At 69.6% G+C, this 57,671-nt stretch carries 49 protein-coding genes, 1 tRNA gene and 3 pseudogenes; 22 read left to right on the forward strand and 31 right to left on the reverse strand.

All coding sequences use genetic code 11. The features are described from left to right. Nucleotides 1-179: 179 nt before the first annotated feature. From ID554_RS10715 to ID554_RS10740, 6 genes and pseudogenes are all read right to left on the reverse strand, one after another. A pseudogene (locus ID554_RS10715) lies at nt 180-509 on the reverse strand (transposase); the annotation flags it as partial. Further along, nucleotides 506-865, reverse strand: coding sequence for a transposase (locus tag ID554_RS10720; RefSeq protein ID WP_158573848.1), 360 nt, complete (start codon nt 863-865; stop codon nt 506-508). The pseudogene ID554_RS10715 and the gene ID554_RS10720, both read right to left, overlap by 4 nt. Nucleotides 866-947: 82 nt before the next feature. Then, entirely contained in the window at nt 948-3,062 is a 2,115-nt protein-coding gene (locus tag ID554_RS10725; RefSeq protein WP_223884525.1) for an FtsX-like permease family protein, read from the reverse strand. A 107-nt stretch (nt 3,063-3,169) separates the two neighbouring features. Next, nucleotides 3,170-3,850: an ABC transporter ATP-binding protein gene (locus ID554_RS10730; RefSeq protein ID WP_223884526.1), complete on the reverse strand. Its 681-nt coding sequence runs from the start codon at nt 3,848-3,850 to the stop codon at nt 3,170-3,172. Nucleotides 3,851-4,351: 501 nt separating this feature from the next. Further along, nucleotides 4,352-4,519 carry a hypothetical protein gene (locus tag ID554_RS10735; protein ID WP_191088778.1) on the reverse strand — a complete coding sequence of 56 codons (168 nt, stop codon included), beginning with the start codon at nt 4,517-4,519 and terminating at the stop codon, nt 4,352-4,354. 230 nt (nt 4,520-4,749) lie between these two features. Continuing rightward, nucleotides 4,750-5,937, reverse strand: a complete 1,188-nt coding sequence (locus ID554_RS10740) for an ISAs1 family transposase (protein WP_223884527.1) — start codon at nt 5,935-5,937, stop codon at nt 4,750-4,752. A gap of 530 nt (nt 5,938-6,467) precedes the next feature. Between ID554_RS10740 and ID554_RS10745 the strand changes: the two genes are divergently transcribed. After that, the gene (locus ID554_RS10745; RefSeq protein WP_233527480.1) at nt 6,468-7,283 is read left to right on the forward strand and encodes an ISAs1 family transposase; all 816 of its coding nucleotides are present in this window, start codon (nt 6,468-6,470) and stop codon (nt 7,281-7,283) included. A 33-nt stretch (nt 7,284-7,316) separates the two neighbouring features. Beyond that, nucleotides 7,317-7,499, forward strand: coding sequence for a hypothetical protein (locus ID554_RS31530; RefSeq protein WP_223884528.1), 183 nt, complete (start codon nt 7,317-7,319; stop codon nt 7,497-7,499). An 88-nt stretch (nt 7,500-7,587) separates the two neighbouring features. Here the strand turns inward: ID554_RS31530 and ID554_RS10750 are convergent. Continuing rightward, a tRNA-Thr gene (locus tag ID554_RS10750) sits at nt 7,588-7,661 on the reverse strand. A gap of 125 nt (nt 7,662-7,786) precedes the next feature. On the opposite strand from ID554_RS10750, the gene ID554_RS10755 reads away from it, so the two are divergent. Next, the gene (locus tag ID554_RS10755; protein ID WP_117230802.1) at nt 7,787-9,625 is read left to right on the forward strand and encodes a metallophosphoesterase; all 1,839 of its coding nucleotides are present in this window, start codon (nt 7,787-7,789) and stop codon (nt 9,623-9,625) included. Nucleotides 9,626-9,987: 362 nt separating this feature from the next. On the opposite strand, the gene ID554_RS10760 is transcribed toward ID554_RS10755, so the two are convergent. The 6 genes from ID554_RS10760 to tmk all read right to left on the reverse strand — a co-directional run bounded on the left by ID554_RS10760 (nt 9,988) and on the right by tmk (nt 16,241). Further along, nucleotides 9,988-10,854 carry a PSP1 domain-containing protein gene (locus ID554_RS10760; protein WP_117230803.1) on the reverse strand — a complete coding sequence of 289 codons (867 nt, stop codon included), beginning with the start codon at nt 10,852-10,854 and terminating at the stop codon, nt 9,988-9,990. Between the two features lie 333 nt (nt 10,855-11,187). Then, complete coding sequence (locus ID554_RS10765) at nt 11,188-11,883, reverse strand: hypothetical protein (RefSeq protein ID WP_117230804.1); 696 nt, start codon at nt 11,881-11,883, stop codon at nt 11,188-11,190. Then, nucleotides 11,883-12,188 carry a type VII secretion target gene (locus ID554_RS10770; RefSeq protein ID WP_117230805.1) on the reverse strand — a complete coding sequence of 102 codons (306 nt, stop codon included), beginning with the start codon at nt 12,186-12,188 and terminating at the stop codon, nt 11,883-11,885. The genes ID554_RS10765 and ID554_RS10770 overlap by 1 nt, the downstream gene beginning before the upstream one ends. A 1-nt stretch (nt 12,189) precedes the next feature. Beyond that, nucleotides 12,190-12,519, reverse strand: coding sequence for a YbaB/EbfC family nucleoid-associated protein (locus tag ID554_RS10775; protein WP_117230806.1), 330 nt, complete (start codon nt 12,517-12,519; stop codon nt 12,190-12,192). A gap of 159 nt (nt 12,520-12,678) precedes the next feature. After that, the gene (locus ID554_RS10780) at nt 12,679-13,932 is read right to left on the reverse strand and encodes a DNA polymerase III subunit delta' (RefSeq protein ID WP_117230807.1); all 1,254 of its coding nucleotides are present in this window, start codon (nt 13,930-13,932) and stop codon (nt 12,679-12,681) included. Continuing rightward, nucleotides 13,932-16,241, reverse strand: coding sequence for a dTMP kinase (tmk, locus tag ID554_RS10785; protein ID WP_396888501.1), 2,310 nt, complete (start codon nt 16,239-16,241; stop codon nt 13,932-13,934). Before tmk ends, ID554_RS10780 begins: the two co-directional genes overlap by 1 nt. Nucleotides 16,242-16,387: 146 nt before the next feature. Here tmk and ID554_RS10790 point away from each other — a divergent pair, with 146 nt between their 5' ends. After that, nucleotides 16,388-17,596 (forward strand): amino acid deaminase/aldolase, encoded by a 1,209-nt coding sequence (locus tag ID554_RS10790; RefSeq protein ID WP_117230808.1) that lies wholly within the window; start codon nt 16,388-16,390, stop codon nt 17,594-17,596. A 124-nt stretch (nt 17,597-17,720) separates the two neighbouring features. Here ID554_RS10790 and ID554_RS10795 read toward each other — a convergent pair whose 3' ends face one another. After that, nucleotides 17,721-18,368, reverse strand: coding sequence for a TetR family transcriptional regulator (locus ID554_RS10795; RefSeq protein ID WP_117230809.1), 648 nt, complete (start codon nt 18,366-18,368; stop codon nt 17,721-17,723). A 223-nt stretch (nt 18,369-18,591) separates the two neighbouring features. On the opposite strand from ID554_RS10795, the gene ID554_RS10800 reads away from it, so the two are divergent. Then, nucleotides 18,592-19,920, forward strand: coding sequence for a D-arabinono-1,4-lactone oxidase (locus ID554_RS10800; RefSeq protein ID WP_117230810.1), 1,329 nt, complete (start codon nt 18,592-18,594; stop codon nt 19,918-19,920). A gap of 1,040 nt (nt 19,921-20,960) precedes the next feature. Beyond that, on the forward strand, nt 20,961-21,158 hold the full coding sequence (locus tag ID554_RS32385) for a DUF559 domain-containing protein (RefSeq protein ID WP_233527479.1): 198 nt from the start codon (nt 20,961-20,963) through the stop codon (nt 21,156-21,158). A 235-nt stretch (nt 21,159-21,393) separates the two neighbouring features. Here the strand turns inward: ID554_RS32385 and topA are convergent, their stop codons facing one another. From topA to ID554_RS10825, 4 genes are all read right to left on the reverse strand, one after another. Beyond that, entirely contained in the window at nt 21,394-24,234 is a 2,841-nt protein-coding gene (gene topA, locus ID554_RS10810; RefSeq protein WP_117230811.1) for a type I DNA topoisomerase, read from the reverse strand. 302 nt (nt 24,235-24,536) lie between these two features. Beyond that, nucleotides 24,537-25,259 carry a hypothetical protein gene (locus ID554_RS10815; RefSeq protein ID WP_117230812.1) on the reverse strand — a complete coding sequence of 241 codons (723 nt, stop codon included), beginning with the start codon at nt 25,257-25,259 and terminating at the stop codon, nt 24,537-24,539. After that, complete coding sequence (locus tag ID554_RS10820) at nt 25,250-25,792, reverse strand: hypothetical protein (protein WP_117230813.1); 543 nt, start codon at nt 25,790-25,792, stop codon at nt 25,250-25,252. Before ID554_RS10820 ends, ID554_RS10815 begins: the two co-directional genes overlap by 10 nt. Nucleotides 25,793-25,907: 115 nt before the next feature. Then, nucleotides 25,908-28,289, reverse strand: coding sequence for a sodium-translocating pyrophosphatase (locus ID554_RS10825; protein WP_117230814.1), 2,382 nt, complete (start codon nt 28,287-28,289; stop codon nt 25,908-25,910). A 277-nt stretch (nt 28,290-28,566) separates the two neighbouring features. Here ID554_RS10825 and tnpC point away from each other — a divergent pair, with 277 nt between their 5' ends. Then, nucleotides 28,567-29,985: an IS66 family transposase gene (tnpC, locus tag ID554_RS10830; RefSeq protein WP_191088609.1), complete on the forward strand. Its 1,419-nt coding sequence runs from the start codon at nt 28,567-28,569 to the stop codon at nt 29,983-29,985. 152 nt (nt 29,986-30,137) lie between these two features. On the opposite strand, the gene ID554_RS10835 is transcribed toward tnpC, so the two are convergent. Both ID554_RS10835 and ID554_RS10840 read right to left on the reverse strand, forming a co-directional pair. Continuing rightward, nucleotides 30,138-30,575 (reverse strand): ATP-binding protein, encoded by a 438-nt coding sequence (locus tag ID554_RS10835; protein ID WP_117229703.1) that lies wholly within the window; start codon nt 30,573-30,575, stop codon nt 30,138-30,140. After that, complete coding sequence (locus ID554_RS10840) at nt 30,572-30,913, reverse strand: STAS domain-containing protein (RefSeq protein WP_117229702.1); 342 nt, start codon at nt 30,911-30,913, stop codon at nt 30,572-30,574. The genes ID554_RS10835 and ID554_RS10840 overlap by 4 nt, the downstream gene beginning before the upstream one ends. A gap of 138 nt (nt 30,914-31,051) precedes the next feature. Between ID554_RS10840 and ID554_RS10845 the strand changes: the two genes are divergently transcribed. The 3 genes from ID554_RS10845 to ID554_RS10855 all read left to right on the forward strand — a co-directional run bounded on the left by ID554_RS10845 (nt 31,052) and on the right by ID554_RS10855 (nt 34,450). After that, nucleotides 31,052-33,484 carry a DEAD/DEAH box helicase gene (locus ID554_RS10845; RefSeq protein WP_396888502.1) on the forward strand — a complete coding sequence of 811 codons (2,433 nt, stop codon included), beginning with the start codon at nt 31,052-31,054 and terminating at the stop codon, nt 33,482-33,484. 109 nt (nt 33,485-33,593) lie between these two features. Continuing rightward, nucleotides 33,594-33,800 carry a hypothetical protein gene (locus ID554_RS10850; protein WP_117229700.1) on the forward strand — a complete coding sequence of 69 codons (207 nt, stop codon included), beginning with the start codon at nt 33,594-33,596 and terminating at the stop codon, nt 33,798-33,800. Nucleotides 33,801-33,871: 71 nt separating this feature from the next. Then, the gene (locus tag ID554_RS10855) at nt 33,872-34,450 is read left to right on the forward strand and encodes an LURP-one-related/scramblase family protein (RefSeq protein WP_117229699.1); all 579 of its coding nucleotides are present in this window, start codon (nt 33,872-33,874) and stop codon (nt 34,448-34,450) included. A 191-nt stretch (nt 34,451-34,641) separates the two neighbouring features. Here the strand turns inward: ID554_RS10855 and ID554_RS10860 are convergent, their stop codons facing one another. From ID554_RS10860 to ssd, 7 genes and pseudogenes are all read right to left on the reverse strand, one after another. Next, complete coding sequence (locus ID554_RS10860) at nt 34,642-35,052, reverse strand: Rv3654c family TadE-like protein (RefSeq protein ID WP_117229698.1); 411 nt, start codon at nt 35,050-35,052, stop codon at nt 34,642-34,644. After that, nucleotides 35,049-35,329 (reverse strand): annotated as a pseudogene (locus ID554_RS10865) (TadE family type IV pilus minor pilin). The gene ID554_RS10860 and the pseudogene ID554_RS10865 overlap by 4 nt, the downstream one beginning before the upstream one ends. Before the next feature lie 47 nt (nt 35,330-35,376). Next, nucleotides 35,377-35,505: a DUF4244 domain-containing protein gene (locus ID554_RS10870; protein ID WP_155217386.1), complete on the reverse strand. Its 129-nt coding sequence runs from the start codon at nt 35,503-35,505 to the stop codon at nt 35,377-35,379. A 62-nt stretch (nt 35,506-35,567) separates the two neighbouring features. Continuing rightward, nucleotides 35,568-36,200, reverse strand: coding sequence for a type II secretion system F family protein (locus ID554_RS10875; protein WP_223884654.1), 633 nt, complete (start codon nt 36,198-36,200; stop codon nt 35,568-35,570). Nucleotides 36,201-36,427: 227 nt separating this feature from the next. Beyond that, nucleotides 36,428-37,216, reverse strand: a pseudogene (locus tag ID554_RS33015) (type II secretion system F family protein); the annotation flags it as partial. 590 nt (nt 37,217-37,806) lie between these two features. Further along, nucleotides 37,807-39,006 (reverse strand): TadA family conjugal transfer-associated ATPase, encoded by a 1,200-nt coding sequence (locus tag ID554_RS10885; protein WP_117229696.1) that lies wholly within the window; start codon nt 39,004-39,006, stop codon nt 37,807-37,809. Next, nucleotides 39,003-40,055: a septum site-determining protein Ssd gene (gene ssd / locus ID554_RS10890; RefSeq protein WP_191088879.1), complete on the reverse strand. Its 1,053-nt coding sequence runs from the start codon at nt 40,053-40,055 to the stop codon at nt 39,003-39,005. Before ssd ends, ID554_RS10885 begins: the two co-directional genes overlap by 4 nt. Nucleotides 40,056-40,364: 309 nt before the next feature. Between ssd and ID554_RS10895 the strand changes: the two genes are divergently transcribed. Next, nucleotides 40,365-41,273 (forward strand): VHL beta domain-containing protein, encoded by a 909-nt coding sequence (locus tag ID554_RS10895; RefSeq protein ID WP_147333522.1) that lies wholly within the window; start codon nt 40,365-40,367, stop codon nt 41,271-41,273. Between the two features lie 410 nt (nt 41,274-41,683). Here the strand turns inward: ID554_RS10895 and ID554_RS10900 are convergent, their stop codons facing one another. Continuing rightward, complete coding sequence (locus tag ID554_RS10900) at nt 41,684-44,665, reverse strand: Eco57I restriction-modification methylase domain-containing protein (RefSeq protein ID WP_117229693.1); 2,982 nt, start codon at nt 44,663-44,665, stop codon at nt 41,684-41,686. A 97-nt stretch (nt 44,666-44,762) separates the two neighbouring features. Between ID554_RS10900 and ID554_RS10905 the strand changes: the two genes are divergently transcribed. Beyond that, nucleotides 44,763-46,376, forward strand: a complete 1,614-nt coding sequence (locus ID554_RS10905) for an N-6 DNA methylase (protein ID WP_117229692.1) — start codon at nt 44,763-44,765, stop codon at nt 46,374-46,376. Between the two features lie 295 nt (nt 46,377-46,671). Here ID554_RS10905 and ID554_RS10910 read toward each other — a convergent pair whose 3' ends face one another. The 3 genes from ID554_RS10910 to ID554_RS10920 form a co-directional block, all read right to left on the reverse strand. Further along, nucleotides 46,672-46,851: a hypothetical protein gene (locus ID554_RS10910; RefSeq protein ID WP_117229691.1), complete on the reverse strand. Its 180-nt coding sequence runs from the start codon at nt 46,849-46,851 to the stop codon at nt 46,672-46,674. A 253-nt stretch (nt 46,852-47,104) separates the two neighbouring features. After that, complete coding sequence (locus ID554_RS10915; protein ID WP_117229690.1) at nt 47,105-47,644, reverse strand: GNAT family N-acetyltransferase; 540 nt, start codon at nt 47,642-47,644, stop codon at nt 47,105-47,107. Nucleotides 47,645-47,658: 14 nt separating this feature from the next. Next, entirely contained in the window at nt 47,659-48,939 is a 1,281-nt protein-coding gene (locus tag ID554_RS10920; RefSeq protein WP_223884530.1) for a hypothetical protein, read from the reverse strand. A gap of 633 nt (nt 48,940-49,572) precedes the next feature. On the opposite strand from ID554_RS10920, the gene ID554_RS10925 reads away from it, so the two are divergent. The 10 genes from ID554_RS10925 (at nt 49,573) to ID554_RS31545 (ending at nt 57,532) form a co-directional block, all read left to right on the forward strand. Continuing rightward, nucleotides 49,573-49,905, forward strand: a complete 333-nt coding sequence (locus ID554_RS10925) for a hypothetical protein (protein WP_117229689.1) — start codon at nt 49,573-49,575, stop codon at nt 49,903-49,905. Between the two features lie 2 nt (nt 49,906-49,907). Beyond that, a complete protein-coding gene (locus ID554_RS10930; RefSeq protein WP_117229711.1) occupies nt 49,908-50,210 on the forward strand; it encodes a DivIVA domain-containing protein in 303 nt (100 codons plus the stop codon). A gap of 37 nt (nt 50,211-50,247) precedes the next feature. Further along, nucleotides 50,248-50,979 carry a GntR family transcriptional regulator gene (locus ID554_RS10935; RefSeq protein WP_117229688.1) on the forward strand — a complete coding sequence of 244 codons (732 nt, stop codon included), beginning with the start codon at nt 50,248-50,250 and terminating at the stop codon, nt 50,977-50,979. Nucleotides 50,980-51,094: 115 nt separating this feature from the next. Beyond that, nucleotides 51,095-51,523, forward strand: a complete 429-nt coding sequence (locus ID554_RS10940) for a hypothetical protein (protein WP_191088780.1) — start codon at nt 51,095-51,097, stop codon at nt 51,521-51,523. A gap of 96 nt (nt 51,524-51,619) precedes the next feature. Beyond that, nucleotides 51,620-51,925 (forward strand): hypothetical protein, encoded by a 306-nt coding sequence (locus tag ID554_RS10945; RefSeq protein ID WP_117229686.1) that lies wholly within the window; start codon nt 51,620-51,622, stop codon nt 51,923-51,925. A 38-nt stretch (nt 51,926-51,963) separates the two neighbouring features. Beyond that, complete coding sequence (locus ID554_RS10950) at nt 51,964-53,346, forward strand: FtsK/SpoIIIE domain-containing protein (RefSeq protein ID WP_223884531.1); 1,383 nt, start codon at nt 51,964-51,966, stop codon at nt 53,344-53,346. After that, nucleotides 53,343-53,996, forward strand: coding sequence for a DUF2637 domain-containing protein (locus ID554_RS10955; protein WP_117229684.1), 654 nt, complete (start codon nt 53,343-53,345; stop codon nt 53,994-53,996). The genes ID554_RS10950 and ID554_RS10955 overlap by 4 nt, the downstream gene beginning before the upstream one ends. After that, nucleotides 53,993-55,789 (forward strand): replication initiator, encoded by a 1,797-nt coding sequence (locus tag ID554_RS10960; RefSeq protein ID WP_117229683.1) that lies wholly within the window; start codon nt 53,993-53,995, stop codon nt 55,787-55,789. Before ID554_RS10955 ends, ID554_RS10960 begins: the two co-directional genes overlap by 4 nt. A 19-nt stretch (nt 55,790-55,808) precedes the next feature. Continuing rightward, complete coding sequence (locus tag ID554_RS10965; RefSeq protein WP_223884532.1) at nt 55,809-56,102, forward strand: helix-turn-helix domain-containing protein; 294 nt, start codon at nt 55,809-55,811, stop codon at nt 56,100-56,102. After that, nucleotides 56,099-57,532 carry a tyrosine-type recombinase/integrase gene (locus tag ID554_RS31545; protein ID WP_223884533.1) on the forward strand — a complete coding sequence of 478 codons (1,434 nt, stop codon included), beginning with the start codon at nt 56,099-56,101 and terminating at the stop codon, nt 57,530-57,532. The genes ID554_RS10965 and ID554_RS31545 overlap by 4 nt, the downstream gene beginning before the upstream one ends. Nucleotides 57,533-57,671: the final 139 nt, after the last annotated feature.

A 57,671-nucleotide genomic window follows, 5' to 3' on the forward strand; every position in this document is an offset into this window, starting at 1 on the left:
CGCTTGCCGGACCCGCGCCATCTGGCAGTACTGGTTACGTCCCGGCGTTGTCGGGGCCGCTTGCCACCCTCCCCGGCACCTCCCGGATCAGGCTGCCCCCAGCTTCACCACCCTGCTGCGACAGGACGGCGGCGAAGGTCTCTCACCTCCACTCGATCAATCAGCGCCTCACGGCGCACCCGCTCGATGACCCACCGGTGCCGGCCGAGGCGGTTGGTCGGTTCGATGCCGCGGCGGGCGATGCGGGGGCGGATGCCGCGTTGGCGGAGCATGCGGCGCAGGTGTGGGTAGTCGTAGCCCTTGTCGGCGTGCAGCTTGTCCGGGCGTCGGCGGCGGGGGCCGCGTCGAGACCTGACGGCGGGGATGGCCTGGATGAGTGATTCCAGGCAGCGGCTGTCGTGGGTGTTCGCTGCCGACACGCCCACGGACAGGGGGAGTCCACCACGCTCGGACAGCGCGTGGATCTTGCTGCCGGGTCTGCCTCGGTCGACCGGACTCGGGCCGGTCAAAAGGCCCCCCTATTTGCCCGCACGTAGGCGGCGTCGGCGGTGGCCCGGGACCAGTCGATCAGCCCGCGTGCGCCGAGTTGGTCCAGCGCGGCGACGTGCAGCCGCCGCCACAGTCCGGCGGCTGTCCACGCCTGGAACCGCCGATGCGCGGTGGCCCTGGACACCCCGAACCCGGGCGGCAGATGCCGCCAGGCGCAACCAGTGGTCAGCACGTACACGATCGCCGCGAACACCGCCCGCGCATCGATCGGTGGCGTCCCTCCTCCCTGCCGACGCCGAGGCGGCGGCGGGATCAACGGGCCGGCCAGGTTCCACAACTCCTCGGGCGCCCACTGCTGAATCAACCGCTCGTCCACAGTAGAAACTATCTACCACGAAGATCAACCGACCACCACCCGAGACACGCTCTAAAATGCCGCTGGTGCGGTTCGGTCGTTCTCAGTCAGCAACCGGTCGCCAAGTCTGAGCCGAGCGGGCAGCGCCGATTCCGCAGAGAACGGTCAGTAGCGCAGCCAGCAGCGCTACCGTTCCGAATCCTGCACCGAGCACCTCCATCGAGACGCTACCCACTCGACGAATATGTAGCGTCAATACACCCAGAAATGCGGCGACTCCCGAACCCACGGCACCAGCAAATAGCAGAGGTATGCCAAGGTTCCAAGTCGCTATACCTAGATACAAAGATAGCCGAGTGTCATAGGTGCCAACCACACCCAATGAGCGTGCATTAGTTAAAAACATTCCACTCGTGGCCAGCGCCCCAGCCAAAGCTAGAATGATGAGGCCAAGGGCACCAAGAGCGAGCACCCAATTGAAGACAGCAGCGCCGGCCAGCCCGCCCGTGATCCACTCCTGTCCGGGCGTCGAAACGTATGGCTTGGAAAGCGTCGCGTAGGCAGCATTAGCAATCTTCGTTGCGCCAATTTTCATCTCGTCATTGATTACGAAGTATCCGCTAGTTGAGCCATCAGCGTCAAGATCAGTGGTCACTTTGAAGTCTGGAGCAGAGATCAAAGTACCGCCACGCAGAAGATTTCCTCGCAGGTTGAAACGGTCAAAGACGGAATCGACATTCTGTGCGGTGGCACCGGGACAGGTTCGCAGTTCGCCGAATTCTTTCAAGGCTACACACGTGCCGACCAGGGTGGGTACGCCACCTATTTCCGCAACCCGCAGAAACTTGTCTGGCCCGACCAACGCGCCGAAGTGACGGCCCTCTGCTGGACTTGACTGCGTTCTCAAGATCAGTAGACTGTCGCCGACAGTAAGCGCCTGCGGTGCAACACCATTAGCTAGACCGCGGGCTTGCTGGACGATCCAAGCTTGTTGTACTTGCACTTGAACCAGCAGGCCCAATCCGACGACAAACGCTGCACAGAGACGCGCCACCATCATTGGCCGCTGGTTCAGCCATCGACCACCAATAATGAGACCAGGTGAGCTGGCGACCCTTCCCAATCGGGCTACCGCACGGCCAAGAAGTGCCGATCCGGCCCCCAGCACTGCGGGAAGGGAGATCAACGTACCGAGCAGGGCAAACAAAAATACTATGAGGCCGGGGGAGTAGCGGGCTCCCCCGTCGCGAGCAGTAGCGGCCCCCCAAATCGAGAGCGCTACGGCTACTGGAAAGGCCGATTGCAGCCACCTCCGGAATCTCGGATTTAGGTGGCGAGGTCGGGTCTCTCCCCGGGCCGCGCGTCGCAGTTGAGTCGCGACGACAAGAAAAATCGCCAGAGCAACGGAACCTATGGCGAGCGCAGGAATCCATCGGCGCGCCGAATCCACGTCTGCGCTGCGCACTAGGTATCCGGTAATTGGTACCCGAATATTGAAATAAGTGGTTGCCAGCGCCACAAGAAAACCAGCTATCGCACCCAGGAAAACCGGCACGAGGGCTTCACCGACAAGGACCCACGCGCGGGAAGATGCGGGAGCCCCCAATGCGTCCAGCATAGCTAGGCGGCGGTCTCGTCGCTCCGAATTGCTTCGTACAGCCAGAAACAGCAGTAGCGCTGCCGGCAAGGCAATGACAGCCAGGATGAGGATATAGATGTCTGAGACAGTCCATTTTCCGAAGCCGTCAACCGTGCTAGGAAAGTAGTCGCGACCAAATGAACTCGGATCAACCCCGAAACCGGATATCGCCACCAGGCCGTCGCGGTTGTCAAAAGGGGTATCAGTTGGCGGACGATGGTAAACAAGCCGTTCCGTTGCAGTCGCCAGTCCCGAAACTTCAATCACACCGCCGAACTCACCGTACCTCTGGGTGAATTCTTGCGCATTCGCAGATTTAAGAAGCTCCGGCGAGAAGAATGACTCGCCGGGCTTTGGCCACCGCGGCAGCCCTGGTGGTGGCATCGCATCGTTCCGCAACGGTGAAATATACAGTACCAAAAATTGCTTGTTGTCGACGGAATCCGCATGAATCATCCAGCGCGCAACAGCAGCGCTCTGGCCACTGTTTTCGACGAAAACCGGTTCCCGCGCAGCGATTCGCTCATCGCTGGCGAGAGACGTAGCTGCAGAGACCACAAACAGCCACGCCGATATCACGGTAACAAAGGTAGCGACTGCCAGCGACCATCGATGGACCTCCGCACCCGCACCCGCACTACGTCCCGATCGATGACCCACGGCAAGTAGTGGTAAGAGACCTCGCATTAGCTGGTCACCGCCGCGTCATCGGCCTGAACTCCTAGACGAAAAACACTATCAGCACGCGCTGCGACTCGATCATTATGCGTTACCACAACCAGTGCGCAGCCGTGAGTTTCAGGAAGGCCGAATAATAGATTTGCAACAAGCTCGGTAGAGGCAGGGTCGAGTGAGCCCGTTGGCTCGTCTGCCAGGACCACGGTCGGCTCAGTTACGAGCGCCCGCGCTACGGCCACACGTTGCCTTTCGCCACCAGACAACAACGCCGTTGGGGCCTCCGAAAGCGTCTCTACTTCGAGTTCGGTAAGTAGACGGCGGGCGCGGCCGTACGCCTCTTTGCGGCGGATTCCTGCGAGCAGTGCCGGGAGTGTAACATTGTCTATAGGACTAAGCTCCGGAAGAAGTTCTCCGAACTGATAGATCAGTCCGATCTCGCGCAGCCGCAGTCCAGCACGATCCCGGCCCTTGGCTGCTGTCAGGTCCTGGCCGGCGATTCGTACACGGCCGGCTTTAATCGGAAGAATTCCTGCCAGGCACATTAGAAGGGTTGTTTTTCCGGTGCCGCTTGGGCCAACGATCGCAGTGGAACTACCCTTGCCAGCCGTCAAATCCACATCGTCGAGGATGACCCGGTCGTTCACCTCGTAGCGAAGGCCTTTCGCTTCCACCGCCAGCACCTCTGGCACTGGTCCTCCTTCATCAGCCGTGGGCGCGGACAGGGCTTCCCTGTCCGCGCCCACCTTAACCAGAACTACTGCGATCGCAGTGGACCCTGGGCTGACTAGCGATAGACCGTCCCGCTACAGGTGTTGGGGCCTGCGTCGTCAGTGCAGGAGTTGAACCGAGCGATCTTGTTGCTCGACGAACCGCTAGACTCGCTAGTGCCGTTGCCGCGCGAGTTGCGAAGCACCTGCGGGGTTCCGGTGTCCCGCTTGTAGTCAGCGTAGACGTCGTTGCTGTCGGCGCTGATGTCCGAAACCGTAATACCCCCCCAGCTATCGTACTCGGCGGTCCTCGAGCCATACGTGCTGACGCTTACAGCCATGGCTGCGGTCGGTGCTGCGAACGCGAGCGCGGCCACAGCTGCCCCGACAGCTAGGTAAGAATTTTTCTTCAAGATTCCCCGATTCTCCTCCGGAGTCATCATCACCCGCTGTAGCAGGCGCAAATCGCTCCGCTACATCGAGCTAAGCATCTCGATGCATCAAAGTCAATCTTTTGGATTTGAGCTTTCCCCGCACTGCGCGGTGTTCTCTTGTCAGGTTGTGCAGCCAACGCTGCCGGTGCCGGCATTCGGCCAGCACATCCACGTACAGGGCAACCTGATGTTCGTAGCGCAGCGCTGCCTGCTGCACCTTCACTCCATGAACGGCTTGCCAGCGTGCACCCAGGAAGCCAGCGAGCAAGGCAAAGAAGCCGCCGGCGAGGGCGGCTAATACTCCAACGTCACTTGGCCTGTTTGCGCTGGTAGTGGGATCGGCGGGCTCGGGCTTGGGATGTTCGTCGCCAGATCGACCAGTGCAGGATGTGTTCTGGTGGGAGCGCCACGGTGAGGACGCAGGGCCATTGCGTGAAATTGGTGACGTTACGTGACTGTGTCGATGAGTTGGGTTGATCGGCGGTTGGCGGTTCTGGTGGCGCGGGCGATGTTGGTTGCGCCGTTGAGGCGGTGGTAGCCGATCGCGGTGTTACGCAGGGTGGCGAACACGGCGGGTCCGGTGCCGGTCCTGGCGCGGTGGGCGTCCTCGCGGAACGTCACATCGCGGACGTGGTGCAGGGCGTTCTCGATGAGCCACTCGTTGCGGGCGAACGCGCCCAGGTCGTCTGGTTGGGCCAGGCTGGCGGGCAGGCTCATGGTGTAGTAGGCGGTCTCCCGGCTGGTCTTGCCCTTGATGGTGCGGGTCCGGGTGATCCGCACCGCTTGCTGCGCGTGCGGGAACGCGAGGCCACCGTCGGTGTGCACGGTCACCGCTTTGACGGTGCGGGTCTCCCTACGGCCGTGCCCCACCTCGCGCTGCTGGCCACCGGCCTGGATCTCATGCCACGGCAACGCTTTGAGCTGTGCGTACAGCCTCGGCTGGTTCGCCTTCGCCGCGACCATGAAATCCCCACCCCGGGCGGCGACGGCGCGGGCGTGCCCGGTCTGCGCGTGCAGAGCATCCGCGACGATCACCACGCCGCGCAGCGACCCGAGCTGGGCGACGACCTGGTCGAGTAGCGGGGTGAACGCCGGGATCTCCTTGGATTTCGTCTCGATCTGGACCTGGCCGAGCACGATCCCGGTCCGGGTGTCGTACGCGGCGAGCAGGTGCACCTGCCGGCCGTCGACAGTGCGGGCACCGCGCAGGACTTTGCCGTCGATGGCGATGACCAGCCGCCACCTACGGCCCGTGACCTGCAGCGGGGTGCTGCGCTCGCGCAGCCACCGCGTCAACACCTGCTGCAACACGCCCGCGTCGATGCGGATCAGCAGCCGCCACAGCGTCGTCGCCGCCGGGACCGTGTCGGCGAAGCCGAGCTTGCGCCACGCCGGGCGGTCGAGGTCACGCACCCAATCGTGCACGGCGGTGAAGGTGCACGCCCCAGCCAGCACCGCGCACACCGCCACCGCCAGCAGACTCGACAGACCGTAACGACGACCCCGCACATCGCGGGGGTCCGGCACCACCTGCAACGCGACCAACAACCCGGGCCGCTCACGGTCGGTGACCGGCGCGGGAGGCGTAACGCAGGGCGTGGTTGGCAGCAGGACCTTGATCGATGATGATGACATGCGCGGGTGCGGCCCTTCCCGGGATCACGACGTTCTAGACAAACCTCATGATCACCGATGGGTCACACCCGTCCTCAGTAGACCCCTGAAAACAGTTCGGCCCAGCTCAGAGCCCCCGCGCATCGACAACGCAAAGACCCTGGTGAGGACGAGGGCGTTGAAGTGTCGGCGGATCTCGGCGATGGTCAGCGCGATGATCTCTAGGGTGGCGTCGGGCCAGGACGATTGCGTAGTCGGCTGATGGGTCGTTGACCAGGAGTTTCGAGGCGAGTTCGGCCTTTGCGGGTGTGAGAAGCGGGTGAGGCCGCATCGGTGATCATGGGGTTGCGACGCTTCACGACGCCGAGGAAGACTTACCCGCCGATGGCATCGTCTCTCATCCCCGCACTGGCCGTAGCAGCCCCCATCTCCGTTGCTGAGGCCGCGCCGGTCACCGACGGTGAACACGGCGGGCTGCTGCACGCGCTCGCCGCTGTTCCTGATCCACGCGATCCACGGGGCGTGCGTACCCGCTGACCGCGTTGCTGGCGGTGGCGGTCTGTGCCGTCATGGCCGGGGCGTCGTCGATCGCCGCGATCACGGATTGGCTGCACGACCTGGATGAACGCGCCCAAGAACGGCTCGGGTTCACCGCAGGGGTACCGGTCGGCAGCACTGTCTGGCGGGTACTGATGCGCCTGGACGACACGCTGCTCGGCACTGTCCTGGCCGGCTGGCTGCGTACCCGCACTCCCGCCACGGTGAGCAGATCGAGGCGGTACCGCACGATCATCGCCATCGACGGCAAGACACTGCGCGGCGCCCGCACCTGCGACGGCCGCCAGGTGCACCTGCTGTCCGCCCTGGACACCACGACCGGAATCGTGCTCGCCCAGGTCACCGTGGACACCAAGAGCAACGAGATCACGTCGTTCGCGCCGCTGCTCGACGCCGTCGAACAGGTACTCGGCACCCTGGCCGGGGTGCTGTTCATCGCCGACGCCCTACACACCCAGACCGGCCACGCCAACGAGGTCACCGCCCGGCAGGCGCACCTGCTCGTGCAGGTCAAGGCCAACCAGCCGACCCTGTTCACACAGCTCAAACAGCTGCCCTGGGCGCAGATCCCGGTCGGTGCCCGCATCCGCGACCGCGGCCACGGCGGCCGTGAGACCCGCACCGTCAAAGCCGTCACCGTCGCCACCCCCAGCGGCATCGCCTTCCCACACGCCCACCAAGCCGTATGGATCACCCGAACCTGCGTCACCGCTGGTAGGACCAGCCACGAGACCGCCTACCTAACCGTGTCGCTGTCCGCAGACCAGGCCCTACCCCGTGACCTGCAAACCTGGATCCGCCGCCACTGACACGTCGAGAACCGCCTCCACCACGTACGTGACGTGACGTTCCGTGAAGACCTCCACCAAGCCCGACCAGGCACCGGACCCGCCGTCATCGCAACCCTACGTAACGCCGCGATCGGCTGGCACCGCATCACCGGCGCCACCAACATCGCCCGCGCCAACCGCCGATCACCCGACCTGATCACCGCCGTGACCAACAGCTACCCGACAACGCAATGACCCTGGGGGTTTTCGGGGGGTGATTCAAAACCCCATCGATGAAAATGAGGCCCTGACCAGCGAACCTGCTGGTCAGGGCCTCTCTCTGAGCCGCCTGACGGAATCGAACCGTCGACCTACGCATTACGAGTGCGTCGCTCTAGCCGACTGAGCTAAGGCGGCAACGATCGCCAAGTGTACGGCACGCACCACGCCGGGGCGGAGCGGGATTCCCCGGACTCGACGGACCGGACATCGGGCGCGTTCGGGCTCGGCACGGCACACCGCGCGGCACTACGCTCCGACGGGTGACCGACGACCACATCCCCCGCGACGAACCGGTCGATCCCCTGCCCGGTGACGGTACGCGTCCCGAGGCCGACAGCCACTACGCGCCCGAGCCGGTGACGGCCAGCGGTCGGGCGGCGCCACTCGGGACGTACGCCGAGGAGGCGTCCGGGGGGCGGGCGGCGCGACGGCCCCGCAGCGCCGATCCGTTGGAGCTGGGCTTCACGCCCCGCAAACCGGTCCCGTGGCTCGCGCCGTTCCTGCTGATCAGCACCGGTCTGCGGACGTTGTTGGCGGTGCTGTTCGGGGCGTACCTGGACAAGCGGGAACTCCAGAAGGCGCTGGACGCGGAGGTCGCCCGCCAGGTCGGGCCGGACGGCGGGCTCTGGCTCGACTACGTGGCCGACCTGGGCGACGGCTTCAACGCCACGTACTCGGTGGCCTACCTGCTCGCGCAGCGGGAGCTGGAGGTGGACGGGCATCGGCTGCCCCGGGCGCAGACCCTGGTGATGGGGGGCGACCAGGTCTACCCGTCGGCCGCCTACGAGGCGTACGAGGATCGCTGCAAGGGGCCGTACCAGGCGGCGCTGCCGACCACGCCGCCGGAGCAGCCGACGATCTTCGCGGTGCCGGGCAACCACGACTGGTACGACGGGCTGACCGCGTTCCTGCGGCTGTTCGTCCGCACCCGGGACCGCCACTTCGGCGGCTGGCGGACCGGCCAGTCCCGCTCGTACTTCGCCGCCGAGCTGCCCGCCGACTGGTGGCTGCTCGGGCTCGACGACCAGTCCGGCTCGTACGTCGACGATCCGCAGCTCACCTACTTCGACGCGGTGGCGGAGAAGCTGGGCCCGCAGAGCAAGGTGATCCTGGCGGTGCCGGCTCCGGCCTGGGTGAAGGCCGTCGACCAGCCCACCGCGTACGACTCGATCGACTACTTCATCCGGACCATCGTCGCGCCCACCGGCGCCCGGGTACGCCTGCTGATCTCCGGCGACCTGCACCACTACGCCCGCTACACCGGGCCGGACGGCCGGCAACTGGTCACCTCGGGCAGTGGCGGCGCCTACCTGTACCCGACGCACAAGCTGCCCGAGCGGATCGAGGTGCCGCCGCGCGACACGCTGGCTCGCCGGTCCAGCCCGTCTCGCGCGTACGAGCTGGCCGCCCGCTACCCCGACGCGGCCCGCTCCCGCCGGTACGGCTGGGGGATCTTCGGCCGGTTGCCGCTGCGCAATCCCGGCTTCTCCACGCTGTTGGGCATCCTGCACACCCTGCTGATGCTCTCGATGGCCGGCGTGACCGACTTCCGCGCGGAAGCCTCGGAGCAGCGGCTGTTCAGCGTGCCGCTGGTGGTGATGGTGCTGGTGACCGTGCTCGCGGCGGCCATGTTCGCCAAGCCGCCCAGCTCCAGCGGCAAGCGGCACGTCCGACACTGGCTGCTGGGTGTCGGGCACGGGCTGGCCCACGTCGGGTTGGCCGCCGCCGGCACCTGGGCATGGCTGTCGCTGCCCTTCCACGACTGGCCGTGGCCGCTGCCCGCGGTGGCCGCCGCCGCGGTCTACCTGCCGGTGATCGGTCTGGTGGCCAGTCAACTGGTGGCCGGGTACCTGCTGGTCGCGAGCGCGTCCGGGGTGAACGTCAACGAACTCTTCGCCGGGCAGGGCATTGAGGACGCGAAGGGCTTCGTCCGGATGCGTATCGACCCGGACGGCACGCTCACCCTCTATCCGATCGCGGTCGACCGGGTGGGCCGGCGGTGGCGCGTCAACCCCGACGACTCCCCCGAGTCGTCCTGGCTCGCCCCGGCCCGCCCGCTGCGCCCCCGCCTGGCCGAGCCTCCCGTCACCCTGCGCTGACCGCACCCCCGATGAGGGCGGCGGGCGCGTCCGCCGCCCTCATCGGTGATCCGGGACGAGGTCGGTACGGAAGACTCGGCGGGGCACTGTGCTCAGGTTCCCGGGGAACCCGTCACGTGCCGGAGGATCCTCGATCCGCCAGATGTGGTGCTCGTGCCCGAAGCCGTTTACTGGCTCACCGGTCTCCAGGTCGCCCGGGTAGGCCAATTCCCGGTCACCGTTGACGGCGTGATGGCCACGTCGTTGCAGCTCCTTGCAGACCGAGGTCTTTGCCGGTGCCGGAGACGCCCTCGATCAGATAGTTCCGCACACCCATCGCGGCAGGATAGCGAGCGGAGCACGGCACGCGCCGTCCCGCACGGTCACCGCCGGGGTGTCACACCCTCCGGGCCGGACTGGTCACGGCTGTCGTACGCCTGGCGCGAGCCGCACACGTCGGCGCGGGAGCACAGGGAGCGCGAGCCGTCGGCGTCCAGTCGTACGGTGACGGCGTCGCGGGGGACGCTGTGGCCCACCACCCGACCGTCCCCCTTCGGGGTGGAGACCCGACTGCCGACCTCCGGCGCGGACTCCTGAAAGCGTTGATACAGCGGGTGCTCGTACTTGAGGCAGCACATCAGCCGGCCGCAGGCGCCGGAGATCCGCAGCGGGTTGAGCGGCAGGTCCTGGTCCTTGGCCATCCGGATGGTGACCGGCTCGAAGTCGTTCAGGAAGGTGGCGCAGCACAGGTCGCGTCCGCAGGAGCCGATGCCGCCCTGCACCCGGGCCGAGTCACGGGCCGACAACTGGCGCAGTTCCACCCGGCAGTGCAGGGTCGCCCCGAGATCGCGGACCAGGGAACGGAAGTCCACCCGGTGCGGCGCGGTGAAGTAGATGGTGCTGCGTTCGCCGCCGCCGTCGGCGCTGCCGAGCACGTGGTCGATCGCCACCACCTTCATCGGTAGGCCGTGCTCCCGGATCAGCCGCTTCGCCGCGACCTTGGCCTCCGCCTTGCGACGCCGCAGCGTCTCGTCCCGGCGCAGGTCCTCCTCCTGTGCCAGCCCGGCCAGCCGGGGAAAGCCCTCGGTGTCGTCACTGACCCACTGCGCGGCCCAGACGCACTCCGCCACCTCGGGCCCATCGTCGGTGGGCACCAGCACCTTGTCGCCGACCTGCGGTCGGAACTCGCCCGGATCGAGGTAGTAGAGACGCCCGTACCGCTGGAAGCTGACCGCGCAGAGCATGCCCATGCTCCTCACCCTACGACGCGCGGCCGGGTTTCCGCCGAGCCGGCGTGACCGGTGACCGCACCGCGTAACCATCCATGACTGTCGACTCGACTGACCCCGTGCCACCTTCCGGTACGACGATGGCGGACCGGACGGTTGAATCCTGCGCCACGGACGGGACAGACGGGGCTCGACAGCGTTGAGTGTGGGGACAGACCTGCGGGGGGTGCAGGGAAGTCACGGCGCCGCCGCGAGGGCCTCACCGGGTACCCGCGTGCGGCGCCGTGCTGCTGCCCGGGTCCGCCGGTCGAACGCCGCCCACCATCGGCCACGGGCCTCCGATCGGCAGGGCTGCTACCAGCCGACGCGGGTCGTCGGTCCGCCCGGAGCGGTGCCGGGGCGGAAGCGGGTCGACGCCGCGCGCAACGAGGACTCGGCCAGGCTCGGGGCCCACTGACGCAACAGTGTCTCCGCCCCGTCGTATGCGACGCAGAGCACGGCCAGCACCCGGGCCGCGATCTCGGCGGCGGCAGGGGTGCCCGGCGACGAGGGCCCGGAGTGCGGCGACTGGCGGGTGATCGAGGTGGCCGCGACCACGGAGACCGCCTCGGCCGAGCCGATCACTTCGGCCAGGGTGCGGGCGACGGCGAGCCGGCTGCCCTCCACCCAGTCGGCGAGCGCGTCGGCGTAGCCGGCGGTGGCTTCCAGCCGCCCCACCAGGCTCTCCGGGCCGTCGTCGAGGTGTCGCAGCAGCATCGTCCGGGACTGCCCGTACGCGGCGGCGGCCGGCCCGGACCAGAGCAGCGGGTCGGTCAGCGTGGCGCAGGCGTGGTCGTACCCGTGCACGTGCCGGCGCACCGTGTGCCCGGCACCGGCCAACGGTGCCGCCCGCAGGTCGAGGAAGCTGCGCAACGCGTCACCCGGCAACACCTGCATCCGGCGCAGCAGCGGCCAGACCCGGTGCCCCTCCGGAGCCCCGGCGGCGAGCAGGGTGTCGACCCGGCGCAGCAGATCGATCCCGGGCTCGGTGAGCCGGTCCAGCGTGTCCATCACCTCTCCCCGGCCAGCCGGCGGGAGGCGGCGGAGTCCGTGTCGGCGTACCGGTCGGCGGCCTGGCGCAGTGCGGTCGCCGTGGCGGTCAGCTGGGCGGCGGCGGCGTGCGCCTCGCGGGCCCGGTCGCCGGTGGCGGCGATCCACTGCCGGTGCAGTGCCCGCCCGATCTCGCCGGGCCGCCCCGGCGCGTCCGCGCCGAACGAGACCTGCGCGGGGTCGGCGGCGGTGACCGAGCGGGACAGCGCGGTCAACGTGGCGCTCGCTTCGTCGAGGCGTGCGGCCAGGGCACGAAGGGTGTCCATCTCACGCCCCCGTCAGTGGCTGGTAGGCGGTGAACGTCTCGTTGTGCAGCTTCTCCCTGGCCCACTGGGCGGCGTCCGCCGCGGCGGCCACGGCGGCTCGCACCGAACCGGCGACGTCGCGCGGCTGGCGGGTGTGCAACGGGCCGAGAAAACGCACGTCGGTGATCCGGCCACCGGCGGTCACCACCACCTCGACCAGACCGTCCGGCGACCGGACGGTGACCTCGACCGTCGCCACGGCCTGGTCGAACTCGGCCTGGAGGGACTCGATCCGGCGGTAGCGTCGGACCGCCTCCTCGATCCACGCCTCGTCGATCTCGCCCCGCGGCATCAGCGGACTCCTCCCCAGCCGTCCTCACTGTGCGTACTACCACCGTCACCACGGCACACCGGACCGTACCGCACCAGAATTGGGCGTGTCGATGCCTGCGCGGATCCCGGGACTGACCGGTCCGTCAGGACGCGGTATCCGGCGGGACGCGTGCCGGGTTCAGCCCTTCCAGAGGGCGAGCATCATCGCCTCGACCGCGATCCGGGGCTTGACGTTGGCCTCGATCGCGGACCGGCAGGCGAGCACCGCCTCCAGCCGCCGCAACGCCCCCTCCGCCTGCCACTTACGGGCACCGGCGTCGGCCAGGTCGGCGGTGTCGGTGTGCACCGGCGCCACCGGCGCACCCCACGCGACGGCGAGGGCGTCCCGATAGAAGGCGGCCAGGTCGACCAGGGCCCGGTCCAGCGCGTCCCGCTGGGCCCGGGTCGCCCGGGACTTCTGACGGCGTTCCAGGTCCTTCAACTGGCCGGCGGAGCCCCGGGCGGCACCCGCCGCGCCCCGGCCGGTGCCACCCGCGCCGAGCGCGGTCTCCAGCGCGGCGCGCTCCGCCGCGTCCAGGTCGGCCACCGACGCCTCGGCCTCCGCCTCGGCCGCCGCGATCAGCGCGGACGCCGCGTCGAACGCGGCACCCACCCCGGTCAGCCGACGCGGCACCGCGAGCACCGCGTCCCGCCGCGACCTGGCCTGCTGGTCGCCGGCCAGCCGCCGGGCCCGCCCCACGTGCCCCTGGGTGGCCGCCGCCGCCCACCGGGCCACGTCGGGGGCGATGCCGTCGCGGCGTACCAGCACCTCGGCGACCGCCTCGGCCGGCGGCTGCCGCAGCGGTACGACCCGACAGCGCGACCTGATGGTCACCGAGATGTCGTCCGGGTGGGTGGACGGCGCGCAGAGCAGGAAGACGGTCCGGGGAGGAGGTTCCTCCACCGCCTTGAGCAGCGCGTTGCCGGCCGCCTCGGTCAGCCGGTCGGCATCCTCGATGATCACCACCTGCCAGCGCCCGCCGGACGGGGTGCTGGCCGCTCGGAGCACCAGTGCCCGCATGTCGTTGACGCCGATGGACAGGCCCTCGGGCACCACCAGCCGCACGTCGGCGTGGGTGCCGGCCAGCGTGGTGTGACACCCCGGGCAGGCACCGCAGCCGGTGCCGTGGACGCACTGCAACGCGGCGGCGAAGGCGCGTGCCGCCACCGACCGCCCCGATCCCGGCGGCCCGGTGAAGATCCACGCATGGGTCATCCCCGCGCCCGGGTCGGACGCCGGGGCCGCACCGTCGCCCTCGTCCGGGGACACCGTCGGCTCGGTGGCGTCCGGGCCGACGGGGGTGCGCAGCACCGCGGCGGCGGCCGACGCGGCCCGGCGCAGCGTCTCCACCGCCTCGTCCTGCCCGACCAGATCGGCGAAGGCGTCCGGCATCAGGTCCGCTCCGTCGTCACCAGCTCGGACGGGGATAACTCGGGCTGGACCGAGGTGTCCGGGCCGTTCGCCGGGTCCGGGTGGGTGATGCCGCCGGGGGCACCGAGCAGTTCCTCCACCCGGTGGGCCACCTGCTCGGCGATCTCCTCGGCCGGACGGGAGCCGTCGAGCACCAGGTACCGCTTGGGGTCGGCGGCAGCCAGGTCGAGGAAGGCGTACCTGACCCGCTCATGGAAGCTGACCGACTCGGCCTCCAACCGGTCGGCGGCCTGGTTCCGCGCGGCCACCCGGGACAGCCCGGTCCGCGGGTCGACGTCGAGCAGCACCACCAGGTCGGGCTTGAGCCCGCCGGTGGCCCAGGAGGAGAGCCAGGAGACCTCGTCGACCGGCAGCGTACGGCCGGCGCCCTGGTACGCCAGGGACGAGTCGACGTACCGGTCACTGATCACCACCGCGCCCCGGACCAGGGCCGGCCGGACCACGGTGGCCACGTGGTGTGCCCGGTCGGCGGCGTAGAGCAGGGCCTCGGCGCGCGGTGAGGGCGCCTCGGCGCCGGTGGTGTCCAGCACCATCGACCGGATCCGGGAGCCGACGGCGGTCGCGCCCGGTTCCCGGGTCACCACCACGTCCCGCCCGTGGCCGCGCAACCGCTCGGCGAGCTGGGCGAGCTGGGTCGACTTGCCCGCGCCCTCGCCACCCTCGAAGACCACGAAGAGTCCGGCCGAGACGAACGGCTCGGCTGGCATCAGCGGGCGACCCCGGATCGATCCCCACAGGTCGGCCAGGACCGGCACGCCCTTCTTGTCGTCCATCTGCCCGAACGCGCTGATCCCGGCGAAGATCCCGGCGGCACCGGCGGCGAGCAGCAGCAGCCGCGTCGAGGAGACCGAAATGCCCAGGTCGGCGATCTCGAACTCCCGGGAGCCGCCGACCCCGGCGAGCAGGCTGCCCAGCGCGATGGCCAGGATCAGCACCAGCCGGGTACCGATCTGCACCACGGCGAAGACCCGGCCGCGTACCTCGTCGGCGACCTCGCCGCCGAGCAGCGTGGTGCCGGAGAGGAAGGCCATCCCGGCCCCGGCGCCGACCAGGATCGCACCGACCAGCGCCATGGACAGGTGGAAGGCGAAGGCCAGCGTCATCACCGAGGCGCTGGCCAGCACGATACTCATGCCGAACCAGCGCCGCCGGGACATGTCCCGGACGATCATCGGGCCGAGCCCGATGCCGATCGCCAGGCCCAGGAAGATCGCGCCGAAGAGCAGATAGAACGCGGCGTCACCGGCGCCGAGCGAGTTGGCGAAAAAGCGGGCGGTGCCGATCACGATGCCGCCGCCGGCAAAGGCACCCAGGATGCCCAGGACCAGGCCGCGGACCAGCGGGGTCTGTGCGATGAACCGCCAGCCCTCGGCGAACTGGCGCAACATGCTCTGCTCGGTGCGCTCCCCCTCGGCGGTCTGCGCCTGGCTGATCTCCTTGATGCCGAACGCCACCACCAGGGCGGTGGCGAGGCGGGAGAACGCATTGAACCAGAGCGCCAGTTGGGCCGGCTCGGCCCAGGAGGGCATCTCGCCGCCGGTGGCACCCCGGACGATGCCGTCGCCCGAGGCGAGCAGGATCGCGGCGGCGATCGGGGTGAGTCCGTACGTGGTGATCAGGGTGAGCTGGTTCGCCGTCTCCAGCCGGGCCCGGGGGATGAGGTTGGGGACCGCTGCTTCCTTGGCCGGGATCCAGAGCAGGGTGACCGTCTCGATCAGGAACGTGGCGATCGCCGCCCAGCTCACCACCCGCGCGCCGCTGGCGCCGGTGAGCGCGTACAGCGGGATGGAGGCGAACAGCACGAACCGCAGCACGTCGCAGATGACCATGGTCCAGCGCCGGTCGAACCGGTCGGCGAGCACCCCGGCGATCGGGCCGAGCAGCAACGCGGGCAGCAGCCGGATGGCGATCACGCCACCGAACGCGGCTCCCTTGGCGGTGTTCCCCTCCACCTGCGCGGCGGCGAAGACACTGGTGGCGAGCAGGCCGAGCCAGTCGCCGAAGGACGCGGCGCCGAGCACGATCCAGAGCCGGCGGAACGGGCGGATGCGCAGCACCGAGCGGATCGCGCCGTACCCGGACAGGTCGGCCTGGGCGGCGGACCCGCCCGAAGCAGCCTTCGGGTCGGCGGCACCGCCGCCGGATAAGCCGGTCGTGTCCCGGCCGGATGTCCCGGCGGGCTGGTCCGCGGACGGCGACACGCCGGACGGCTCGCCGTTGAACTGGCTTTCGATGGCCGTACCTCCACGTGCCGGCCCATCGCTGGGCACCTCCGGTGGAACACTCTAGTCCCGACGGGACCTCTTCCCGTCGCGCATGTCCTGCTCGCCGAGCCTAGGCCGCGGTCGCCAACCGGACCCGGCCCGTCAGATGCGAGGGTATTTCGCATTCACCGTTTCACAGTTAGCGTGCACACGTGGCCACCGACAGCGACAACCTGCGTCACCGGCTGGACCGGGCGACCGCGCACCTCGACCCGCCGTACGCGGTGGTGGACCTCGCGGCCTTCGACCGCAACGCCGCCGCGTTGACCGCCCGGGCCGCCGGCAAACCGCTGCGCATCGCCAGCAAGTCGCTCCGCTGCCGGGACCTCATCTCCCGCGCGCTGGCCCAGTCGGGTTGGCGGGCGGTGATGGCGTTCACGCTGCCCGAGGCGATCTGGCTGGTCCGGACCGGGGTCACCGCCGACGTGCTGGTGGCGTACCCCACCGCCGACCGGGGGGCGCTCGCCGAACTCGCCGCCGACCCGACGCTGGCAGCGGCCATCACGCTGATGGTCGACGACCCCGAACAGCTCGACTTCTGCGACACGGTGACCGCTCCGGGCCGCCGCCCGGAGCTGCGCGTCTGCCTCGACCTGGACGCCTCGTGGCGACTGCTGGGCGGTCGGGTGCACGTCGGCGTCCGCCGCTCGCCGGTGCACACCGCCCGGGCGGCCGGCCGGCTCGCCGCCACCGTCGCCCGGCGAGCCGGGTTCCGGCTGGTCGGCCTGATGTCGTACGAGGCGCAGATCGCCGGCCTGGGCGACGCTCCGCCGGGGCAGGCGGTGCTCGGTGCCGCGATCCGGGTGGCGCAGCGCGGGTCGTACCGCGAGTTGCTGGCCCGCCGGGGTGCGGCGGTCGCCGCGGTACGCGAACACGCCGACCTGGAGTTCGTCAACGGCGGCGGGACCGGCAGCGTGGCCGCCACCAGCGCCGATCCCGCGGTCACCGAGGTCACCGCGGGATCGGGCCTGTACGGGCCGACCCTGTTCGACGCGTACCGCACCTGGCGGCCCACCCCGGCGGCGTTCTTCGCCTGCACGGTGGTCCGCCGGCCGGCACCCGACCTGGCCACCGTGCTCGGCGGCGGCTGGATCGCCTCCGGTTCCGCCGCCGGCAACCGGCTGCCCCGCCCGTGGCTGCCGACCGGCCTCAAGCTGCTCGGCGCCGAGGGTGCCGGCGAGGTGCAGACCCCGCTGACCGGCGCGCCGGCCGCCACCCTGCGCGTCGGGGACCGGGTCTGGTTCCGCCACGCCAAGTCCGGCGAGCTGTGCGAACGGGTGAACGAGCTGCACCTGGTCGACGGCGACCATGTGGTGGGTACCGTGCCGACCTATCGGGGCGAGGAACGCGCCTTCCTCTGAGCACTTTGCACCGGGGCCACGGCGAGGTTGTCCGCCGCGGTCGTGGCCTGGGGTGTGCGCGGTTGCTGCCGGTCCGGCGGGCCGGGCGGGTTCCCCGCGGGCTACGTCGCCGGATCGGTGGAGGTCAGGCGGGCTGCTTGGCCGATGCCTCGGCGGCCTCGGCGATCTGGTCGTCGCCCGGCTTCGCGGGCTGCCCGACCGGCCGGCGACCGGCGTCGCCCCGTGCCTCCATCTGACGGTGCAGGTACTCCCGGATCAGCGCTTTCGCCTCGGCCAGCACCCGGTCGTCGCCGTCCGGCTTGCGCCGGAACGCGAGCTTGATCAGAGCGTCCGCCGCCTCCACCGCGATCTCCAGATGGAAGCGCAGGTCGGGAACGTCGGCGAGCCCGAACCGCTCGGTGAGCACCCGGGCCAGCTGGTCGGCGATCACCCCGTTGTTGTCCCGCTGCTCATCGAGCAGGTGCAGGTCGACCACGTCGCCGAAGTGCAGGGTACGGAAGCCGGGAACGGTGCGGTGCATCGTGATGTACTCGTCGATGCCCGCGTCGACCCCGTCCCACCAGTGTGTCAGGTCGTCCGAGGCGAAGCGTTCGTCGAGCCGCTGGAGGTAGGACTCCATCGTGCGCAGCGTGAGCGCCTGCACGATCGCCCGCTTGTCCGGAAAGAACTGGTAGACCGATCCGATCGCCACCTCGGCCCGCTCGGCGAGCAAGGTGGTGGTCAGCCCTTCGTACCCCACCTCGTCGACGAGCTCGGCGCAGGCGTCCAGCATCCGCTGGACACGCGCGACACTACGGCCCTGCACTGGTACGCGACGCAGTGGGCCGGTCGTGGCGGCTGAAGTTGACACTCGCCACCCCCTCTCGACGGATGAACATATCTGCACGTCACGAGTCCGTGACTACCGGTACAACGAGCGGACCTCGATTGCGGTGTTTACCAGGAAGAACGTTCCTGATATGAATTCGGTTCATATTCATCTTGAGGAGCGTGCCATGGTCGGAACCGGACGCACCCCCACCACCTGGTCCAACTGGGGCGGCAACCAGCACAGCGTGGCAACCGCCGTCCTGCGCCCGTCGTCCGTCGCCGAGGTGGCCGAGCAGGTGCGCTCCGCCACCGCCGCCGGTGAGCGGATCCGGCCGGTCGGCAGTGGACACTCCTTCACCCCCGTCGCGGTCGCCGACGGCCGGCGGATGGACCTGAGACGACTCGCCGTCGACGTACAGGTGGACGCCGATCGACGCCTCGTCACCGTACCGGCCGGGATGACGCTGCGGGAGTTGAACGCGCTACTCGCCACCCACCGCCTGGCGCTGCCGAACCTCGGCGACGTCGACGCGCAGACCGTGGCCGGCGCGATCTCCACCGGTACCCACGGCACCGGCGCCGGCCACGGCGGACTGGCCACCTTCGTCGAGGCGCTGACCCTGGTCACCGGAACCGGCGAGATCCTGCGCTGCTCCGCAGACCAGCACCCCGACGTGTTCGACGCGGCCCGGATCTCCCTCGGCGCCCTCGGCATCCTGGTCGAGGTCACCCTGCGCTGCGTGGACGCCTTCGTGCTGCGGGCCCACGAACGACCGGAGCACCTCGAAACCGTCCTCGCCGGACTGCCCGACCTGATCGACCGGCACGACCATGTCGAGTTCTTCTGGTTCCCGTACACCACACGGGTGCAGCTCAAGATTAACGACCGGACGACCGCCGACGACCGGCCGTTGCCCCGCTGGCGTCGTTGGCTCGACGACGACTTCATCGCCAACAGCGTCTTCGCCGCCGCCTGCCGGCTCGGCCGTGCCGCGCCGGCCCTGGCCCCGCCGATCAGCGCCATCAGCGCGCGGGTGCTGAGCGAACGGGCCTACACCGGACGCTCCGACGCGGTCTTCTGCACCCCCCGCCGGGTCCGCTTCACCGAGATGGAGTACGCACTACCGCGCGACGCCCTCCCCGAGGCACTCGACGCGCTGCGCCGGATCGTCGACGGGCTGCCGTTCAAGGTGTTGTTCCCGGTCGAGGTCCGGTTCACCGCCGCCGAGGACATCTGGCTGTCGCACTCGTACGGTCGCGAGTCGGCGTACATCGCGGTACACCAGTACGTCGGGATGCCGTACGAGCCGTACTTCCGGGCCTTCGAGCAGGTGGCGACCGGCCTGACCGGACGCCCCCACTGGGGCAAGCTGCACTGGCGCGACGCCACCTCGCTGGCCCCCGCCTACCCGCGCTGGGCAGAGTTCCAGCAGATCCGCGCCCAGGTGGACCCGCACCGAACCTTCACCACCCCATACCTGAACACCCTGCTCGGCCCCCACCCCACGACATAGCCCCCTCAACGAGCGACGATCTTGGCGGCTTGCGATCTTGGTACGAAAGCGCCTTTCTGGGGGCGCTTTCGTACCAAGATCCTCCGGTAGTCCACAGGGGGAGATCGGGAGTGACGGCGGCGGGCAGGGTGGGTGGCGGGATTGTCGGGGGCGGCAGTGCCTGGAGTCGGGCATCGGGCTCACGGCTCACGGCTCACGGCTCGGCGACGATGCCCCGGGGTGCCCGGGATGGGGCCGGAAGGGGATGTTCGGGTGGGGGTGGGGAACGGCGTTCGGGGGCCGGGCCGGGATTGGGGTCGAAGACTGCCGGATGAAGACGCTGACGAGTTGACCGGGTTGTTGATCGGCCAGCAGGGCGTCCTCACCCTCGACCAGGCCCGCCTACACCTGTCGTCGAAGGCGATCCGACATCGCGTCAGGTCAGGCCGGTGGCGGCAGGTGCACCGCACCGTGTCCAGCGCGCACAACGGCCCGGTCACGACGGCACAGCTGCCGTGGATCGCCGTTCTCGCCGCCGGCCCGACCGCGGTGCTCGGAGGACTCAGCGCCGCCCGAGTCTGGGGGCTGCGCCGGTACGACGACGGGCTCGTCCATGTGCTGTTACCGGCCCGGCACCAGATCCGCTCGATGCCGCCCGGCATCCGGGTCCACCGCACCACCGTCCTGCCGGACGAGGACGTCCTCGCCATCGGCCATCCACGCCGTACGATGCCGGCCCGGTCGATCGTCGACGCGGCCCATTGGGCGACCAGTGATCATCAGGCCCGGGCCATCATCGCCGCCGGATTCCAGCAACGTCTCACCGTCGGCGACGACGTGCGGCGCATACTCGACCGGCTGCCGCGGGCGCGGCGGCGCAGCCTGATCGCGCAGACCTCCATCGACTCGGCGGGAGGCACGCACTCCTTGCCGGAACTGGAGTTCCTCGGTCTGGTACGCCGAGCCGGGTTGCCCGAGCCGTCTCGGCAGACGGTCCGGCGGGACGCCGCTGGTCGACGCCGCTACCTGGGGACGCCTGGTTCGAAGAGTGGCGAGTACACGTGGAGATCGACGGCGGCCAGCATCTCGACCCGGCCACCGCGTGGGCGGACATGCGGCGACAGAACGACCTGTGGCAGTACGGCGACCGAGTGCTCCGCTTCCCTGCCTGGGCCATCCGCCAATCCCCCGGCGAGGTCGTCCACCAACTCCGCGCCGCCCTACTCGCCGCAGGCTGGCGCCCCACCTCCACGCCCTGATCCTGCTGGGCCCACAGCACCGATCCCGCCGGTCCGCTGACACCGATCTTGGTGAGCGCCATACCGATCCTGCTGAAGCCGCGCACCGCCCCCAGGGTGCCCCACCGATCCTGGTAACCGCCGCGCCGGTGCCTGCTTGACTCCGGCACCGACCTTGGCAGGCCCCGCACCGGACAGATCTTGGTACGAAACTGCCCATCTGGGGGCGCTTTCGTACCAAGATCGTGGGACGAGGTCAGTCGGTGCGGGGGGCGGTGGCCTTTCTCGGTGCTGCCTTCCTCGGCGTGGCCTTCGAGGCTGCTGCCTTCGAGGCTGTTTTCGAGGCGGTGGTCTTGCTCGCGGTGGTCTTGGCGGCAGCGGTCTTCGGGTCGGTGGCCTTGGCGGGCGCCTTCTTGGCGGCGGCCTTCTTCGTCGCCTTCCTCCTCGGAGCCGGACCCTTCGCCCGCTTCTCGGCGAGCATCTCGGAAGCTTCCTCCAGGCTCAGCGCCTCCGGGGTCTGGCCGCGTCGCAGCGAGGCGTTCGTCTCCCCGTCGGTGACGTACGGCCCGAACCGGCCGTCCTTGATGACCAGCGGCTTCTCCGTCAGCGGGTCCGCGCCCATCTCCCGCAGCGGCGGCGCGGCGGCCCGACGCTGCCGGTTCTTCGGGGCGGCCAGCAGGGCCAGCGCCTCGTCCAGCGTGACGGTGAACATCTTGTCTTCCGAGTCCAGCGAACGGAACTCGTCGCCCCGCTTGACGTACGGGCCGTAGCGGCCGTTGTTGGCGACCACCTCGGCACCGTCCGCTGCCACCCCGATCACCCGGGGCAGGCTGAGCAGCTTGAGCGCCTCGTCGAGGCTGAGCGAGTCCGGGGACTGCGAGCGCAGCAGCGAGGACTTCCGTTCGCCACTGGCCACATAGGGGCCGAACCGGCCGGACTTGAGCAGGATCGGCTCTCCCGTCGCCGGGTCGTCGCCGAGCTTGCGCTCGCCCCCGCCACCGAGGAACAGCTCGTGGACCTTCTCCGGGGTCAACTCGTCCGGCGCCAGGCCCTCGGGGATCGGCGCCCGGTCTCCCGGCGCCGCACCCTCCTCACCCTCGGCGACCGGCGCCTGCTCCTCGCCCGGCGTCCGACGCTGCAGGTACGGCCCGTATCGGCCGACCCGCACCACCACCTCGCGTCCCTCGTCGTCGCTGAACAGCGGGATCGAGTTGACGCTACGCGCGTCGATGTCGCTGAGGTTCTCGGTGACCAGCTTCTTGAGCCCGCCGGAACGGGCGATGTCCTGGTCACCGGCGCCGTTGGTGGTGCCGAAGTAGAACGCCGTGAGGAAGTCGACGGCCGCGTGGTCGCCGCCGGCGATCTCGTCCAGCTCGTTCTCCATGCTGGCCGTGAAGTCGTAGTCGATCAGGCGCGGGTAGTGCCGTTCCATCAGCCCGATCACCGCGAACGCGAGGAACGACGGGATCATCGCCTGGCCACGCTTGACGACGTAGCCACGGTCCTGGATGGTCTGCATGATCGACGCGTACGTGGAGGGGCGGCCGATGCCCAACTCCTCAAGCGCCTTGACCAGCGACGCCTCGGTGTAGCGGGCGGGCGGCTGGGTGTGGTGGCCCTGCGCCGCCAAACGCTCGGCGGTCAGCGGCTGGTCCTTCACCAGGTTGGGCAGCCGGCGCTCGGCGTCCTCGGCCTCGGCGTTCTCGTCGTCGCTGGACTCGACGTACGCGCGCAGGAAACCCGGGTCGGTGATCGTCTTGCCGGTCGCGCCGAAGTCGGCCTCCTCGCCGCCGACGGTGGTGGCCCGGATCCGCACCGAGACGCTGGAACCGACCGCGTCGGTCATCTGCGAGGCGATGGTGCGCCGCCAGATCAGCTCGTAGAGCTTGAACTCCTCGACCGACAACTCCTTGGCCACCTCACCCGGGGTGCGGAAGTTGTCCCCCGCCGGGCGGATCGCCTCGTGCGCCTCCTGCGCGTTCTTCACCTTGCCGGTGTAGCGGCGCGGCTCCGGCGGCACGCTGCGCTCGCCGTACAGCTCGACGATCTGCTGGCGGGCCGCCGCGATGGCGGTGTCCGACAGGCTCACCGAGTCGGTACGCATGTAGGTGATGTAGCCGTTCTCGTAGAGCCGCTGCGCGGTACGCATCGTCTGCTGGGACGAGAACCGCAGCTTGCGGGCCGCCTCCTGCTGGAGCGTGGAGGTGATGAAGGGCGCGTACGGGCGGCGGCGGTAGGGCTTCTCCTCGACCCGGGTGACGGTGAACGGTCGCCCTTCGAGGCGGGCCGCGAGCCCCCGCGCACCGCTCTCGTCGAGGTGCACCACGCCGGCACCGGCGCGCACCCGGCCGGTGGTGGGCTCGAAGTCCTTGCCGGTGGCGATCCGGTCGCCGTTCAGCGCGACCAGAGTGGCGTTGAAGCTGCGCGGTCCCTCGCCGACGTTCGTCACGGCGAGGGTGGCCAGGATGTCCCAGTACTCGGCGGTGCGGAAGGCCATCCGCTGCCGCTCGCGTTCGACCACGATCCGGGTCGCCACGGACTGCACCCGGCCCGCCGAGAGCCTCGGCATGACCTTCTTCCACAGCACCGGGGAGACCTCGTAGCCGTAGAGGCGGTCGAGGATGCGCCGGGCCTCCTGGGCGTCGACCAGGTCACGGTCGATCTCCCGGGGGTTGGCCACCGCCGCCTGGATCGCCGGCTTGGTGATCTCGTGGAAGACCATCCGCCGGACCGGCACCTTCGGCTTGAGCGTCTCCACCAGGTGCCAGGCGATCGCCTCGCCCTCGCGGTCCTCGTCCGTCGCCAGGAAGATCTCGTCGACCTCCTTGGCCAGCTTGGTCAGCTTGCTGATCTGCTGCTTGCGGTCGGCGGAGACGACATAGAGGGCGTGGAAGCCGTTGTCGACGTCGACGCCGAGCCGGGCCCAGGACTCGCCCTTGTACTTGGCCGGAACGTCGGCGGCGTTACGCGGCAGGTCGCGGACGTGCCCGAAGCTGGCCTCCACGACGTACCCCGGGCCGAGGTAGCCCGAGATCGTCTTGGCCTTCGCCGGGGACTCGACGATGACCAGACGGGTGGTTCCAGCTTTGCTCGGCACGTCTGCTTCGACCTCTTTCCTGCTCAGGGCCGCACCAGCGCCCGGTTCTGGGCGCACTCGACCCACCGATACCCAACGGTCCGGATGTCCAACGTAACGCGCCGTCCGTGTTTCGGGTTTCGCGGGCGACAATTCGCTCGGGACGATCTGTGGTCGCGCCGGACGGCGTCACCGTACACCCTGAGTAGGGCATGGAACGGGTCACTGTGATCAGGGCAGCCCCTCGGTGGAGGTGCTACCCGGCCGATTCTCCCTGTGTTCCCCGACGCCCGACTGTCCCCGATCGGACAGCCGGCGGGGGATCAGGCGCGGGTCGGCCAGGTGCCGGGCGGGGCCGCCTCCGGATGCTCGCCGACCAGCTCCGCGAGCCGCAGCACCCGACGTCGGCCGGCGATCCGGTACGCCGGTCCGCCCGTTTCGGGCCCGAGCAGGTCGCCGGAGAGCCCGACCGCGCTCAGTGCCGCGCCGACCGCCGCCCACCGGCCCGGATCGGTGCCGCCGAGCCGAAGGACGAAGTCGGGCGTTTCGGTTACCCCAGCAGCCGCCAGCCAGAGCCGCAGCCGACGACCGTCGAGCTGGAAGCCGGGGGGCGGGTGCTGGGTCGGGCCGCGCAGCCAGGCCGCCGCCAGCGGCACGATCGTCCGGGTGTACGCCGTCCGCACCGCGTACCGCCGGTCCCCGGTCGGCTCCCAGCTCGCCCGCACGCCCCGACGGCCCAGCTCGGCGACGAGCACGTGCACCCGCCAGGCGGCGTCCACCACCACCGTCAGGCGGGCGGTCCCGCCCATCCGGTGCACCTCGCCCGGCCCGGCGAGCAGCCCGGCCAGGTCGGCGACGCCCGGCTCCCCGGTCTCCGCGCCGAAGAAGACGAGTTGCCGCTCGTCGGTGGCGCCCCGGTCGGGCACCGCAGGGCGTTCGGCCGGCTCGCCGCGTCGGCGTGTCGCCGGACCGGCCGGGTCGGGCACCGGGAAGGTCACCGGCAGCGGTGGGGCCGCCGGTGTCTCTCCGGAACCGCTCAACGGCATTCAGGGACCTCGTCGAAGGCGCGCTTCAACTCCTCCGAGTTGAGCCGGCTGGTGTCCAGCGCGCTGGCGTCGTACTCCTGCTGAAGGGTCTCCACGGCGGACCGGACGCCGTCGTAGAAGGCACCGGCCTCACCGATGCCGAGCCCGTCGATGGTGGTGCGGGCCCGGCCGTAGGCGTCCCGCATCGACGCGAGCGCGGCCCGGAAGCCGGCGGAGACCTCCTCGCCCTGCTCGACCTTTGGCACGCCGGCCTGCTCCACCTTGTGCCGCGCGGTCTCGCTGGCCTCCTCGGCACCGGCGAAGAGGCGAACCAGGTTCTCCTTGGCCTGCGCGGGGGTGGTCTGTGCGGTCATCTGCTCGTTGGTGCTGCTGGTCAGCTTGCTGATCTCGGCCCGCCACGGGCTCAGCGCGGTGCACACCGACGCCGCCCAGGCCCGAGGGCTCGGGCCGCTGGAGCCGCAGGCGGCCAACAGGACCAGCGTAGCCAGGACCACCGTGAGCTTTCCGGCGGTCGCCGCCCGGCAGGTACGCATGCGTTGCAGGGTACGGCTTCTGCTCGCAGTCGGCACCGGTCAGGTGTACGGCCCGTACAGGCGAGCGGTCCCCGGTCGGCGACGAACCGACCGGGGACCGCGTTACCGACGGGCCTCAGGCCTTGATCGCCTCCGGACGCGGGTCCGCCGTGCCGGAGCCGTCGCTGTCGTGACCCTCGTCCATCGCCACGCTCTTGCGCTTGCTGAACACCACCGCCCCAACGATGATCAAGGTCGCCACCACCGCGATACCGACCCGCAGGCCGACGTTGCGGTCGTCGCCGATGCTCCACGCCACCACGGCCGGCGCGATCAGCAGCGAGACCAGGTTCATCACCTTGAGCAGCGGGTTGATGGCCGGGCCGGCGGTGTCCTTGAACGGGTCGCCGACGGTGTCGCCGATGACGGTCGCGGCGTGTGCGTCGGAGCCCTTGCCACCGTACGCGCCGTCCTCGACCATCTTCTTGCTGTTGTCCCAGGCGCCGCCGGAGTTGGCCAGGAAGACCGCCATCAGCGTGCCCGCCCCGATCGCACCGGCCAGGTACGACGCCAGCGCGCCGGGACCGAGGCCGAAGCCGACCGCGATCGGTGCCAGGATCGCCAGCAGACCCGGCGTCAGCAACTCGCGCTGCGCGTCCCGGGTGCAGATGTCGACCACCTTGCCGTACTCCGGCCGCTGGGTGCGGTCCATGATCCCGGGCAGCTCGCGGAACTGCCGGCGGACCTCCATCACCACGGCACCCGCCGAGCGGGAGACCGCGTTGATGGCCAGGCCGGAGAAGAGGAACACCACGGCCGCACCGATGATCAGCCCGACCAGGTTCTGCGGGTTGGCCACGTTCAGCGCGTTGAGGATCTCGTCACCGACGTCGGTCACCCCGGCGTCGGCGTACGCGATGCGCAGCGTGTCGGTGTAGGAGCCGAACAGCGCGGTGGCGGCCAGCACGGCGGTGGCGATCGCGATGCCCTTGGTGATCGCCTTGGTGGTGTTGCCGACAGCGTCCAGCTCGGTGAGCGTCCGGGCGCCGTGCTCGTCGATGTCGCCGGACATCTCGGCCACGCCCTGGGCGTTGTCGGAGATCGGGCCGAAGGTGTCCATCGCGACGATCACGCCGACGGTGGTCAGCAGACCGGTACCGGCCAGCGCCACGGCGAACAGCGACAGGGTGATCGAGCCGCCGCCCAGCAGGAAGGCACCGAAGACGCCGGCGGCGATGAGCAGCGCCGAGTAGACCGCCGACTCCAGGCCGACGCTGATGCCGGCCAGGATGACGGTGGCCGCGCCGGTCTGCGAGCTCTTGCCGATGTCCTGCACCGGACGGCGGTTGGTCTCGGTGAAGTAGCCGGTCAGCGCCTGGATGGCGGCAGCGAGCACGATACCGATGACGACGGCGCCGATGACCACGCCGCGCGGGCCGAACGGCGGGTCGCCGCCGTCCACACCGAGGGTGTCGCGCCAGTTGTCACCGAGCTGCGCCGCCCAGGACGGCTGCAGGTAGGCGAAGGCGGCCACCGCGACCAGCACCGCCGAGATCACCGCGGAGAGGTAGAAGGCCCGGTTGATCGCGGTCAGACCGTTGCGATCCGAGGCGCGCAGCCGGGTGATGAAGACGCCGATGATGGCAACGAGCACGCCGATCGTGGAGATGATCAGCGGGAGCACCAGGCCGTCGGTGCCGAACGCGGCGCGGCCCAGGATCAGCGCGGCGACCAGGGTGACCGCGTACGACTCGAACAGGTCGGCGGCCATGCCGGCGCAGTCGCCGACGTTGTCGCCCACGTTGTCGGCGATGGTGGCGGCGTTGCGCGGGTCGTCCTCGGGGATGCCCTGCTCGACCTTGCCGACCAGGTCGGCGCCGACGTCGGCCGCCTTGGTGAAGATGCCACCGCCGACCCGCATGAACATGGCCAGCAGGGCGGCACCGAAGCCGAAGCCCTCCAGCACCGTCGGCGCGTCACCCCGGAAGATCAGCACGACCAGCGCGGCACCGAAGAGGCCGAGGCCGACGGTGAGGAAGCCGACCACGCCACCGGTCCGGAAGGCGATCTTCATGGCCGCTTCCCGGCCGCCTTCGCGTTCCCGGGCGGCGGCGGCCACGCGCAGGTTGGCGCGGGTGGCCAGCCACATGCCGGCGCCACCGATGAAGGCGCTGAACAGCGCGCCGACCACGAAGAAGAGCGAGCGCCCGATCTTCACCGCGGTCTCGTTGCCGTCGGTGTCGTGCACCGGCAGCAGGAACAGCAGGACCACGGCGATCACCACGAAGATCGCCAGAGTCCGGAACTGCCGGATCAGGTAGGCCGAGGCGCCCTCTTGCACGGCCCCGGAGATCTCCTGCATGTTGGTGGTGCCCTTGCCGGCGGCCAGCACGGTCTTCGTCAACGCGGCGGCGAAGGCGAGCGCGACCAACGCGATCACCGCGGCGATGACGACATACGTGACATTGGCTCCGGTTAGGGAGATCCCGCCGCCCTCGGCGGCCAAGGTGTCGGACATCTGTGTCCTCCTGTGCCGAACAACGCACCGGCCGGTGCCTGTATGCGAATTCGCAAGTGCACGCCACCCACCCGGCAAAAACCTTCGACGGACGCCCATCTGCGCTGGCTGCCCGGTGGATCACTTGCTGACAACCCGGGTACTGTAGCCCTCCGCAGTGTTTGAGGTCACACCGAGGTGGCACCATCGGCCGATGATCTTCGTCGGTACGTATTCAGCTTGAGGTGAGTGGGGGGCCGGTTGTCCACTCTGGTCGATCGGCTGACATGATCATGGGGTGTCGTCCGTCCCGCAGGTCCCGCTCTCGTACGAGGATCTGGTCGCGATGCTGGTTGAGCTGCGGGAACGGGTTGATCGGTTGGAAGCCGAGAACGCTGAACTGAAACGCCGGTTGGGGATGAACTCCTCGAACTCGTCGAAGCCTCCCTCGTCGGACGGTCCGGGCCGTCCGGCCCGGCAGCCGGGTAAAGGCAGTGGGCGGCGGCGGGGCAAGCAGCCGGGAGCGCCGGGATGGACCCTCGAACTGGTCGCGGATCCGGATGAGGTCATCGAGCACCGGCCACAGCGGTGTGGCCATCCGGGTTGTGGGGCTCCGCTGGGTGATGGGCGTGAGTACGGGCGGCAGCGCCGGCAGGTGATCGAGCTGCCCGAGCGGCGGTCGGTGGTCGTTGAGCACCAACTGGTCGCGGTTGAGTGCGGCGGGTGCGGGCAGGTCAGCGAGCCGGTGGCACCCGGCGGGGTGTCCGGGCGGGTGCAGTACGGCGTCGGTGTCAAGGCCGCCGTCGTCTACGCGCGGGCCGTCCAGTTCCTGCCCTTCGCCCGGGCCGCCGCGCTGTTGGGTGATCTGCTCGGGGTGCGGGTGTCGACCGGGTTCGTGCACCAGGTGGTCGGTGAGGCGGCCCGCAGGCTCGGGCCGTTCGTGTCCCGCACGGCCGCGTTGCTGCACGTCCAGCAGGTGCTGCACGCCGATGAGACCCCGGCAAGGGTCGACGGCGGCTTCAAGTACGTGCACGTGGCCTGCACCCCTGAGCTGACCTTGTTCCACGTCGGCGGCCGCAGCAAGGCCGACATCGACGCCGGGAAGGTCCTGCCCGGGTTCACCGGCACCCTCGTGCGTGACGGCTACGCCGCCTACCGCCACCTGGCCGACGCCGATCACGCCTGGTGCGGAGCACATCTGATCCGCGATCTGCGCGGCGTGCACGAGTCCGACCCGGCCGGCCAGCAGTGGGCCGAGGTGATGGCGCAAACCCTGCTGATGGCCAAGAAGATGACCGAGCAGGCCGTCACCGCGGGCCGGGACGCACTGTCAGCCGACGAGATCAGTCACATCCGTGCCTGTTACGCCGGGGCCCTCGCTTACGGCCGCCAGCAGAACCCGCCCGATCGTGACGGCAAGCCGTCACGAGCCGGCACGCTGGTCGAACGCTTCACCGCCCACCGCGACATGATCCTACGGTTCACCGTCGATCTGGCCGTGCCCTTCACCAACAACCAGGCCGAACGCGATCTCCGCCCGGTCAAACTCCAACAGAAGATCTCCGCGACCTGGCGCACCCTGCAAGGCCTGGCCGACTTCGCCACCCTACGGTCCTACCTGTCCACCGCCACCAAACACGGCAAAGACGCCCTCGACGTGCTCGAACAACTCTTCACCACCGGACCATGGCTACCGGAACCGGCAATATCAAGCTGAATACGTACCTTCGTCGCTGTGTTATGAAACCAAATCTGATATAGGAACGGGTCCATGCCATTGGGTTCGCATTCCCAGGCGTGGGAATGCGAACCCGATGATTCGACGACACGGCGCTACGAATGCCGCAATTCGCGGACGGCACGACACGATCAGCGACCGACCGGCCAGACCATCCGCACCTCGGTGCCGACGCCCTCGTCGACCGGCCGCACCTGAAGGTCCTCAACGAAGCCCGCGAGCAGGGCGAACCCGACGCCGGTGGTGAGGTCGTCCTCGTTGAGGGACTCGTTGGCCAACTGGTCGGCGTCCAGCGCGGCGAGACCGATGCTCGCCTCGATCGGCGCCCGGTCCACCACCCGGACCGCGTACGACCCGGAGTCGGACATCTCGACCAGCACCGAATCGGGCACACCGTACTGGCGGTGCAGGGCGACCGCACGGGTGCACGCCTCACCGATGGCCAGGCGTACCTCGTCGAGCAGCTCCTCGCGGACCCCGGCCCGGCGGGCCACCGCGACGCCGACCAGGCGGGCGGTGCGCACGTGCACCGGCGCCGGGGAGAAGGAGAGCCGGACCGTCGCCATCACGCGCCGGTACCGGTCGCCGCTTCGACCGTGGGATGGAGCGGGAAGACCTGGTCCAGCGCGGTGATCCGGAAGATCTTGAGCAGTGGCTCCTTGTCGCAGACCAGCGAGAAGGTGCCGTCGGCGGTCCGCAGTCGCTTGAGCGCGCCGACCAGCACACCCAGCCCGGTGGAGTCGAGGAAGTCCACCCGGCCGAGGTCGACCACCACGTGCCGGGCCCCGGCGTCGATCAACTCCAGAAGACGCTCACGCAGCCGGGGAGCGGTGTAGACGTCCACCTCACCACCGACCTCGAGCACCGTGTGCTCCTCCACCGTGCGGGTCGCCAGCGACAGCTCCATCGGTCCTCCCTCGCGCAGCCGTAAGCTCTCTGGCATCTAACCATTACCCCCGTCGACGCCTGACGACTCACGGGCGAGGTCCCGACCTGCAGACGCGACGATTTCCCATTTCCGAACACCAGTGCGAGAGTGCAGATCGTGACCTCGGCAGCGCCCGTATCCGCCGGCAGCGGCCCGGAACGAACGCCGGGACCGCCGCCGGGCGAGCTGCTGCGCCGACTGCGCCAGCGGCACGCCACCGACCCGATCACCCACGTCGAGCGGGTACCGCCGCGCTCCGGGATCGCGGTGCCGTGGCCGGCCTGGGCACCCGAGGAACTGCGTGCCGCGTACGCCCGGCGTGGGGTGACGGCGCCCTGGCGACACCAGGCCGAGGCGGCCGACCTCGCGTACGACCGGCGGCACGTCGTGGTGGCCACCGGCACCGCGTCCGGCAAGTCGATGGCGTACCAGATGCCCGCGCTGGCCACCCTGCTCGCCGACCCGCGCGCCACGGTTCTCTACCTGGCCCCCACCAAGGCGCTCGCCGCCGACCAGCTACGCGCCGTCGCCACGTTGGAGATCGAGGGCGTACGAGCGTCCTGCTACGACGGTGACACCCCGCGCGCGGAACGGGAGTGGATCCGTCGGCACTCCCGGTTCGTGCTGACCAACCCGGACATGCTGCACCACGGCATCCTGCCCGGCCACGCCCAGTGGTCGGGGTTCCTGCGCCGGTTGGCGTACGTGGTGGTCGACGAGTGCCACGTCTACCGGGGCGTGTTCGGCTCGCACGTCGCCCACGTACTACGCCGGCTGCGGCGGCAGTGCGCCCGCTACCGCCCCGCCACGGGCGACCCCGGCCCGACGTTCGTGCTCGCCTCGGCCACCTCCGGCGACCCCGCCGCCGCAGCCGGGCGGCTGACCGGCCTGCCCGTGGCGGCGGTCACCGAGGACACCTCGCCGAGGGCCGGGGTGACCTTCGCGCTCTGGGAGCCGCCGCTGCTCCCGCCCGACCCGTCCGCGATCCCCTCCCCCCGCCCGGCACCCGTCGACTCCACTCCCGGTGGCGCGTCTTCCGGCGGGCCGGCCCATCAGGCGACCGATCTCACCCAGGTCCGGCGGTCGGCGTTGCGGGAGACCGCCGACCTGCTCGCCGACACCGTCGCCGCCGGCGTACGCACCCTGGCCTTCGTCCGGTCCCGCCGCGGTGCCGAGGTGGTCGCCACCAGCACCCGGCGCAACCTCGACGAGGCGGTCCCCGGGCTGGGCGACCGGGTCGCCGCGTACCGGGCCGGCTACCTGCGCGAGGAACGCCGGGAGCTGGAACGCGCGCTGCTGCACGGTGACCTGCTCGGGCTCGCCTCGACCAACGCCCTGGAGCTGGGCGTCGACCTGATCGGTCTGGACGCGGTGCTGATCTGCGGATACCCGGGCACCCGGGCGTCACTGTGGCAGCAGGCCGGGCGGGCCGGGCGATCCGGCCAGGAGGCGCTCGCCGTGCTGATCGCCCGGGACGACCCGCTCGACACCTACCTGGTGCACCATCCAGAGGCGGTGTTCGGGGCACCGGTGGAGGCCACCGTGCTCGACCCGGCGAACGCGTACGTGCTCGGGCCGCAGTTGGCCTGCGCGGCGGCCGAAGCCCCGCTGACCGATGCCGATCTGGCACTGTTCGGTGACGGCGCGAAGGAGACGGTCGCGACGCTGGTCGAGGCGGGTGCGCTGCGGCAGCGGCCGACCGGCTGGTACTGGCGGCACCGGGAGCGGCCCGAGGTCGACCTGCGCGGCGACGGCGGCGCACCGGTCTGCGTGGTGGAGTCGGCGACCGGCCGGCTGCTCGGCACGGTCGACGGCGGTTCGGCGCACTTCCTGCTGCACTCCGGCGCGGTCTACCTGCACCAGGGCGTGTCGTACGTGGTCGACACGCTCGACCTCGACGACGGGTGCGCGCTGGTGCACCCCGAGGAGCCGGACTGGTCCACCCACGCGCGGGACGTCACCTCGCTGTCGGTGGTGTCGGTGCGCTCGTACGTCGACGCCGGACCGGTCGGACTGTTCCTCGGCGAAGTGGACGTCACCAGCCAGGTGGTGTCGTACCAGCGGCGGCGGATCGCCACCGGTGAGGTGATCGACACCCGCCCGCTGGACCTGCCGGCGCGGGAGCTGCGTACCGTCGCGGTCTGGTTCACCCTCTCCCCCGAGTCGCTGGCGGCGGCCGGAGTGGACCCGGCCGACGTGCCGGGCGGGCTGCATGCCGCCGAACACGCCGCGATCGGGCTGCTACCGCTGGTGGCCACCTGTGACCGGTGGGACATCGGCGGGTTGTCCACGGCGGTGCACCCGGACACCCAGGCCCCGACGGTCTTCGTCTACGACGGTCACCCCGGCGGCGCGGGCTTCGCCGAGCGGGCGTACGGCATGGCCTCGTCCTGGCTGCGCGCCACCCGGGACGCGATCGTCGAATGCGGCTGCGAGTACGGCTGCCCCTCCTGCGTCCAGTCGCCGAAGTGCGGCAACGGCAACAACCCGTTGTCCAAGCCGGACGCGATCAGGGTGTTGGACGTGGTGCTGGCGAACCTGCCGGAATGAGCGGGCAGGCATGAGATCCGGTCGCTCCGGGCATTGATGGATGGGAGCGCTTCCATCGAGCGCCATGACCATCATTCCGTCGTCGCCGCCGTCACATGGAGGAGGAGCCGTGGCCGACACCATCGCCGAGACCGTTGAGCTGCTCTACACCATCGATCAGGAGAAGCTCGACATCGACCAGCAGATCGCCCTCGGTACGGCGCTCGCCACCCTGGCCCAGGCCGAGCGGCTGGACCAGATCAACGAGCGCCTCCGCACCATCCACCAGCTCCTCACCACCTGGACCCACCGGTCGACTGTCGACGGCGTCCGCTGACCTGACACTCAGCGCCGGGCCGCTTGCCGAGCTGTGCGACACTCCGGCGCACCACGGTCGAGGAGATTCTCATGCAGCTCGATAGCTTGCAGGCGCAGCGCCAGTTCCACATCCGCCAGCGGTTACGTTTCATGGTCAACCAGTACGAGGTGCACAGCGTCGCGCCGGACGGCTCCGAGGGCGGCCTGCTCGCCTTCGCGCAGCAGAAACGGCTGGCCTTCAAGGAACAGGTGACCATCTACGCCGACGACTCCAAGCAGCAGCCGCTGCTCGGGTTCAAGGCCCGCCAGCGCATCGACCTCGGCGCCACGTACGACGTCACCGACCACGCCGGCGCCCCGATCGGCCTGTTCCGCAAGGACTTCGCGCAGTCGCTGCTCCGCTCGACCTGGCACGTCGAGCAGGCCGGCCTGCCGAACGTCGTCGGCCAGGAGCGCAGCATGCCGGTGGCGGTGCTGCGCCGCTTCGCCGAGTCGCTGTCCTGGCTGCCGTACCACTTCGACTTCGTCGCCGACGGCCAGCCGATCTTCTCTGTGGTGAAGAAGTGGGGCCTGCGTGACCGCTACGTCGTGGAGATCCACAACCCGCAGATCGACCGCCGCCTGGTGATCGCCATGGCGATCGCACTCGACGCGCTCCAGGGCCGCTGACCTCGTCGTCACTGACCTCGTCGGTCACTTACCTGGTCGTCGCTGACCTCGTCGTCTCTCGACGCCCGGGAGCCGGTTCGCCGCACGCCGGTGGCGAACCGGCTGCCCGTCCGCACCGGCCCGCTCTCGGCGTGTCCCGCCCGCACCGTGCCTGCTTCCGGCACCTCCCGCCCGCTCGGCGCGGGATCCGATCATCCGCGCATCGGGCCTGCCCGGGAGGTGGCCGTGGCGACGCGCGAGATCCCGGGCACCGGACGCACCGCCACCTCGGCGGTGACCACCACGTCGATCCCGTCGACCTGACACCGGACCAGCCTGGCGCCGTTGGCGGCGACGAGTTCGGCGGCTCGGGCACACGTCTGCGACTCGTCGTGCAGCGCCCGGCCCGCTCCGGCGAGCGCACCGAAGTCGGCCGCGACCCGCGCCTGCTGACGCGCCACCCGCGCGCTCCCGACCCCCGCGCCGAAGATCCCACTGAGCACGAAGATCAGCCCGACCGCCAGCAGGCAGATCGTCGCCCCGCCTCGGTCACGCCCGCCGGCTCGCCGTCGGCACCGAGACGCCCCACCGGTGAGGCGGTTCCGGCGTCGGGCGACGGTCATGGCCTCGGCTCCGGAATTCCGGGCTCGACGGCCGCCACCGCCGTGGCCACGACGACGAGGGCAGGCAGATCAGTGTCGAGAGCACGGACCGGGGCACGCACCGTCACCCGGACCACCTCGTCGTCCACCACTACGGCCACCTCGGCACCGGGCGGCGCGTACCGACGAGCGCCGCCTCCCGGGCCGCGTCCAGGCAGGCCGCCCTGGTGCTGACCGCGTTGACCGCAGTCAGGCCGACGAGCAGAAGCAGCATCAGCGCCGGCAGACCGGCCGCCATCTCGGCGGTGAAGGAGCCCCGGTCACGACCGGCCCGCCGGCGCCCGGTCACTTGAGGGCCCGGTCGATGACGGCGGTCAGCGCGGACTGCACGCTGTCGGAGGTCAGCACCTTCAGCAGGACACCTCCGAAGGCCACCGCAGCGAGCGTCCCGACGGCGTACTCGGCGGTGTTCATCCCGGCGTCCCCGCGAAGGCGGGCGAGGATTCTGCGCACGTGTTCGTCCCTTCTCGATGTGTTCACAGCACGTCGCCGAGCACGGCGACGATCACCGGCACGAGACCGGCGAGAATGAAGGCGGGCAGGAAGCAGAGGCCGAGGGGCAGCACGATCAGCACACCCGCACGGCGGGCCGCCGACTCGATCGCGATGGCCCGGTCGGCGCGCAGGTCGTCGGCGAGCCGGGTGAGGGCGCCGGCCAGTGCCGCTCCGCTACTGGCCGAGCGGATCGCGGCAGCGCCGATCCGCTGGGCGCCCGGCACCGTCGCCAGGTGTGCCCAGGCTTCCTGCGGCCCACCGCCGAGTTGCAGCGTGCGTCCGACCCGGCCGAGTTGGTCGGCGAGCGGACCGCCCAGCGCGTCCGCCACCGCGAGCACCGAGCGTTCCACCGGAGCGCCCGCCCGGAGCGCGGCGGCGAGCAGGTCGGCGGCGAGCGGGAGATCGGCGACGGCCCGCAGTCGCCGGTTCCGGTCCGCCGGTGGCTCGATCCGCCGGAGCAGCCGGTCGAGCAGGAGCGCCGTGGGCAGCGCCGCCACCAGCCCGGGCCATCCGCCGACCAGTACGGCCACCGCCACGCCCGCCAGTCCGGCGACGAGTCGCACCCGGTCCACCCGACGGCCCGCGCCCGCGCCGGCAGCCGATGGCGCGGGCATGACCTGCACGCCGATCCCCGACGAGCCGCCAGCGCCCGCCGGCCGGCCCGAGCGATCGACACCTCTGCGGCGGCCGGTGGCGGTCGACGGGCCGGCACCGGCGAGCCGGCGTAACCGCCGCCGAGGTCGGTACCGGCCGACCAGGACCACGGCGGCCAGGCCAACGACGACCAGCACTGCCACCGCCAGCGTGCTGCCGGCCAGGTCGACGGCGATCAGCCGGGGCATCAGCCCGCTCCAGCGGGCGTGGCACCGAGGCGGTCCGCCCACAGCAGCCCGACCGCTTGGAGCACGACGGCCGCGACCGCACAGGCACCACCCACCGGGGTGTGCAACAGCACCTGGATCGGGTCGACCCCGATGCCGTAGCCCAGGGCGATGCCGCCCACCGGGAGGGCGGCCAGCAGCCAGGCGGTCGCGCGGGCCCCGGCGGCCTGGGCCGCCGCCGCAGCCAGTCCCCGTTCGGTCGAGCGGGCATCGGCCTCGATCCGCTCGACAAGCTCGGCCAGCGGAGCGCCCGTCCGGTCGGCCAGCCGCACCGCCGCCTGGGTCAACCGCCCCGGCCGATCGTCGGGTACGTCGGCCTTCCTCGTCGCCCAACTGCTGGCACCGCCGTCGTCGGTGACCGTGCCCGCGTCGATGCTCGTCGGCCGTCCCGCAGCGACGCCGACCCGAGCCGGGCCGGTGGACCTCAGCGCCGCCACGGCCACCGGGACCGGCAGCCCGGCTCGAAGATCGGCGGCGAGGGCACAGAGTTGGTCCAGTCGCTCCCGCTGCGCCTGCGCCGCCCAGGCCACCGCGCGGCGGCGCAGGAGGGCTCGGACGCCCACGGCGCCGTAACCGGCCAGCGCGACCGCCGCCACCGGACCGCCGAGCAACCCACCCACCGTCGCGCCGAGCAGCACGGTCAGCAGGAGGGCTCGCGTGGGCGACATCCCGGCCAGACGAGCGCTCAGCGTGTGCCGGGTCCGGCGGTCCTGTCCCTCGTCGGTCGTACTCGCCCGGTGCGTGGCGGGCGTCGCGTCCACCGCCGGTGCGAAACGGGCGGCCCGGCTCGTCGCCACGTCAGCCGGACCTCGTGTCGCCCCGGCCTCGACCACGTCATGCGTACCGCCCGGTCGGGTGACCGGCGGTGGCGAAGCCGCGATGCCGGTGCGGGTCGGCCGACGCCCGTCACCACGTCCCGGCGGGCGGGACGCCGCCGTCGAGGTCGGCGGGGCGCAACGCGCTGTCAAGGGATGCAGAGCAGCCGGTGACGGGACCGCGCAAGGCTGCTCACCGGCCCTCGTCACGAGACGACTGCTGTCCGCGTCACGCCCCGCGCCGACGCTGTTGACCATCGAGCCTGTCACCGGCAGACCGACCACGTCGTCCGTCGGCGAGCCGGGCACCGCTCCTCGGACACTCGTCCTCGGCGGCTCGCCGGGTCCCACGTCGCCGGGCCGGGCCGTCTCGCCCACCGACCGCAGCGTCGCAACCCAGTCGATCAGCGGATCGTCGGCCCGACCGTCGCCCGGCTTGCCGGGAAACACCCGGGTGCGGACCGGACGGATCGCCACCACACTCAGCCCGATCAGCGACACCGCCACCCACAGGTACCCGCCGCTCATGCCGGACCTGCCGATCCGGGCCACGGCTCGGACAGGATCGGCGGCACCGCGACGTCCCGATTCTTGATCATGGTGCCGAGGGCTCGGGCCGCGAACCCGAGCCCGCGCCCCCGGATCCAGGCGGGCACTGCGGTGACCAGCCGTTCCGGCCCCTCCGGCAGGAGTAGGCAGACCGACTCCAACAGCCGCCCCTGCGGCGTACGACGGATCTGGAACACCACCTGCAGCGCCGCCGCCACCTGGGCATGCAACGCCGGACGCGGTAGCCCGCCGAGCAACCCGAGCGCCTCCAGCCGGGCCGGCACGTCCGACGGGGTGTTGGCGTGCAAAGTGCCCGCACCACCGTCGTGACCCGTGTTGAGTGCGGCCAGCAGATCGACGACCTCACCACCCCGGCACTCCCCCACGACCAGTCGATCGGGCCGCATCCGGAGCGCCTGCCGGACCAACTCGCTCAGGCCGACCGCACCGGAGCCCTCCACATTGGCCGTACGGGCCTGCAACCCGACCACGTGCGGGTGCACGGGCCGAAGCTCGGCGGCGTCCTCGACCAGCACGATCCGCTCGGTGCCCGGCACCAGCCCGAGCAGGGTGTTCAACAAGGTCGTCTTGCCGGAGCCGGTGCCACCGATCACCAGGTACGCGAGGCGGGCCGCCACCACGGCGGCGAGCATCGGCGCGACCGGCCGGGCAACCGCACCCTGCTCGACCAACTCGTCCAGGGTGAACGGCCGCTGCCGGAAGGTACGCAACGACAGGTACGGCCCGTCCGTCGCCACCGGCGGCAGCACGGCGTGCATCCGGGTGCCGTCGGAAAGTCGGGCGTCGGCACACGGTGAGCCGTCGTCGAGCCGACGACCGGCACCGGCGGCGAGCCGCTGCGCGAGGCGGCGCACGTCGTCCACGGTGCCGACCGGCACCGGGACCTGGTGCAGGCCCTGACCTCGGTCGACCCACACCCGTACACCGTTCACCAGCACATCCGTCACCTCCGGATCAGCCAACAACGGGGCGAGCGGACCGGTGCCTACCAGGTCGTCGCGTACCTGGTCGGCCATCCGCAGCAGGGCGGTGTCCCCGAGCACGGCGGCATCGGGCTCGGCGCGCACTGCGGAGACGATCGCGGCCGGGGTGACCGGCGTGGTGGCGGCGGCGATCCGCTGCCGCACCCGGGCGGCGAGGCTCTCCCCGCTCACGTCGCACCCGCCGTGGCGCTCCGGCCGGTCAGGTCGGTGACGATCCGTTGGCAGAGGTCGGCCAACGGACCACGCCCGGTGGCCGCCGGCGCCTCGCCCCGCTCCAGCCCCCGGCACAGGCCCGGCTCCGGCCGCAGGCTGCCGGCGAGGGGCAACCCGAGCGCCTTGGCCAGCTCGGTCGCACGCAGGCGGCCGGGGGCCGGACCACGCACGACGACCGACAGGTCGTGGCAGTGCGGACCGGCCACCGCCACCACCCGCGCCGCCGCAGCGGTCGCCCGCAGCTCCGCAGGCACGACCACGAATACCCGGTCGGCCGCCTGGAGCGCGGTCACCGCCGCGTCGTCGAGATACCGAGGCAGGTCGACCACCACGAAGTCCCGGCCGCGCCGGGCCGCGTCGAGCGTGGCCGCCATCGCCTCGGCCGGCACCGCGACCAGGTCACCGCGATCCCAGGAGAGGACCACCAGATCGCCCCGGCTGGGCAGCGCCCGCACCAGGGCGGGAGCGTCCACCCGGCCGTCCGCCCCGGTCAGCGCCGGCCAGCGGAGGCCCTCCAACTGCTCCCAGCCCAGCACCAGGTCGAGGCCGCCACCGAGCGGGTCGGCGTCGAGCAGCAGCGTGCGCAACCGGGTGCGGGCGGCGGTGACCGCGAGCCCACCGGCCAGGATGCTGGCACCGGCTCCACCTCGGCCGCCCAGCACGGCGACCACCCGGGCACCGGGTGCCTCCCCGACGCCGCTTTCGGCGAACCGGTCCACCAGCCACGGCTCGGCGGCCGGCAGCACCGCGACGTGCTCGGCACCGAGCAGGTCCGCGACCTGCCAGCTCGACTCGACGCCACCGATTCGGCCGACCAGGACCAGCCGGGAGCGCCGGGGCAGCCGGGCCCGCAGGCAGGGCTGCGCCTGATCGCTGCCGACGAGCACCAGCGGGGCGGACCGCCAGCGGGTCCGGGCGGCGGCCGGGTCGGCGGCGACCTCCACTTCGACACCTCCGGCGGCGGCGAGCCGTAGCAGGTCGTCGAGCAGGTCGCCGTCCCCGGTCACGACCAGCGGCGGAGGCGGGTGCGGCGGGACGGAGGTACGGGCGGGCATCGCGGCCTCCAACGGTCGGCAGGGATTCGCTGTGCCGAACCCTTCCGCCCGAGCCACCTCCGACGCCGCCCCGACCGGCCCGCCTGTGGACAACCAGGCCCCCTGTGGACAACGCCCGGAATCGAAGTTGATCTGCTAAGTGGGCGTTCACGCACGGCGCCCATTTCGCCCCCGATCGGCCATAGCGGAACGTCATGCAGTGCACGCATAATCGACGGTCTGCGCCGTCGGCGGAACGGCATCCCTCGCTGGATCGAGGTCATGAAGCAGTCGCCAAATCATGAGCAGCCCCGTGTCGAGCCGAGACTCCGGGTCGGCCCCTGGCTGTTCGACCCGCGCTCCCACCCCGCGCCACCGCCGCCCCGACCGGCGTTGCCCGCGCACCCGGCACGGCCCGCGCTACCGGCCGCACCGGCCACCCGCGACGACGCTCCGTGGACACCGCTGACCGCCACGTCCGACCCCGTCGTCGTCCCCGCCGAGCCGGTACGCCACGGCACCGGCCGGAAAGGCCACCGGCTCCTGCTGGCCGGGGCCGCCACCGCCGTACTGGGCCTGATGCTCACCCTGCTCTGGCCCGCACCGGAAGCACCGCCGACCGCCGCGCCGGAGAGGCCCTCCGGCTGGGTCGCACCACCGCCACCCGCTCCGGCCGGCACCTCGCAGAGTCCCTCTGCCGCCGGGACGACCACGCCGTCCGCCTCGTCGTCCGTCGGCGGGGCCTCCCCCACCCGACCGCTGCCGCCCACCCCGGCGTCGGCCCCGACCGGATCGCCGTCGTCGTCGGCCCCATGGACCGACCCACCCCGCACCCCGGGTACGCCCAGCACCCGACCGACGTCCCCGGCGAGCCCTCCGCCGACCACCAGGCCACCCGAGCAGCAACCTCAGCGACTCGCCTCGCTGCCCGGCGGGCACGAACGGTGGCTGCGCTCGGTCGGCGGCGGCCCCGAGACCAGCATCGAGTTCGCCAATCTCACCTCCCGTCCGGTGACCGTGCACTGGCTCGACCAGCAGGGACAGCGCAGGCAGTACCGAGTCCTGCAACCGAACACGTCGTACCGGCAGCACACGTATGTCGGGCACCCCTGGGTGATCACCAACCAGCGCGGCCGGGCCCTGGCCTGTTTCGAGCCGGTTCGTACGCCTGCCCGCGCGGTGATCGGCTAGCGGCGAAAACGTTCCCACGGGAAAGGGACGACCCCCGTCGGGGGGAAAGTGGCCTGACGTAGCAACGAGTGTGATCGAATGCCGTGCCGCGTGGTCAGACGCATCGGTCGTGCCATCGAGCATGATCGAGTCGGGCTACGCGGTACGGCGTTCGCTGACGATCTGCTGACTTTCGGATGACGCGCTGCGGGCGCCCGAGGACGGCCGGAGGCCGCCCGCAGGGCAGTCCGCAAGCGCGAGACTGACGTCTAGATCGGTTGCTTGCTGTTGTTGTCAGACGCCCATCGGCCGCTGCTGTCCGTTCGTGGCGACTCCCAGGCTCGGCAGCCACCTCAGCTCCTTGACGAACCAGTGCCGGTGCTCGCTGAGCTCTTCCTGACGTGCTACTGCAGGTGGTTCGTTCGCGTCCATCATTCTTGTAGAAACCTAAGCTGCTCAGATGTGAGGCCATACGCAGCCGTGATGACCTCATTGATCTCGCCAATCACCACCATCCGCCGCTCGCGAGCGGCTTTGATGATCCTCGTGTCCTGCTCGGTGCGGAGCCTAAGTTCAAGTGCTTGAGCTTCCTGCACTCTCGCCGTGAGTTCTGCGATTTCGCTGCCCGTCAGAGGCGGAATCGGGACAGGATCAAGCGTTGCGCGTCGATGAACGACATACGCGCCCCGGTACTCCTTGCTGCGTGACGCTATGTACGCGTCCACCGCCGGATGCGAAAGTAGCGCAATAACAGCATCGATTGTCAATGGACACTCGGGCGCCGGCCGGAGGAGGGTGTACGGACCGCCGTCTCCGCCGCCAGGGGTGACCAAGCCCGAGCGGTCGGGAACGTACTGAGGAACGACGGATAGGGTCCGATTTATGATCTTCGGCGTGTCCAGAGCCGTGAGCGACTGACTGCGGCCATAAGCCCAGAAGGACGGACCAGGGTTGGGAGAAATCGAACGTCTACGGAGTTTTACCTCGTTTGCTTCCAAGTAGGCGAGAGCGTTCGGGTAATTCTCCTTGAGGTCGCAGTTGCTGAGAAGGCGAGACTGCCCCCGCCTTCTCCCTTTGGCAGGGGGAGTAATCTCGTATGGAAAAAGCAAGACGTAATCAGGTTCCGGCTCGGCGCCGTAGGCTGCGAGTCGTACATCTCGCACAGCTTTCCGCAGGATGCCGCGTTCAATTTCCCAGGTGCGGTCGATTGCGTCTTTTACCTTGATCCAGGGCGAGGCATCGTCGTCGTGTACAACCTTAAGATAGTAGATTGCATCCGCTGACGTCTGCACCCCGACGAATACTTTGACCCAACCCTCGTCGCCTAGGCGAGCCACTGCAGCGCGGTCCATGGCCGCAAACGCCCTCGCCGCCTCCGCAGACGCCATGGCCCACGGCGCACCAGTTAGCTCGGAACGTTCAACAATCGTTGGTCGACCTATGGATGGCTGCCGCAGGAATGCATCTACGTCATCAATAGGAATTAGCCGCGCCGGTCCCGTTTGCACAGTACCGGTCGCTATGACAAGGCAGGTGTATGTACTGCGGCCCGGGAAGACTTGCTGAGCGCCGAAGTGCACCAGCTCCACCAGTCGCGGCCCGAGTAGTTCGCGAAGTGCTGTCGCGGACGGCGATGTCAGCAGGCTGCTTTTCACGATCAGAGCCATCATTCCGCTGGGGGCCAGCAGAGCAAGGCACTTCTCGATGAAAAGCATATAGACGTCGAAGCTTCCGCTCGTCGACCTGAAGCCCGACCGAGCATCCTGGTAATAGGCCAACTGCGCCGTCAAGTACTCGTTAAGGACTTGAATTCGGATGTACGGGGGGTTGCCGACGATGCAGCTGAAACCACCGCCGGCCAAAACCTGCGGAAAAGCCGTTTGCCAATCGAAGGGTGCCGCCTCAGCGCGGGCTTCCGGTATCATCGCCATCGTAGGAAGCAGGCGGTCAAAATCCGGACCGACAAGGGAATTGCCGGTTTGCACATTCTTGCTCAGGTCGGGCAGGATGTTCTGTCCATTACGTACTTCACCAGTATCGCTACCGAGCACAACGAGCAAGAGGCTCAGCCGGGCAACCTCGACTGCCTCGCCATCAATATCCACACCAAAGACGTGCTGTTTGGCCAGGGTTGCACGAAGGTCAAGGTCAATGGTCTCGCCAGTCAACTCAACCGCAGCGATAAGGCGTTGAAGGGTGCGGACCAAGAATACCCCGCTTCCGCAAGCGGGGTCGAGAACCGACAGATCGCTGGCCAGTGTCGTGCCCGGCGGAAGCTGAGCAGGAAGGCTGGCATCAAGCAACGCATCAACTACGCCCATTGGAGTTGGAACAACGCCGCCAGAATGTGTCAGTTCAGGTTTTGCGACAATGCTAGCTTTGCGGTTCGAGTCTAGAACGACCCGTTCGGCAAGATACTGCTCGTATACGGCACTCAGCGTATCCGGCTCTAGCAGCGCGTATGCGAATTTACTCTGTGGCCAATAAAGCTCCGTTACCACCTTCCGCAGGACGCTAGATCCAACCTTTGTGGTCTTCAGTACGGAGAACAGTCCTGCGTTGAATACCCGATCCGCCCGTTCAAATTCATCGAAGATGCGTGCGTTCTCGGCCGACCTGAGCAAGTCCTTGTAGCGGGATATATTTCTGTCTTCACATACTCTTAGGAAGAGTAATGCGTTAAGCAGCCGTTGAGTGCGGCGACCGACTTCGGCAGCGGGGAGCGCTGGGTTTTCGTCTGCAACCGTCTGAGCAAGCTGCAGGCGCCATCGCCGAAAGTGCGCCAGAAAGGTCTTGTCGAATGGGGACTCGCCCCGGGGTGGCTCCTCATAGTCCAATACCTCGTAGAAGCGTCCGCTAATCGCCGCCTCGTACGAAAGCCGGTCCCACAGATCGTCAAAACGGTCGACGTATTCGTCCCACCTGAACCGGCATCCAGGAATAGCCCCTACGTCGGGACCGTCCTCGCCCTGCACCTCGAACGTACAGTTGTAGATAATCGTCTCGGAGAAGTTTGTAAGTACACCGATGGGCCGCTGCAGAGTGAACCCGTATAGGCGCACTTGGTGAGCGGAGCGCTGTGATGCCGCAAGATTGATTGAAGGCTTCTTCGCCTCCCATGGAATCCAGTCACGCCCACCAACACGCAGCCGGTAGTCTGGCCGGCCCGTGCTCCCGTCTTCGACAAGAGACTGTTCGACAACGACGTCCCGGGCGTCTTGAGCCTTGCCGGCTTGGTTGAAGACGTCCCAGCCGAGTATCTGCAGCATCTTGTCGAGGAAGTCAAGTCGCACCTGCGCTTCGGAGTAGGCCGAGCCTGAAGCCTCAATCTGATCGGCCTGAGTGCGGTACGCCTCAACTAAGCGAGCCAACGGGGCGCGCGCCTCTTCTCGTGAGAGCCGCTCAAAAGTCATGTGGTTACCGTACGAGGCGAGATCGTCAGAGGGTAGTGCAGGACACGCTGCAGGACCACGCCTGTACCTCTGCCCCAGGCAGCCGATACTGTGGCTCGTGCCCAGATTTCCCGGTAAGACGCAACCTGACGCCGACAAGCTACGCGGTGGTTACTACACGCCAGACTCGCTCGCCCGCGCTGTCGCGACGTGGGTGGCTGAGGCGGGCCCGCGGCTCCTGGAACCGTCCTGCGGAGATGGCCAGATCCTTCGGCAACTGGTGCGCGAAGCGGGCCCGGAGCAGGTACTTGGTGTCGAGCTGCTGCCAGAGGAGGCCGAGGCGGCGCGCAAGTGCGGTGCCTCTGTCATCACCTCCGACTTCTTCACCTGGTTCACGCCGTCGGACTACGGCAGCTTCGACGGTGCGGCCGGTAACCCTCCCTTCATTCGTTTCGGCAACTGGCGTGAGGCTGAACGGGAGCCAGCGTTGGACCTCATGAGGGAGCAAGGTCTTCCGACTAGCCGCCTCACCAACGCGTGGTTACCGTTCGTAGTCGCCTCGCTCGTTGCGGTTCGGCAGGGTGGGCGCATCGGCCTCGTCCTCCCCGCAGAACTCCTGCAGGTCGGATATGCGGCACCGCTGCGCTCGTACCTCGTCGACAGCTGCAGTGAGATCAGCATCGTTGCGTTCCGCACGCTGGTCTTTCCTGGGATCCTGCAAGAGGTGGTCCTCCTGCTAGCCGAACGTGGTTCGGGCCCAGCGGTGATCCGCACCTTGGAGCTGGACAACGCGGCAGACCTACAGCGGCTGGACTTGTCCGCCGCGCCTGCCGTACGCGCTGGCCTGCATGACGGGGAGAAGTGGACGAAGTACTTCCTGCTGCCCGAGCAGGTTGACGCGATCCGCGCTCTCCGGGCCGATTCCCGAATGTCCACGCTCGGCCGCTGGGCATCTGTGGACGTTGGGGTGGTGACAGGCCGCAACAGCTTCTTCACCATGACGCCGGACGAAGCCGAGCAGCGGGACCTGGCCGACTTGACCGTCGCGCTTGTGTCGCGCAGCCAGCAGTTAACTGGTGTCAGGGTGACAGAGGCTGATATTGAGTCGCTCCGCGGCACCGCCGCCCGGACCAGGCTCTTGTCGGTCCCGGCTGACGTGACGCCGCAGACGCACACGGGCCTGCGAGCGCATGTCGCGGACGGTGAGCTTCATGAAGTCCACCTCGGATACAAGTGCCGCATCCGCCGTGACTGGTGGCGGGTGCCGTCGGTATCAGTCCCGGACGGTTTTTTGCTCCGACAGATCCACCTCTACCCCCGCCTCGTAGCGAACGAGGCCGGCGCCACGAGCACTGACACGGTCCATCGCGTCCGCGTTCGCGGCAACTCGACCACCGCAGCCCAGCTCTCAGTGGCAGCACTAAACAGCGCCACGTTCGCGGCAACGGAAGTTGTCGGGCGCAGCTACGGCGGTGGCTTGCTTGAGCTAGAGCCGACCGAGGCCGAGCTTCTGCCAATCCCGGACCCGACCCTCGTATCGACAGCACTCGTAGAGAAGGTGGACGAGCTGCTACGAGAAAGCCGGATCGAGGAGGCCGTCCACCTGGTCGACCAGCAGCTGTTGATCGAAGGTTTGCAATTCACTTCCGAAGAGGTGACGCGGCTGCGGGAAGCATGGGCGAGACTGCGGGACCGGCGAGCCGCACGTGGCCGCTCGACGCGTAGCAAGTGAAGTACTGGCGACGGTAAGAGCGGATCTCCTCGTCGGGCAGTCTCCGACCCTCCAGCCTCCCGGGACGGGGACCAGGTGGAGCGCCCTGCCGGACGAACGACCTGGGCCTCGTCCCGGGAGGCTGGTAGCCCTTGTGGTGCCCGGCGAGGTGATCCGCGGCTGATCTCTGAGGAGGGCCGGGGTTCGGGGCGGAGCCCCGAGGTCTTCAGATCGTGTCATCCACAAGCGTCGCCGGCCGGCGCGGCCCGCTTGCGGGCCGCCTTGATCCTGATGAGATTGTTTCGGCAGTGATCCTCTACGTCCGGTCGGCGAGTGCCTGGCGGAGCCGTTCCACGGCAGCGAAGATCTGTTGCTCGGGGCCAGGCCGGCTGGGCCGCCACTCGCTGAGCACTGGTCGCAGCGCTTCGGCGAGCTCGGTGAGGTCCTCGGCGGTTTCCGGGTTCGGCAGCACCTCAGAGGCCGCGATCGCGCTCACGGTTGTCTCGTAGCGATGGACGTTCGTCGGGGTGCCTGGCCAGCCTGGAGTGTGCCGCCACTCCTCCACACGACTCAAGACATCAAGGGCAGCGACTCGGATCAGGTTCGCGCGTTCAGCAGGGGTCAGCCAGGTTCGGGGGCGAAGGCTGTCGGATGGGTCTTGCGGCGGCGTGTCGGCGTCGCGCATGGCGCGATGCTACCGGCACCATGATCATGGTCGTTCGGCACTCATGTTGCGGTACAGCCGGCGCTCAATCGTTATTCCACTCCGGAGCGAGGACGGAGTAGAGCAGAGAGTCACGCCAGGCGCCGTTGGTGAAGACGTGGTCGCGGAGTCTGCCTTCGTACTGCATGCCGAGTCGTTTGGCGACGGCGATGGAGGCGGCGTTGTCGGGGCCGATGGCGGCGGTGATGCGGTGAAGCCGCAGCTCTTGGAAGCCGTAGTCGATGATCGTGCGGGCGGCGTCGGTGGCGTAGCCGTGGCCCCAGTGGTCGGCGTTGATGGCGTAGCCGAGTTTGGCGGCCTGGTGGCCGGTGAGTCCGAGGCGCGCAAAGCCGATCATGCGGTCTTCGGTGTCGGCTACGGCTAGGTAGTACTCGGTCCGGGGGGTGAGCTGTGACCTTGTCACTGCGCCTTCGATCATCGCGACGGCGGCGGTGTGGTCGCGGCTGTCGAAGGAGAGCCAGTGGGTGACGCGGTCGTCGCCGATGATCGCCAAGGCGTCGGCCGCGTCATCGGGTCGCATTTCGCGGAGGGTGATGACGCGGCCGGGGATGGTGATCGGGTACATGCGCTGATGGTGCCTTATCGGGGGAGGGCGTTGGCGGGGGTGTGGGTGAAGTGTTCGATGCCGTCGATGAGGTCGCGGGCGTCGCCTGCGTGGCCGGCGCGGGTGATGGCCTGGTGGACGCGTCGGACGGAGTGCACGATGCCGTTGATGCGCTGGTCGGCGGGGAGGTCGAGCACGGGGGTGAGGGCGTCTTCGGCGGCGTCGAGTTCGCCGCTGGCGACGCGGGCGATGGCGAGGTTGGTGTGTGAGCCGGCCTGGTCGCCGAAGGCCCATGCGGGGTCGTAGCGGTCGGAGTACGCCTGGACGGCTTGCAGGGCGTAGCGCTCGGTGGTGGCGGCTTCGTCGGGGAGCCAGGCGAGGGCGTCGCTGGCGTAGTAGAGGGTGCGGGGCTGGTTGAAGGTGCAGATGCCGCCCATCTCGTCCATCTCGTCGGGGCGTACCCGGGACCAGGCGTCTTCGGCCTCGTGGATGGCGGCCTTGGCGTGTTCGGCGTTGCCGAGTGCGGCGTAGGCGCGGGCGGCGCTGGCGGGCAGCCACACGGCGGAGGTGCCGCCGGCTTGGGTGGCGTACTCGCGTCCGGCTTCGGCGTAGCGGACGGCTTCGGCGTACCGGCCGGCCCAGTAGGCGACCAGTGATTGGAGGCCGCGTAGCCAGGCTTGCAGGCCGGGGTGGGCGGCCTGGTCGGCGCAGAGGACGGCGGTACGGGCTTGCAGCATCGCGGAGTGCGGGTCGGCCATGTCGTGGGAGACCTTGGCGAGTAGACCGCTGGTGATGCCGGCGAGGAAGTGCAGGTCCCGCGACTGGGCCGGCTGTTGGCGGCGTTCGAGCAGGGTGAACAGGGTGTCTTGGGTCTCGACCAGGTCCGGCAGGATCTGGCTGACCGGGCGTTGCGGGTAGGCCAGGGCGAGGCGCTGCACGTCTTCGGTGAGCTGGGTGATGGCGGCCGGTGAGGTGGATTCGGCGGCGAGCATGGCGTATTGGCGTGCGCGTTGTGCGGCCATGGTGAGGAGGTTCCTTTCCGGGCCGGCGCCGAAGGGCTCGACAATGAGCTGTCGGCCCGGCGCAGGGGTCAACTGGTGAGGTGCCCAGGGACGCTGCAACTCATCGATGGTCTTGCCGAACATGGCCTGCAACGCGCGCCGGGTGGCGGGAGTCGATGAGGCCAGGTCTCGTTCACCGCGTGCCAGTCGCCCGAGGTGCCGGGCGCTGATCGCCGCGCGAGGGTCCATGCGGCTGAACTCGTCGGCAAGTTCCTCATACGTGCGGTCGCTCTGCTGGATCAGGTGCTCCAGCACGGTGCGAGGTTCGCGGCGGTCTCGGGCCATCGTCGATGCCTTCCTGATGGGCTATCTCCACGCTCGCCTGTCGGAGGTCCTGAACTCAACGCAGGTCCTCATGGTGTCCGCTCGATGTCCACCAGAGGTGCTGATTCGGTCCTCGATCGGTCTCCGTCACCGGGTGTTCTATCTCCACCATGGACGTCTCACCCACCGCAATTGTGCATATACAGGCCGCGCAGGTGCACGGGCCGACAGGGCACCGGGTCGCTCGTGCCGGTACCGAGTCCGCTGCGGTCGCGGCGGGAAGCGGCGTTCGGGTCCTCCGGTGCGTGGACGGGGGCCGTTCGCGCCGGGGACCGTGCCATGCCTCGTCGTTGCTCGTGACCTGTTCGGGCTGTGAGGGGCGAGGCTGGAAGATGGCCAGTCCTCGGCGTTCTCTTCGCGCGCCGAGTGATCCGAGCCGGCTGCAACGACGGGGCTGCCCGGACTGCGCCGGCACCGGTAGGCAGACGCGATCGACGGTGGTTCTCGTAGCGGCTGCGTCCTGAGCAGGGCACCGGAGCAGGTGCAGGCAGGCGGCGGTGTCGGTCGTGGCCAGAGCCCGCCTGCTTCGGTGCCCATCCACAGTGTGCGTGAGGGCGGACGGTGATGGACCCAAAGCCGGGCGACGTGCTGCACGTCGGTGTTGATGCGTCGGTGCAGTTCGGCGGCAGCCGGTCGCTGATCTTCCGGGTCATCAAGGTCCATGACTGGACGACGTACGACGGCTGGGTGTGGCTACTCGGCTACGCGCTCGACCGGGCAGGCAACGCCGTGGACCGGCGAGACATCTTCGTGCAGCGCGCCGGTTTGAAGCTGATCGCCCCGGATGCCGCTCCCGTCAACCGACTCACACCACCCACCCCGCCAGGCCGTGCCGGCCGGAGCGGGGCGAATCGAAAGGCACCTACGGCGGTCTCAACTCCAAGGAGGTTGCGGTGACCATGCACTCGGTTGGCGTCTTCCGGGCTGCTTCGCGCTTGGCCCGGCTCTGTCCAGAGCAGGTAAAGCAGATTCGGTTCCGTCGTACCAGGTTCGGACGCCGGGGCCTGGCAGAGGAGCAGGTGTACGGCTTTCTGCGCGCCGTCGTCGACGAGCTGACCGCCCGCGATGGCGTGGAAGCGGGCCTACGTGCGGAGAACGCCCGCTTGAAGAGTGCGCTGAGGGACTGGCAGAGCGGCTTTGCGCCGAAGCCGGGTCCGATGGCCAACGCGGGACGTTGGACAGAATCTGAGCAGCGCAGATAGCCTGTTGACAAGCTGAGTTGTCGTCTGGGGTGAGCCGGTGCCGATCGAAGTTGCGCCGCCGAAGTACGTCGTGATCGTCAACGCGATGCAGCAACGCATTGAGGACGGCACGTACCCGCCCGGCTCGATGCTGCCCAGTGAGACCGATCTGGTGCGGGAGTTCCGCGCGTCGAGGCCGGTCGTCGTCAGGGCGCTGGACCTGCTGCGTCAGGACGGCTGGATCGAAAGTCGACAAGGCAAGGGGCGCTTCTCCCTCGGCCGGCCCGGTGGGGCCGACCAGCGACAGCGCGAACGCCGCTTCGCAGTCCTGGAGGACGACGAACGAGCCGGCTCCACTTTGCTCGCTGCCGGCGAGGTGCCCGCCCCCTCCAGGGCAGCGGTAGCGCTCGGGATCGAGCCCGGAACGCCAGTCGTCGCGCGACGCCGAGTGATCACCGTTGACGGGCTCGGACCGGTAGAACTCGGTACCGCCTTCCTTCCTGCCGACCTGGCCGACGGCACGGGCGTCGGCGGTAGCGACGTGCTCCCGGAGGGGCTGCTCCGGCATGTCGCGTCGCGCAAGCGGGTGCGCTTCGACCACGTGAGCGAACGGATCTCGGCGCGTCTCCCTGACGCCGATGAGGCCAAGCTCTTGCAGGTCAGCGAGGGCGATCCGGTTCTGACGGTGTTGCTGTCCGTCTGCGACCGCTCCGGCACTCCGCTGCTGGCCGTGGATCTGCTGCTGCCGGCCCGTCGACACGATCTCGAAGACGTCTATCCGCTCGACTGACGCCGTTCGATACATCACTTGACAAGTCGAGTTGACCGCATCTACTTTTGACGCAACTTAACAAGTCAACTGGTTGAGTTGGCTTCATGGCTCTGGAGGTCGTGCGTTGGTTCCGATGACGTTGAAGGTGCCGGTCCCGTCCGAGTACGTCTTCCCCGCCGGGGCGCTGTGCCTGGGTGTGTCGCCGCAGATCGACTTCGAGCGTCGCGGTGAGGCGGACAACCAGGCGCGGGATAAGGAGTCCGGGGAGCGGGTGTGGGTGGTGCGGGTGATGGACCTTGACCCGGAGGCCGGGAAGTTCGGCCGCTCCACTGAGGTGAAGGTGAAGGTGGTGGCCGCGCAGCAGCCGGTGCCGCCGCCGTCCACGGTGCCGGGTTACCCGCCTGCGGTGGAGTTCGAGGGCCTGACGTTGACGCCGTATGTGGATTCGCAGCGGTGCAAGCCGGGCCGCTCGTCGGGTGACTGCCGCTCGCGGATGGCGTATTCGCTGCGGGCGACGGCGTTGCGGCCGGCGTCGTCGGCGCCGGGTTCGGCGGCTGCCTGACCGTTCCTGTTTGGCGCGCGGGGCGGGTCGTTTCCCCGCCAAGAGTCCCGGCCCGTCCCGCGCTCTCCCATCCCTCGTCTGTTGAAGGAGGGCGTGATGCCCACCGTAGTTCACCCTGCCCTGATCGCGGCCGTGCCGCTGTTGGTCGGGGCCTTACTCGTAGTGGTCCGTACTCGCGTGGCCGACGTGCGGCACGCGGTGCGGGAGGTGGAGGCAGCGGTCCGGTCGGTGCTGCGGCTGCCGCCGGCTTCCGGCGTGGTCTACGCGATTCGTTGCCCGCGTTGTTCGCGGTGGGTGAAGCCGCGCCGGTTCGACCTGCGGCGCATGTCCTGCCGGCCCTGCATCACCACCCTCGGTCGTGGCCGTGGCCGTCGTGGTCAGGGCGGTGGCGTGTGCCTCTGATCAATATCATTCCGGGGGACAAGATCCCGGTAGCGCCGATGAATGTGCGTCTTCCGGCGTGGCGGGTGCCGGGCTGGCTGCTGGTGTTCTGGTGGCTGGCCCGGGGCCTGTTCCGCCTCATTGTCTTGGCCGTCCGCTACTGGTGGCTCAGCCTGCCTGCGGGTCTCGCGCTGTGGGTGCGGGCCGAGTTCGGTGGGCTGGTCCTGGCGGGCGTCGTCACCACCGTGGCGGCCGGCTGCTTGGGCTGGTGGCGATGGCACCCGGTTTCGTGGCTGCGGTTCGGCTGGTACCCGCTCGTGGCTCGGATCCGTGCGCTCGTGGTGTACCGGCCTCGGTGGGCGTCGGTCATGGCTACCTGCGGCCTGGCGACCGTGTTTGGCGGTGACCGGTACGTGCCCCGGCTGCTCCGGGTGCGCTGTGACTGGTGGGGCGATGAGCTGACCGTGCGCATGCTGCCGGGCCAGATTCCCGATGACTGGGGTCAGGCGGCGGAGCGTCTCGCGTATGCGTTCCGGCAGCACACCGGGCAGGCCCGTTCCACCGGCCGTCCTGACCGGGTGGTGGTCCGGTTCATGCGCCGCGACCCGCTTGCCGGTGTCGTGGCGCCGCTGCCGGTGGCGGACACGCCGGACCTGGGCGGGCTGCCGCTCGGGGTGCGGGAGGACGGTGAGCCGTATCGGCTGCGGTTGGCGGGCTCGCATGTGTTGATCGCGGGGGCGACTGGGGCGGGCAAGGGCTCGGTGTTGTGGTCGCTCATCCGGTCCCTGGCCGGCGGTGTGCGGTCGGGGTTGGTGGAGGTGTGGGCGTTCGACCCGAAGGGCGGCATGGAGCTGGCGGCGGGGGTGCCGCTGTTCGCCCGGTTCGCCTACGACGACCCCGACGGCATGGCCGGCGTCCTCGACGAAGCCGTGAAACGCATGCGGCTACGCGCGTCCCGGCTGCGGGGTGTGACGCGTCAGCATGTGCCGACGGTGGAGGAACCGTTGCTGGTCCTGGTCATCGATGAGCTGGCGGCGTTGACCGCGTACATCACGGATCGGAAGGTCCGGGACCGGATCAAGGAATCCCTCGGTCTCCTGCTCTCCCAGGGCCGCGCGGTCGGGGTGCACGTCATCGCGGCGTTGCAGGACCCGCGTAAGGACGTGCTGCCGTTCCGGGATCTGTTCCCGACCCGCATCGGGCTGCGGCTGACCGAGCCGGAGCAGGTGGACATGGTCCTCGGCGACGCCGCCCGTGACCGAGGCGCCCTCTGCGACCGCATCCCCGAGACCTCACCGGGGGTGGGGTTCGTCGTCCTCGACGGGGTCCGGGAACCCGTCCGGGTCCGGTTCGCCTACCTCACCGACGACGACATCCGCTCCCTCGGCCGCACCTACCGCCACCTCGACCACACCGCCAATGAGAAGGAGGCGACGGCGTGAAGACCACCGCGCAACGGATAGAGGGCGTGGTCCTGGTCCTCATCGTCCTCGTCGTTGGCGGGCTCGCCGGAGCGGCGTCGTTCACGCATGTGCATGACTGGACGATGGCGAACTCTCCGGCCGGTACGGGGGACTGGTTCGGCTGGGCCAACGCCGCCATCTCCGAACTCCTGCCCCTGGCCGCGTTGCTGACCATCCGGCAACGCCGCCGCACCGGCGGGCCGATCGGGTACCCGATGTTTCTGCTCGTCTGCGCCGTCTCGCTGTCCCTGGCCGCGCAACTCGCCGTGGCCAAGCCGGGCCTGTCCGGCTGGCTCCTGTCCGCCGTCCCCGCACTGGCGTTCCTCGGCCTGTCAAAGCTCGTCTTCTCCACCGCACCCGCCCCGACGCCCGTCACCAAGCCGGATGACGAGCGACGCGCTGACGAGCCGACCGGAAGCAACGCGCTGCCGGTGCCGGTGCCGGTGCCGGTGCCCGCCAACGACGACCAGGCGACGACCGTCGTTCGGGCTACCGACGAGGAGCAGCTTCGCCCGGCGGTCCTTCGGCCGGTGCCGTCGATCGAGCGGCGTCCCGGGCTGGTGCCCGTCCCTGCGGCGGCATTCACCCCACGCAACGGCACCCCCGCCGGGTCGGAGGGTGACCGGTGAGCCAACTCGAACTCATCCCCACCACAACCCCGACCACCGACACTGTCGAGCGGCCTCGGCCGGGGTCGCGGGCCGACCGACTGCGCAAGCCGCTCGCCAAGGACGCGCTCAAGCAGCTCGCCGAACAGAACGGCGTCTGCGTCCGACCCCTCGCCCTCCGCCGCACCGACATCGCCACGGGCGTGACCGAGGTCGTGGAGGTGCCCTGCGGCGCCACCCTCGCCGTCAAGTGCAAGCCGTGTGCGGAGCGGGGCCGGCGGCTGCGGATCCAGCAGATTAGGGAAGGCTGGCACCTCACCGACGAACCCGCCGTCCGCCCCGACGAGCCGGGGGAAGACGTACTCGCGCTGGTGCGGGTGCGGGCGCATCTGGAGTTCGAGCGGGAAGCGGTGCAGTACCAGCCGATGACCCCGGACGAACGCGTCGCCCACCTGGCCGAGATAGACGCCGCCATCGCCGAACTAGACGAGGCACTCGCAGAGACGAGCCTGCGCGGGCACCTCACCCCGAAGGACCGCGACGACCGGCCACGCCGCAAACGGTCCACCCGGCGGCGTCAGGACTCACCCGACCTGCCCCGGCTGCCCGTCGACCCGCGCACTGTCGGGCGGGCCTACTCCGGGAAGACCGGCAAGACGCACCGGCCGTCGATGCTCGTCACCCTGACGCTCGGTTCCCATGGGCCGGTGCACTCCCACCTGCGGCGCGGCCCCTACGTCGCCCCGTGCGAGTGCGGACAGCGACACGGGCCGTATGACGACGTGCTCGGCACCCCGGTCGATCCCACCACGTATGACTACCGCCGGGCCGCCCTCGACGCGATCCACTTCGCCCGGGTCCTCGACCGGTGGTGGCAGAACGTGCGCCGGGCCGCCGGCTGGAACGTCCAATACGCCGGAGCCGTCGAACTGCAACGCCGTCTCGCCCCACACGCGCACTTCGCGATCCGAGGCACCCTCCCGCGTCGGCTGCTCAAGCAGATCGCCGCAGCGACGTATCACCAGGTGTGGTGGCCGGCCTTCAACGAACCCGTCTACCGGGTGGACAAGCCGCCGGTCTGGGACGTCGACCAACAGGCATACGTCGACCCGAAGACGCGCGAGCCGCTGCCCACGTGGGGTGAAGCGCTCGACGCCCTGGAGGAACCCAACGCTCGGCCCGCCTACGTCGCCAGGCTCGGCCGCATCGACGCACGCGGCATCGAGCAGGGCACCAAGGACGCGGAGCGGTCCATCCGCTACGTGACCAAGTACGTCACCAAAGACCTGACAGACCAGGCCAAGCCACGCACCGACGCGCAGAAGGCACACTTCGACCGCCTCCACGCGGAACTGTCCGTGCTGCCGTGCTCGCCGACCTGTGCCAACTGGCTGCTGTACGGAGTACAACCGGATGGCGTCAAGGCGGGCTTGACCCCCGGGCGGTGCACCGGGAAGGTCCACCAACGCTCCACCCTCGGCTTCACCGGCCGCCGCGTCCTCGTCTCCCGCCAATGGTCCGGCAAAACCCTCGCCGACCACCGCGCGGACAACCGGGCCTGGGTCCGAGCCATCCTCGCGGGCGGCATGGCCGACACCGAAGAACACGACCAGGCGGCCGACGAGGCAGACGGGCCAAACCGCTACCGGTTCGAACTCGCCCGACCCGAAGACCCCGACGTCCCACCACTGGAACACCGACTCCTACGCGCCATCTCCACACGCATCCGATGGCGGGCAGACCTCGACAACGCACGACAACGAACAGCCGGAGCCGTTTCGGCAACCGATCGACCCACCGCGCTCGCGGCCTGAAACCCCTCAGGAGGAAGTCTTGTCCATCGTCGTGCCGTTCGCGTCCCGGCAGCCCGGGGCTCGTGCAGGCAACCTCGCCCCCGTCGACGATCAACCTCGGCCGGTGCGGGCTGTGTACACGGTCAAGGAAGTGGCCGTGATGCTGTCCCTGTCGGTCAGTTCCGCCTATGCCCTGGTCCGGGCGGGGCAGGTTCCCGCTGAGCGGCTGGGGCGGCGCTGGGTGGTTCCGCGTAACCGCTTCCACGCCTGGCTGGATGGTGCGTCCGGCGAGCTTTCGGCAACCGGCACCGACGCGGCGCGCGGGGGCTGGTGACCGTGGGCTTCGTCAGCAAGACGCCGGCTGGGACGTACCGCGCGAACTGGCGGGACTCGGCGAATCGGCAGAAGGCGAAGACTTTCCGCACGAAGAAGGAGGCGAACGCCTACCTCGCCGAGGTCGAGGGTGCTCTGAACAAGGGCACGTACGTCGATCCACACGCGGGCAAGGTGCGGTTCGGTGAGTTCGTGGTCCGATGGTTGGCCGGGCGATCGGTGGAGGCGCGCACGGCTGAGCGGACGGAATCGATGCTGCGGGCGCATCTGCTGCCGCAGTGGGCGGACTGGCCGTTGGCGCGCATCGACCACCTGGCAGTGCAGGAGTGGGTGACCATCCTCGGTCGCACTCTGGCACCGTCGACCACGGCGAAGCACCTCGGGATGCTCTCGATGATCATGCAGACAGCAATCCGGGCGCGGGTCATCGCGGTGAACCCCTGCGAAGGGGTGCGGGTGCCTCGCAACCGGGGGGTCGAGGTTCGTTCGACCATGATCAGTCGAGAGGCGTTCTTCCGCCGGCTGCTGCCCGCTGTCCCGGCTGAGCATCGAGCGATCGTGTGTGCCGCCGCCGGGGCGGGGTTGCGCTGGGGCGAGTGCGCCGGCCTGCCGTGGGAGGCGGTCGACCTCGAACGTGGGCTGCTGCATGTCGCCCAGGTGGCGGTGGAGACACACAGCGGAATCGTGCTGCGGGCGTACCCGAAGAGTCGGGCCGGCGTGCGGACGGTGCCGATGCCGCCCTTCCTCGTTGACGAGCTGCGTCGGCGGCGTGGCGCGGCGGTGCCGGACGGGCGGGCGTTGGTCTTCGCCGACCGGGACGGCGGACCGCAACGGCGGTCGAACTTCCGGCGGCGGGTGTGGCTGCCGTCGCTGGTGCGGGCCGGGCTGCTCGGCCGCGTGTCCGAAGTCGCGCCGGGCCGGTGGGTCGCGTCGTGGCCGGAACGCAACGGCCGGGAGTGGCGGGCGGAGTTCACGACGGAGGCGGCGGCCGTGGCTCAGGCGGCGGCGTCGGCGGTCGGCGGGCTGCGGTTCCACGATCTTCGGCACTCGTACATCACGTGGCTGGTGACGGACGGGGTGCCGGTCAACGTGGTGCGGCGCGTAGTGGGACACGAGAAGGCGTCCACGACGCTGGACCGGTACACCCACACGCCCGAGGACTACGCCGACCGGGTCCGGCTGACGTTCGCTGACGATTCGCTGACTTTCCACCCGCCCTCCGGCCTGGCCGACTCGGGAGAGACGCTCTCACCTGGGCCTGCGGTGGAAGGGGAAAGGGACGACCCCCGTCGGGGGGAGACGGGGGTCGTCGGAGGTTCGGCTCCGGGGGGGTCGAGCCGAACCCGCTCAGCGGTCACGGGGGGTGCAACCGCCGAGAGTCTGCCGGTTGTACGAGATGTGAATACTCGTCCTGCGAACAAGTCTGCCTGAGCGGACCTGTGTACGTCGAGTGGTGTAGCCTCCACTCCCCGCAGATTCCTTTTCGCAGAGTGTGACCGCAGTCACGCTTCGCAGGCGCCGTGGAGGTCGACCCGCAGGTCCGCACGGTCCTTGGCCCCCGGGCATCCGA

Origin of the sequence: Micromonospora craniellae (assembly GCF_014764405.1) — a bacterium.
GTDB lineage: Bacteria > Actinomycetota > Actinomycetes > Mycobacteriales > Micromonosporaceae > Micromonospora > Micromonospora craniellae.

Bases quoted from the DNA above. Each gene is read 5' to 3' on its own strand.
- ID554_RS10945 (WP_117229686.1), top strand. From the start codon at position 51,620: ATGCCCACCGTAGTTCACCCTGCCCTGATCGCGGCCGTGCCGCTGTTG.
- ID554_RS10820 (WP_117230813.1), bottom strand. From the start codon at position 25,792: ATGCGTACCTGCCGGGCGGCGACCGCCGGAAAGCTCACGGTGGTCCTG.
- ID554_RS10815 (WP_117230812.1), bottom strand. From the start codon at position 25,259: ATGCCGTTGAGCGGTTCCGGAGAGACACCGGCGGCCCCACCGCTGCCG.
- ID554_RS10795 (WP_117230809.1), bottom strand. From the start codon at position 18,368: ATGCTGGACGCCTGCGCCGAGCTCGTCGACGAGGTGGGGTACGAAGGG.
- ID554_RS10775 (WP_117230806.1), bottom strand. From the start codon at position 12,519: ATGCCGCGGGGCGAGATCGACGAGGCGTGGATCGAGGAGGCGGTCCGA.
- ID554_RS10840 (WP_117229702.1), bottom strand. From the start codon at position 30,913: ATGGAGCTGTCGCTGGCGACCCGCACGGTGGAGGAGCACACGGTGCTC.
- ID554_RS10825 (WP_117230814.1), bottom strand. From the start codon at position 28,289: ATGTCCGACACCTTGGCCGCCGAGGGCGGCGGGATCTCCCTAACCGGA.
- ID554_RS10930 (WP_117229711.1), top strand. From the start codon at position 49,908: ATGCACTCGGTTGGCGTCTTCCGGGCTGCTTCGCGCTTGGCCCGGCTC.
- ID554_RS10895 (WP_147333522.1), top strand. From the start codon at position 40,365: ATGAAGCAGTCGCCAAATCATGAGCAGCCCCGTGTCGAGCCGAGACTC.
- ID554_RS10915 (WP_117229690.1), bottom strand. From the start codon at position 47,644: ATGTACCCGATCACCATCCCCGGCCGCGTCATCACCCTCCGCGAAATG.
- ID554_RS10860 (WP_117229698.1), bottom strand. From the start codon at position 35,052: ATGACCGTCGCCCGACGCCGGAACCGCCTCACCGGTGGGGCGTCTCGG.
- ID554_RS10925 (WP_117229689.1), top strand. From the start codon at position 49,573: ATGGACCCAAAGCCGGGCGACGTGCTGCACGTCGGTGTTGATGCGTCG.
- ID554_RS10855 (WP_117229699.1), top strand. From the start codon at position 33,872: ATGCAGCTCGATAGCTTGCAGGCGCAGCGCCAGTTCCACATCCGCCAG.
- ID554_RS10950 (WP_223884531.1), top strand. From the start codon at position 51,964: ATGAATGTGCGTCTTCCGGCGTGGCGGGTGCCGGGCTGGCTGCTGGTG.
- ID554_RS10940 (WP_191088780.1), top strand. From the start codon at position 51,095: ATGACGTTGAAGGTGCCGGTCCCGTCCGAGTACGTCTTCCCCGCCGGG.
- ID554_RS10740 (WP_223884527.1), bottom strand. From the start codon at position 5,937: ATGTCATCATCATCGATCAAGGTCCTGCTGCCAACCACGCCCTGCGTT.
- ID554_RS10800 (WP_117230810.1), top strand. From the start codon at position 18,592: ATGGTCGGAACCGGACGCACCCCCACCACCTGGTCCAACTGGGGCGGC.
- ID554_RS10780 (WP_117230807.1), bottom strand. From the start codon at position 13,932: ATGCCGGACGCCTTCGCCGATCTGGTCGGGCAGGACGAGGCGGTGGAG.
- ID554_RS10770 (WP_117230805.1), bottom strand. From the start codon at position 12,188: ATGGACACCCTTCGTGCCCTGGCCGCACGCCTCGACGAAGCGAGCGCC.
- ID554_RS10875 (WP_223884654.1), bottom strand. From the start codon at position 36,200: ATGCCCGCGCCATCGGCTGCCGGCGCGGGCGCGGGCCGTCGGGTGGAC.
- ID554_RS10900 (WP_117229693.1), bottom strand. From the start codon at position 44,665: ATGACTTTTGAGCGGCTCTCACGAGAAGAGGCGCGCGCCCCGTTGGCT.
- ID554_RS10870 (WP_155217386.1), bottom strand. From the start codon at position 35,505: ATGAACACCGCCGAGTACGCCGTCGGGACGCTCGCTGCGGTGGCCTTC.
- ID554_RS10760 (WP_117230803.1), bottom strand. From the start codon at position 10,854: ATGGGCATGCTCTGCGCGGTCAGCTTCCAGCGGTACGGGCGTCTCTAC.
- ID554_RS10765 (WP_117230804.1), bottom strand. From the start codon at position 11,883: ATGGACACGCTGGACCGGCTCACCGAGCCCGGGATCGATCTGCTGCGC.